The 57,514-nt window shown below is 41.0% G+C and carries 63 protein-coding genes and 3 pseudogenes (1 of these 66 cut by a window edge); 8 read left to right on the forward strand and 58 right to left on the reverse strand.

What is annotated here, in order from left to right:
• Positions 1-61: 61 nt before the first annotated feature.
• Entirely contained in the window at positions 62-763 is a 702-nt protein-coding gene (locus G603_RS0112945; protein ID WP_051207548.1) for a helix-turn-helix domain-containing protein, read from the forward strand.
• Positions 760-1,725 carry an IS3 family transposase gene (locus G603_RS0112950; protein ID WP_026669667.1) on the forward strand — a complete coding sequence of 322 codons (966 nt, stop codon included), beginning with the start codon at positions 760-762 and terminating at the stop codon, positions 1,723-1,725. The genes G603_RS0112945 and G603_RS0112950 overlap by 4 nt, the downstream gene beginning before the upstream one ends.
• Positions 1,726-2,089: 364 nt before the next feature.
• Here the strand turns inward: G603_RS0112950 and preA are convergent, their stop codons facing one another.
• From preA to G603_RS0112970, 4 genes are all read right to left on the reverse strand, one after another.
• A complete protein-coding gene (gene preA / locus G603_RS0112955) occupies positions 2,090-3,583 on the reverse strand; it encodes an NAD-dependent dihydropyrimidine dehydrogenase subunit PreA (protein ID WP_026670494.1) in 1,494 nt (497 codons plus the stop codon).
• Positions 3,584-3,689: 106 nt separating this feature from the next.
• Entirely contained in the window at positions 3,690-4,130 is a 441-nt protein-coding gene (locus tag G603_RS0112960) for a hypothetical protein (RefSeq protein WP_026670495.1), read from the reverse strand.
• A gap of 136 nt (positions 4,131-4,266) precedes the next feature.
• Positions 4,267-6,381, reverse strand: coding sequence for a helicase-related protein (locus G603_RS20335; RefSeq protein WP_051207856.1), 2,115 nt, complete (start codon positions 6,379-6,381; stop codon positions 4,267-4,269).
• Between the two features lie 41 nt (positions 6,382-6,422).
• Positions 6,423-7,304, reverse strand: a complete 882-nt coding sequence (locus G603_RS0112970; protein ID WP_026670496.1) for a helix-turn-helix domain-containing protein — start codon at positions 7,302-7,304, stop codon at positions 6,423-6,425.
• A gap of 140 nt (positions 7,305-7,444) precedes the next feature.
• Between G603_RS0112970 and G603_RS20340 the strand changes: the two genes are divergently transcribed.
• Positions 7,445-8,797, forward strand: a complete 1,353-nt coding sequence (locus G603_RS20340) for an MATE family efflux transporter (protein ID WP_035793179.1) — start codon at positions 7,445-7,447, stop codon at positions 8,795-8,797.
• On the opposite strand, the gene G603_RS0112980 is transcribed toward G603_RS20340, so the two are convergent.
• Positions 8,771-10,525: an ABC transporter ATP-binding protein gene (locus G603_RS0112980; protein ID WP_026670497.1), complete on the reverse strand. Its 1,755-nt coding sequence runs from the start codon at positions 10,523-10,525 to the stop codon at positions 8,771-8,773. The two genes, G603_RS20340 and G603_RS0112980, sit on opposite strands and share 27 nt — an antisense overlap.
• Before the next feature lie 198 nt (positions 10,526-10,723).
• On the opposite strand from G603_RS0112980, the gene G603_RS20345 reads away from it, so the two are divergent.
• Positions 10,724-11,434 (forward strand): sce7726 family protein, encoded by a 711-nt coding sequence (locus G603_RS20345; RefSeq protein ID WP_155832678.1) that lies wholly within the window; start codon positions 10,724-10,726, stop codon positions 11,432-11,434.
• On the opposite strand, the gene G603_RS22630 is transcribed toward G603_RS20345, so the two are convergent.
• Positions 11,393-11,614, reverse strand: coding sequence for a hypothetical protein (locus tag G603_RS22630; RefSeq protein ID WP_035793182.1), 222 nt, complete (start codon positions 11,612-11,614; stop codon positions 11,393-11,395). The two genes, G603_RS20345 and G603_RS22630, sit on opposite strands and share 42 nt — an antisense overlap.
• Before the next feature lie 159 nt (positions 11,615-11,773).
• Here G603_RS22630 and G603_RS0112995 point away from each other — a divergent pair, with 159 nt between their 5' ends.
• Entirely contained in the window at positions 11,774-13,201 is a 1,428-nt protein-coding gene (locus G603_RS0112995; RefSeq protein WP_026670499.1) for a hypothetical protein, read from the forward strand.
• Positions 13,202-13,282: 81 nt separating this feature from the next.
• Here the strand turns inward: G603_RS0112995 and G603_RS0113000 are convergent, their stop codons facing one another.
• The 25 genes and pseudogenes from G603_RS0113000 to G603_RS0113130 form a co-directional block, all read right to left on the reverse strand.
• The gene (locus G603_RS0113000) at positions 13,283-15,859 is read right to left on the reverse strand and encodes a heavy metal translocating P-type ATPase (protein WP_026670500.1); all 2,577 of its coding nucleotides are present in this window, start codon (positions 15,857-15,859) and stop codon (positions 13,283-13,285) included.
• 17 nt (positions 15,860-15,876) lie between these two features.
• Entirely contained in the window at positions 15,877-16,215 is a 339-nt protein-coding gene (locus G603_RS0113005; protein WP_026496926.1) for a metal-sensing transcriptional repressor, read from the reverse strand.
• A gap of 118 nt (positions 16,216-16,333) precedes the next feature.
• Positions 16,334-17,203, reverse strand: a complete 870-nt coding sequence (locus G603_RS0113010) for a CPBP family intramembrane glutamic endopeptidase (RefSeq protein WP_026670501.1) — start codon at positions 17,201-17,203, stop codon at positions 16,334-16,336.
• A 29-nt stretch (positions 17,204-17,232) separates the two neighbouring features.
• The gene (locus tag G603_RS0113015; RefSeq protein WP_026670502.1) at positions 17,233-17,910 is read right to left on the reverse strand and encodes an MBL fold metallo-hydrolase; all 678 of its coding nucleotides are present in this window, start codon (positions 17,908-17,910) and stop codon (positions 17,233-17,235) included.
• Positions 17,911-17,933: 23 nt separating this feature from the next.
• Positions 17,934-18,293 (reverse strand): annotated as a pseudogene (locus G603_RS20350) (MGMT family protein); the annotation flags it as partial.
• Positions 18,281-19,279, reverse strand: coding sequence for a serine hydrolase domain-containing protein (locus G603_RS0113025; RefSeq protein ID WP_035793185.1), 999 nt, complete (start codon positions 19,277-19,279; stop codon positions 18,281-18,283). The gene G603_RS0113025 and the pseudogene G603_RS20350, both read right to left, overlap by 13 nt.
• 28 nt (positions 19,280-19,307) lie before the next feature.
• Positions 19,308-20,141, reverse strand: coding sequence for an ABC transporter permease (locus G603_RS0113030; RefSeq protein ID WP_026670504.1), 834 nt, complete (start codon positions 20,139-20,141; stop codon positions 19,308-19,310).
• Between the two features lie 5 nt (positions 20,142-20,146).
• A complete protein-coding gene (locus G603_RS20355) occupies positions 20,147-20,872 on the reverse strand; it encodes an ATP-binding cassette domain-containing protein (protein ID WP_051207858.1) in 726 nt (241 codons plus the stop codon).
• Positions 20,873-20,989: 117 nt separating this feature from the next.
• On the reverse strand, positions 20,990-21,739 hold the full coding sequence (locus G603_RS0113040) for an EFR1 family ferrodoxin (RefSeq protein WP_026670505.1): 750 nt from the start codon (positions 21,737-21,739) through the stop codon (positions 20,990-20,992).
• A gap of 224 nt (positions 21,740-21,963) precedes the next feature.
• Positions 21,964-22,398, reverse strand: a complete 435-nt coding sequence (locus G603_RS0113045; RefSeq protein WP_022774247.1) for a helix-turn-helix domain-containing protein — start codon at positions 22,396-22,398, stop codon at positions 21,964-21,966.
• Positions 22,398-23,519 carry an acyltransferase family protein gene (locus G603_RS0113050; RefSeq protein ID WP_196808073.1) on the reverse strand — a complete coding sequence of 374 codons (1,122 nt, stop codon included), beginning with the start codon at positions 23,517-23,519 and terminating at the stop codon, positions 22,398-22,400. The genes G603_RS0113045 and G603_RS0113050 overlap by 1 nt, the downstream gene beginning before the upstream one ends.
• Before the next feature lie 227 nt (positions 23,520-23,746).
• Positions 23,747-24,280: a GNAT family N-acetyltransferase gene (locus tag G603_RS20360; protein WP_051207860.1), complete on the reverse strand. Its 534-nt coding sequence runs from the start codon at positions 24,278-24,280 to the stop codon at positions 23,747-23,749.
• 74 nt (positions 24,281-24,354) lie between these two features.
• Positions 24,355-25,347: a serine hydrolase domain-containing protein gene (locus tag G603_RS0113060; protein ID WP_026670507.1), complete on the reverse strand. Its 993-nt coding sequence runs from the start codon at positions 25,345-25,347 to the stop codon at positions 24,355-24,357.
• Positions 25,348-25,488: 141 nt separating this feature from the next.
• Positions 25,489-25,689: a hypothetical protein gene (locus G603_RS0113065; protein ID WP_026525838.1), complete on the reverse strand. Its 201-nt coding sequence runs from the start codon at positions 25,687-25,689 to the stop codon at positions 25,489-25,491.
• 10 nt (positions 25,690-25,699) lie between these two features.
• Entirely contained in the window at positions 25,700-25,921 is a 222-nt protein-coding gene (locus G603_RS0113070) for a hypothetical protein (RefSeq protein WP_026496936.1), read from the reverse strand.
• Between the two features lie 102 nt (positions 25,922-26,023).
• Positions 26,024-26,641 carry a class I SAM-dependent methyltransferase gene (locus tag G603_RS0113075; RefSeq protein WP_026670508.1) on the reverse strand — a complete coding sequence of 206 codons (618 nt, stop codon included), beginning with the start codon at positions 26,639-26,641 and terminating at the stop codon, positions 26,024-26,026.
• Positions 26,642-26,917: 276 nt separating this feature from the next.
• Positions 26,918-27,562: a DUF998 domain-containing protein gene (locus G603_RS22050; RefSeq protein WP_035793189.1), complete on the reverse strand. Its 645-nt coding sequence runs from the start codon at positions 27,560-27,562 to the stop codon at positions 26,918-26,920.
• 296 nt (positions 27,563-27,858) lie between these two features.
• Entirely contained in the window at positions 27,859-28,344 is a 486-nt protein-coding gene (locus tag G603_RS0113095; protein ID WP_026670509.1) for a GNAT family N-acetyltransferase, read from the reverse strand.
• 314 nt (positions 28,345-28,658) lie between these two features.
• Positions 28,659-29,120, reverse strand: a complete 462-nt coding sequence (locus tag G603_RS0113100; protein WP_026670510.1) for a GNAT family N-acetyltransferase — start codon at positions 29,118-29,120, stop codon at positions 28,659-28,661.
• A gap of 114 nt (positions 29,121-29,234) precedes the next feature.
• Positions 29,235-30,110: a GNAT family N-acetyltransferase gene (locus G603_RS0113105; RefSeq protein WP_026670511.1), complete on the reverse strand. Its 876-nt coding sequence runs from the start codon at positions 30,108-30,110 to the stop codon at positions 29,235-29,237.
• Between the two features lie 13 nt (positions 30,111-30,123).
• Positions 30,124-31,074, reverse strand: a complete 951-nt coding sequence (locus G603_RS0113110; RefSeq protein ID WP_026670512.1) for a GNAT family N-acetyltransferase — start codon at positions 31,072-31,074, stop codon at positions 30,124-30,126.
• 16 nt (positions 31,075-31,090) lie between these two features.
• Positions 31,091-32,107 (reverse strand): ribosome small subunit-dependent GTPase A, encoded by a 1,017-nt coding sequence (gene rsgA / locus G603_RS20370; protein ID WP_051207862.1) that lies wholly within the window; start codon positions 32,105-32,107, stop codon positions 31,091-31,093.
• 385 nt (positions 32,108-32,492) lie between these two features.
• Complete coding sequence (locus tag G603_RS0113120) at positions 32,493-33,083, reverse strand: HD domain-containing protein (protein WP_035793192.1); 591 nt, start codon at positions 33,081-33,083, stop codon at positions 32,493-32,495.
• 23 nt (positions 33,084-33,106) lie between these two features.
• Positions 33,107-33,619, reverse strand: a complete 513-nt coding sequence (locus tag G603_RS0113125; protein ID WP_026670514.1) for a 2'-5' RNA ligase family protein — start codon at positions 33,617-33,619, stop codon at positions 33,107-33,109.
• 166 nt (positions 33,620-33,785) lie between these two features.
• The gene (locus G603_RS0113130; protein WP_242834883.1) at positions 33,786-35,213 is read right to left on the reverse strand and encodes an RNA-guided endonuclease InsQ/TnpB family protein; all 1,428 of its coding nucleotides are present in this window, start codon (positions 35,211-35,213) and stop codon (positions 33,786-33,788) included.
• 73 nt (positions 35,214-35,286) lie between these two features.
• Between G603_RS0113130 and tnpA the strand changes: the two genes are divergently transcribed.
• The gene (tnpA, locus tag G603_RS20375) at positions 35,287-35,649 is read left to right on the forward strand and encodes an IS200/IS605 family transposase (protein ID WP_051207864.1); all 363 of its coding nucleotides are present in this window, start codon (positions 35,287-35,289) and stop codon (positions 35,647-35,649) included.
• On the opposite strand, the gene G603_RS0113140 is transcribed toward tnpA, so the two are convergent.
• The 10 genes from G603_RS0113140 to G603_RS22055 form a co-directional block, all read right to left on the reverse strand.
• A complete protein-coding gene (locus G603_RS0113140; RefSeq protein ID WP_026670516.1) occupies positions 35,644-36,186 on the reverse strand; it encodes an NUDIX domain-containing protein in 543 nt (180 codons plus the stop codon). The genes tnpA and G603_RS0113140 overlap by 6 nt on opposite strands.
• 74 nt (positions 36,187-36,260) lie before the next feature.
• Entirely contained in the window at positions 36,261-36,755 is a 495-nt protein-coding gene (locus G603_RS0113145) for a GNAT family N-acetyltransferase (protein WP_026670517.1), read from the reverse strand.
• Positions 36,752-37,213, reverse strand: coding sequence for a GNAT family N-acetyltransferase (locus G603_RS0113150; RefSeq protein ID WP_026670518.1), 462 nt, complete (start codon positions 37,211-37,213; stop codon positions 36,752-36,754). The genes G603_RS0113145 and G603_RS0113150 overlap by 4 nt, the downstream gene beginning before the upstream one ends.
• A 44-nt stretch (positions 37,214-37,257) precedes the next feature.
• Positions 37,258-37,761 (reverse strand): YcxB family protein, encoded by a 504-nt coding sequence (locus G603_RS0113155; protein WP_026670519.1) that lies wholly within the window; start codon positions 37,759-37,761, stop codon positions 37,258-37,260.
• Positions 37,762-37,803: 42 nt separating this feature from the next.
• Positions 37,804-38,550 (reverse strand): GNAT family N-acetyltransferase, encoded by a 747-nt coding sequence (locus G603_RS0113160; protein WP_026670520.1) that lies wholly within the window; start codon positions 38,548-38,550, stop codon positions 37,804-37,806.
• 100 nt (positions 38,551-38,650) lie between these two features.
• Complete coding sequence (locus G603_RS0113165) at positions 38,651-39,169, reverse strand: isochorismatase family cysteine hydrolase (RefSeq protein ID WP_026670521.1); 519 nt, start codon at positions 39,167-39,169, stop codon at positions 38,651-38,653.
• Positions 39,129-40,088, reverse strand: a complete 960-nt coding sequence (locus G603_RS20380; RefSeq protein WP_051207867.1) for a helix-turn-helix transcriptional regulator — start codon at positions 40,086-40,088, stop codon at positions 39,129-39,131. The genes G603_RS0113165 and G603_RS20380 overlap by 41 nt, the downstream gene beginning before the upstream one ends.
• A 329-nt stretch (positions 40,089-40,417) precedes the next feature.
• Positions 40,418-40,927, reverse strand: a complete 510-nt coding sequence (locus G603_RS21630; RefSeq protein ID WP_051207869.1) for a GNAT family N-acetyltransferase — start codon at positions 40,925-40,927, stop codon at positions 40,418-40,420.
• Between the two features lie 190 nt (positions 40,928-41,117).
• On the reverse strand, positions 41,118-42,674 hold the full coding sequence (locus G603_RS0113185; protein WP_026670522.1) for a GH39 family glycosyl hydrolase: 1,557 nt from the start codon (positions 42,672-42,674) through the stop codon (positions 41,118-41,120).
• A 29-nt stretch (positions 42,675-42,703) separates the two neighbouring features.
• Positions 42,704-43,984 (reverse strand): YjjG family noncanonical pyrimidine nucleotidase, encoded by a 1,281-nt coding sequence (locus tag G603_RS22055; RefSeq protein ID WP_081669935.1) that lies wholly within the window; start codon positions 43,982-43,984, stop codon positions 42,704-42,706.
• Between the two features lie 469 nt (positions 43,985-44,453).
• Between G603_RS22055 and G603_RS0113195 the strand changes: the two genes are divergently transcribed.
• Positions 44,454-44,651 (forward strand): HAD-IA family hydrolase, encoded by a 198-nt coding sequence (locus G603_RS0113195; protein WP_026525868.1) that lies wholly within the window; start codon positions 44,454-44,456, stop codon positions 44,649-44,651.
• 61 nt (positions 44,652-44,712) lie between these two features.
• On the opposite strand, the gene G603_RS0113200 is transcribed toward G603_RS0113195, so the two are convergent.
• From G603_RS0113200 to G603_RS0113250, 11 genes and pseudogenes are all read right to left on the reverse strand, one after another.
• Positions 44,713-45,039: a HepT-like ribonuclease domain-containing protein gene (locus G603_RS0113200; RefSeq protein ID WP_026525869.1), complete on the reverse strand. Its 327-nt coding sequence runs from the start codon at positions 45,037-45,039 to the stop codon at positions 44,713-44,715.
• Complete coding sequence (locus G603_RS0113205; RefSeq protein WP_026525870.1) at positions 45,032-45,505, reverse strand: nucleotidyltransferase domain-containing protein; 474 nt, start codon at positions 45,503-45,505, stop codon at positions 45,032-45,034. The genes G603_RS0113200 and G603_RS0113205 overlap by 8 nt, the downstream gene beginning before the upstream one ends.
• 302 nt (positions 45,506-45,807) lie before the next feature.
• Positions 45,808-46,793 (reverse strand): annotated as a pseudogene (locus tag G603_RS20395) (MFS transporter).
• Positions 46,794-46,889: 96 nt separating this feature from the next.
• On the reverse strand, positions 46,890-47,915 hold the full coding sequence (locus G603_RS23170; RefSeq protein WP_081669937.1) for a GNAT family N-acetyltransferase: 1,026 nt from the start codon (positions 47,913-47,915) through the stop codon (positions 46,890-46,892).
• A gap of 110 nt (positions 47,916-48,025) precedes the next feature.
• A complete protein-coding gene (locus tag G603_RS0113220) occupies positions 48,026-48,487 on the reverse strand; it encodes a GNAT family N-acetyltransferase (protein WP_155832680.1) in 462 nt (153 codons plus the stop codon).
• 188 nt (positions 48,488-48,675) lie between these two features.
• Positions 48,676-49,365, reverse strand: coding sequence for a hypothetical protein (locus G603_RS0113225; RefSeq protein WP_026670525.1), 690 nt, complete (start codon positions 49,363-49,365; stop codon positions 48,676-48,678).
• Between the two features lie 5 nt (positions 49,366-49,370).
• Positions 49,371-49,628: a helix-turn-helix transcriptional regulator gene (locus G603_RS20400; RefSeq protein ID WP_079484333.1), complete on the reverse strand. Its 258-nt coding sequence runs from the start codon at positions 49,626-49,628 to the stop codon at positions 49,371-49,373.
• Positions 49,600-50,079 (reverse strand): hypothetical protein, encoded by a 480-nt coding sequence (locus G603_RS0113235; protein ID WP_026652444.1) that lies wholly within the window; start codon positions 50,077-50,079, stop codon positions 49,600-49,602. Before G603_RS0113235 ends, G603_RS20400 begins: the two co-directional genes overlap by 29 nt.
• Before the next feature lie 133 nt (positions 50,080-50,212).
• Positions 50,213-50,611 (reverse strand): hypothetical protein, encoded by a 399-nt coding sequence (locus G603_RS0113240; RefSeq protein WP_026670526.1) that lies wholly within the window; start codon positions 50,609-50,611, stop codon positions 50,213-50,215.
• A 9-nt stretch (positions 50,612-50,620) separates the two neighbouring features.
• Positions 50,621-50,800 (reverse strand): annotated as a pseudogene (locus G603_RS0113245) (lactate/malate family dehydrogenase); the annotation flags it as partial.
• 16 nt (positions 50,801-50,816) lie between these two features.
• Positions 50,817-51,587, reverse strand: a complete 771-nt coding sequence (locus G603_RS0113250; RefSeq protein WP_026670528.1) for an ATP-binding protein — start codon at positions 51,585-51,587, stop codon at positions 50,817-50,819.
• Between the two features lie 104 nt (positions 51,588-51,691).
• Between G603_RS0113250 and G603_RS0113255 the strand changes: the two genes are divergently transcribed.
• A complete protein-coding gene (locus G603_RS0113255; protein WP_026670529.1) occupies positions 51,692-52,351 on the forward strand; it encodes a Crp/Fnr family transcriptional regulator in 660 nt (219 codons plus the stop codon).
• A gap of 248 nt (positions 52,352-52,599) precedes the next feature.
• Here G603_RS0113255 and G603_RS0113260 read toward each other — a convergent pair whose 3' ends face one another.
• The 6 genes from G603_RS0113260 to G603_RS0113285 all read right to left on the reverse strand — a co-directional run.
• Complete coding sequence (locus G603_RS0113260; protein WP_026670530.1) at positions 52,600-52,959, reverse strand: dihydropteridine reductase; 360 nt, start codon at positions 52,957-52,959, stop codon at positions 52,600-52,602.
• Positions 52,960-52,995: 36 nt separating this feature from the next.
• Positions 52,996-54,015 (reverse strand): NAD-dependent epimerase/dehydratase family protein, encoded by a 1,020-nt coding sequence (locus G603_RS0113265; protein ID WP_026525878.1) that lies wholly within the window; start codon positions 54,013-54,015, stop codon positions 52,996-52,998.
• Between the two features lie 188 nt (positions 54,016-54,203).
• Complete coding sequence (locus G603_RS0113270) at positions 54,204-54,782, reverse strand: TetR/AcrR family transcriptional regulator (RefSeq protein ID WP_026670531.1); 579 nt, start codon at positions 54,780-54,782, stop codon at positions 54,204-54,206.
• Positions 54,783-55,052: 270 nt separating this feature from the next.
• Positions 55,053-56,318, reverse strand: a complete 1,266-nt coding sequence (locus tag G603_RS21635; RefSeq protein ID WP_051207871.1) for an alpha/beta hydrolase-fold protein — start codon at positions 56,316-56,318, stop codon at positions 55,053-55,055.
• A 287-nt stretch (positions 56,319-56,605) separates the two neighbouring features.
• Positions 56,606-57,493, reverse strand: a complete 888-nt coding sequence (locus tag G603_RS0113280; protein WP_081669938.1) for an SIR2 family NAD-dependent protein deacylase — start codon at positions 57,491-57,493, stop codon at positions 56,606-56,608.
• Positions 57,477-57,514, reverse strand: partial view of a protein-ADP-ribose hydrolase gene (locus tag G603_RS0113285; protein ID WP_026670533.1) — the final stretch only. Its footprint extends 766 nt past the window's final position; only the last 38 of its 804 coding nucleotides appear in the window; its start codon lies off the right edge, out of view; its stop codon occupies positions 57,477-57,479. Before G603_RS0113285 ends, G603_RS0113280 begins: the two co-directional genes overlap by 17 nt.

Consider the following 57,514-nt stretch of genomic DNA (forward strand, 5'->3'; position numbering starts at 1 on the left):
TGATATGATACCTCCAAAGTAGATAGGTTAAATAACCAAAGTCTACTTTGGAGGTATTTTTGTGTTTTCTTATAAATATAGTGCAGCGCAAAAAATCAGAGCTTGTGAAGATTATCTGTCGGGAAAGTATAACTCTTATGATGTATGTGAGCGTAATGGAATTCATTATAATAAAGAAACACGTTCAGATTCAGCACTGAGACAATGGGTTGCGAAGTATAAACTTAGAGGAGCGAGTGCTTTTTCGGATGATCATTCGACGGCGAAATCGTATTCTTCAATTACTAAAATAAATGCAGTTGAGGATTATTTATCAGGAAAAGGATCAATAACAGACATAACTGCTAAATATGATATCTCAAGCACGACGGTTTTAAGACGGTGGATAAAAAAGTATAATGCCAATAGAGAGCTTAAGGATTATGATCCTAAGCGGGAGGTCTATATGGCAGAAGCTAGAAGAAAAACCACTATTGAAGAACGTAAGGAAATCGTTAAGTACTGCATTGATCATGATCGCGATTATAAAGGTACAGCAGCCACCTATGATGTTTCCTATACACAGGTGTACAGCTGGGTGAGGAAGTTTGATGCTAACGGAGAAGACGCCCTCATTGATAAGCGTGGACATCACAAAACAGATGATGAAGTTAATGAACTTGAACGCTTACGCAGAGAAAACCTGCGACTTAAACGACAGCTTCAGGAAAGGGATATGACTGTTGAACTGTTAAAAAAAGTGAGAGAATTGGAAGGGATGTGAGGCTCGGTAAGGTTAGGTTTGAGTGCAAATATATAGCAATACAGTCTTTCTACAATGAAAAGCACTGGAGTATAAACTGGATGTGTAAAACACTGGGTGTATCACACGCAGCTTATTACAAATGGCTTAATCGGGAGATCCCCGAAGAAGAACTAGAGGACCATAAGATTGCTGAACTCATAAGAGAGTATGACGATCGCTTTGGCCATATCCTTGGATACAGACGTATGACACTGTACATAAATCATTTCAATGGTACTGAATACAAGGTCAAACGCATACACAGGATCATGAAGGCTCTTGGGATCCATGCCATTATACGTCAAAAGAGAAAACAGTATACGTATGCTACACCGGAAACAGTTGCAGCAAACAAGCTTAACAGAGATTTCCATGCTGACAAACCTAACGAGAAGTGGGCTACTGACGTTACAGAATTCAAGATTCCAGAGGTCAATAAAAAACTATATCTAAGCGCTATTCTGGACCTCTATGATCGTGTTCCGGTATCATATGTAATCAGTACAAGAAACAATAATGCATTAGTTTTCAAAACATTTGATAAGGCAATAGAGGCATATCCGGATGCCACACCTCTGTTCCATTCAGATCGTGGATTTCAATACACCAGCAAAGTATTCCAAATGAAGCTTCAGAACCAAGGAATGGATCAGTCAATGTCCAGGGTTGGACATTGCATTGATAATGGTCCTACAGAGGGATTCTGGGGAATAATCAAGACAGAAATGTATGCAATGTATGACATAAACGACGAAACATCGCTCAGAGATGCAATAGAAAAATATCTCCACTTCTACACATATGAACGTCCACAGGAAAGATTTAAAGGAAAGGCTCCGGCAGAAGTACGTCAGGAAGCTCTGCTCACAGACACTCCAGAGGATTATCCTATTGCGGAGAACAAGCGCATCCAGAAGTACAAGGCAAAGTGGGCAGCATAATCATCTATCAAAAACGAAGCCAGAGTCTGGCGACTCTGCCCTTGAATAAAGTGCGCTAAAGCGCACAAATATCCTTGATCTGCTTGACTACAGAATAACTGTCAGGAAATATCAGTCAACCCCAACGCCGCTCCGCGGTGCGCTTGGCGCAGGGTTGACAGTTATTTCCTGGCAGTTATAGTAGTCAACAAGCAGACCAAGGATAAATATGATGGATACAACCATCGACAAAGTAAAAAGGTGATCACTGTTTATGTGACCACCTTTTCGTTTGATGTTATTTTGTTTGTTTTGCCTGTCTACTTGACAGACCCCAGATCATTTTTTCACAGCCCCTTTTTGCATGTCTATAATTATGAAAGACTCACCTCTTGATTCTCTTCTTAGCAGGCATAATGGCATCCCTTGGACATACAAGCATGCACAGGTGACAGCCTACACACTTACTTCCATCAAGCTTTGGTACACGATCATCAAAACGAATTGCCTGATGTCCGCCATCATTACAGGAAATGACACACCTTCCGCAGCCGTTACATTTATCAAGGTCAAAGGAAGGGAATAGAACACTGTCTCTCTCAAGGACATCTGTGGTATCGCTCACGCTTTCAAGTCCTGCTCCTATTATATCTTTTACAGACTTTATACCCATCTGTGCAAGGTAGTAGTTCAGTCCCGACTTAAGGTCATCTATTATCCTGTATCCATATTGCATGACTGCCGTCGTGACCTGTAAAGAACCTGAGCCCATCAAAATGAATTCCAGGGCATCTCTCCAGGTCTCTATACCGCCCATACCTGTGATGTGCATATCCTTTAATGCGGGATTCTGTCCCATCTCAGCAATAAACCGCAGAGCAATGGGCTTAACAGCATTGCCGCTATAACCGCCAACAGCTGATTTTCCTCTGACTGCAGGCTGTGAAACATAGGTATAAGGACTTACACCTACTATACTTTTAATGGTATTGATAGCAGCTATGCCATCTGCGCCGCCTCGAAGAGCCGCTTCTGCAGCAGGGCTCATGGTGGCAACGTTGGGAGTAAGCTTTGCCAAAACAGGAATAGTGGTACTCCTCTTAGCAGCTGCTGTGAACTTTTCAACCAGTTCCGGCACCTGTCCTATATCAGAGCCAAGGCCATCCTCCTGCATGTTAGGGCAAGAGAAATTAAGTTCTATAGCATCAGCACCATTATCCTCACAAAGCTTTGCAAGGGATTCCCACTCTGCTTCATTTTGTCCCATGATGGATGCAAGAATAAATTTTGTGGGATATTTTTCCTTAAGGCGCCTGAAAATCTCCATGTTTTCAGCAACGCTGTGATCCGATAACTGCTCAATATTTTTAAAGCCTATGATGCTTCCGTTATCTCCTTTTATTGCAGAAAAACGTGGTGATGCCTCATGAATATCCAGAGAGCATATAGTTTTAAAGCATACTCCTGCCCAGCCTGCTTCAAAGGCTCTTGCACACATATCATAGGTGGATGCAACAACAGATGATGATAACAAAAATGGATTTTCCAAAGAAACTCCGCATATATCGCACTTAAGCCTGTCCTCATTATCCGGAAGCTCTATCTCAGCCATGGGACGAACCTTTTCATTAAGCTTACTCATTATGCTTTTGATTGGGACTTTTCCGCTGTTTATACAGGCTTTCTCACAAGGCGCATCACACCCTGCGCAGACATTTTCCTTGGGAAGTCCCAGGGATGCCACATCCTGATTATCGAACCAGATTCCAAGCAGTGCCTTTGCGGGATCAAGATGCGGGCAAGCGCCGCTGCAGGGAGCATCCTTACACAAAGAACATGTAATAATATCCGATCTCTTTATAACGCTGTTAATTATCATATGTTTTCCCCCTCATATTTTTAATTATCACGTTTTATTATTTCTATTTTACAATTACAAAAGACGAAAAAGCTACTACTCATTTCATAAGTAGTAGCCCTGTAATTCATATGATATATTGCCTTGCATGATTCCTGTAAAATGACTCATTCCATTTGGGATTACTATTCCTGATATAACAGATATCGTCATCCATGTAGGATTTTATCAACATCTCGACATTATTATTTTTAGCATACCTAATATAAAATCTCATGGCATCAGCGATAACATCACCCTTACCTTTATCGATTGCTATGCAGACATGCTGATTGTATGGATAAATTCCTCCAACAATATCAGAATCCCATTCCCTCTCATCCGGATAGGTGGTCATGAAAATTCCAAAAAGGTAACCCTTGTCAGAATAGGCCTCCATACGAACGGTGTTATCATATCTCTCCGACACAAAAACATCGCAGGAAAAGCTCTCTGAAATAGCATTTCTGAGAGAATCCTCATCAAAAATCACATCTCTTAACAGTGCATCATAATCTAATGTCGACATTAATCCCCTTAACCCCAAAATATGTCAAACGTCAGTGATAATTAAATTTTAAATGTATTTGACGCTCTTTACAAGGATTAAATCAAAAAAATATATCCTTCTTCACTTTTCACCACTTCACGGGCAGATTATATTGCTATTGTCTGTGTTTTCTTAAATATCTTCTTTTTCTGAAGCACTCCTGGCACATATTGTACTGATAGGACCATTTGAGCTTTTTGCCGCAATATGCGCATGACTTCAGATTGAGCTTTTGCTTATCAAGAATCGTAAATATCTTTTCCGATATAAGACGCTTCCCCTCAAGTATCTTATATAGATCCTCCATATCTCCAAAGGCCCTTGTAAAAGCATATAAAAAATCAAATATAGAGCTTCCAATTTCAAGGTGCAGCAGAGCATCCTTGGATTCTTCATCCACAGTATCTGCACCAAATTCAGCCATGGTCCTTCGAATATCAGGCGAGATGCCGTCATTCACCAGCTTGTAATATTCAAGGTACACGCCGAAAATATCCCTGTTGTCCTGGTTGATAGGAATCCTTATGAATCTTCTGATAAGCTCCCTGTTGTCGCTGATACTTTCAAGGGCTCTTGCAATACTTATTTTCTCTGATATGTCACCCTTGTTGTAGTACTTTTCAGCGGGGATCTTATTCCAGGTATCAAGTATCGCCGAGATTTTTCCATCCTTATGGAGGAAGTCCTCAGGGATATTTATCATAACCTGCCTAAGAGGAATCATTCTGCTAAAAAGAAGTCCCTCGATGGTCTCATAATCGTAGTAGGAGGTCACATATCCCGTATCATATTTTCCGTATCTGCCTGCTCTTCCGCCTATCTGCTTTACTTCTGAGGAGGTCAGTGGTCTTTCGTTTATACCGTCATATTTTATGGTCTGCAGGAAAACAATTCGTCTGATAGGAAGATTCATGCCCATACCGATTGCATCCGTAGCAACTACCACATCTGTGTCACCGTCAGCGAATTTCTGGGCTTCTCTGTGTCTAACATCATAGGGTAAGGATCCGTAAATAATACTGCACTTAACTCCATGATCCTGGAGCTCAGCCGCAACAGAGTGTACATCTTTTCTGGAAAAAACTATGAGGGCATCGCCCTTCATAACATCAGAAGGGAAATTAAAATCAACAGCGCTCTCATCCATTACAAGAGGAGTCTTGCGCTCATGGTACTGAACCTCATATTCATCACCGCAGGACTCTATCATGCGAATAAGAAGGTTTTCAGCATCACCGGATGCGCAGATATGTATGGTCTTAGCCCTTGCCCCGAGAATTGCTGAAGTCCAATAGCCACCTCTTTGTCTGTCGGCAGCCATCTGTGCTTCATCAATTACAGCCATATCCCACTCTTCGCTAAGATCAAGCATCTCTATGGTAGATGACTGATGAAAAGATCCGGGCATAAGAATACGCTCTTCACCTGTGATCATGGAGCAGGGTACACCCTCTCTGTTCATCTTCTCATATTGTTCATAGGCAAGAAGCCTTAGAGGCGCAAGATAAATTCCGCTCTCTGACTTTTTCAGGTCTTCAAGAGCCTGATAGGTCTTACCCGAATTGGTGGGACCGATATGAATGATGAACTTCCTCTTTTCCTGTCTTGCAAGAGGAAAAAGCTTCGTATAGTCATTGGGCGTGGAGGTCTCAATAGTTTCAAAAAGAAGCCTCTTGGCATCCATTGTTTTTTTATAACGCCTTGCAGCCCTTTGATAATTGGGATTTTTAAGAAGCTGTTCAAAGACCACATGCTCAGAGATATTGTTTTTACAAAAAGCTGCTATCTCCTTTATGCGTTTGGAATCTCTAAGGTACTTCATAATGACCTTGGCGATCACCTTTTTCCTTACGGAGGTGATGAATTCCAAAATCTCTGTATCATCGGATTCCCAAAGAATATCCAGAATGACCTGTCCCATTTCCGGCATGATCTGCATGAGATAAACAGCATTTATTCTATTCTGAAAATCCCTGCAAAATCGCTCTATGGTAGAAGATGATATCTCCTGCTTTTCGTTTTTACCATTTTCGCCGCGAACATCAATATAGATCTTCTCGGTTTTTAGAATATCAAGAAGTTCACTGTAAACCGCAAAGGATATGGTGATATGCTCTCTCTTAAAGTATTCGTCAAAAGCTTCCTGGGGAAATCTTTTTTTGGCTTCCTTAAGCTCTGTATTAAATTGGGCTTTTTTTATGGCAAAACTACTTTTGTGTCTTCTTTTCATAGATTATTCCAAACTCATCATTCAATCGGCCTAAAATATATTCAGTCCGAATCCTTCTTTTCATCACCTACAAACAGAGCTCTGTATTCACCGGGAGCCATTCCCTTTTCCTCGTGGAAAACCCTGTTAAAGCTGGGTATGCTCTGGAATCCGGAAAGCATGGCGATCTTGGTCAGTGTCATATCATTCTGTGTAAGGAGTTCTGTGGCTTTCTCAAGCCTTATGGTATTAAGCCACTTGGAGTAATTCATTCCGGTAACGTTCTTAAATATTCTGGAAAAATAATCCTTACTTATGCCTGCCATCTGGGCCATGGCTCCCTGCGACAGATCATCGGCAGTGAGGTTATTCTTGATATACTCGGTGACTCTTATCATCCTTCGCATAACATCATCCTCGTAGCCACGGGACTCTTTTCCGCTGATCTCTGGAACAAATTCTTCTCTGTGTTCATCCAGTGTCAGCATGAATTTCATAAGAAGCATGCAGCATCTAAGCTCCCTGTTGGGAACTCCTGATAAAAAGATTTCCTTCATCTCATCAGCTATAACCCTTAGCTGCGCAACGAGCTCCGGATGGGAATTAATGCAAAGAACATGTAGATTTCTATAAAAATGCATTATTCTCTGAAGATCAAAAAGAGAATTCATAAACATGTTACTGAACTGGATGACAAGAGCTTTCTCTCTGTCCGCATCAACTATTGCATGCATCTCCATGGGCCATATCAGCACAAAATCACCTTCAACCAGATTGTAGGTGTCCTGATTAACTTTGAAAATATTGGTTTTTCCAGGGCCTACGAGAATTATCTCCCCGTATGAATGCCAGTGCGCTTTATAGCTGCGCTGCTTAAAGCCTGTAGATAAATTAAAGGCACTTGAATTGTCAAATTCGTAGTTTTCGTATTTACTGTAATCCATTATTCTGTCCCATCTATTAGCAATAGAGTTATCATTTGACAAAAACTGATAACATAAACATCAATTCTTAAGAAGAATCATTTTTTTGACAAGCCTATATTACATATTGTTATTTTTGAATTTATGGAGCTTAATTCTATATGAAAAATTATACTACAGATATGACTACAGGAAACCCTGTAAGGCACATATTATTATTTGCGTTACCCGCACTTATCGGAAATATCTTTCAGCAGATTTACAACATAGCTGATTCCATAATAGTCGGTCGTTTTGTCGGAGCTCAGGCTCTGGCTGCAGTAGGAGCAACTGCTTCCATAACTTTTCTGTTTTTTGCACTGTGTAATGGAATCGGAAGCGGAGGCGGAATAATCGTTTCGCAGTTCTATGGTGCTCATGATGATGACAGAGTAAAAAAGACTATCGTAAATACAGGAATCATAATGATAATTGTTCCGGCGATTTTCGGAACGATAGGTTTTATTTCGGCAGGTCCTCTGCTCAGGGTGCTTAGTACTCCCGAAGTTATATTGCAGGATGCGACCTCGTATGTTCGTTTTATGTGCATAGGTCTGATCTTTGTATCAGCTTACAACTATTTAACCGCAATGCTACGAGCTCTTGGCGATTCCAAATCGCCGCTTTATTTCCTGATTGTGTCAGCGATCATAAATGTCTGCCTTGACATTGTCTTCGTTTACTTTTTCAAGATGGGAATAAAAGGAGCAGCCCTTGCAACCATCATCTCCCAGTTCATTGCGGCAGCAAGCTGTGCAGTTTACGCTTATAAGGTAAACCCCTACTTCAGACTTGAAAAGAAGGACATTGTATTCGTCCCCGGTCTTGCTTACAAGGTTATACATCTCGGCGTACCGATGTCACTTCAATTTGCCCTTATAGCCATTTCCTCAATGGCTGTACAGCGAATAGTCAATTCTTACGGTACTGTGGTTGTCGCAGCCTTTACAGCTACCAGCAGAATTGAGCAGCTGATACACCAGCCCTATGCAACACTCGGAGCATCAATCGCAACATTCTGCGGCCAGAATTACGGTGCCGGTAGACATGACCGCGTTCAGACAGGGTATAAAAAAGGACTTGTCATGATGGCAAGCCTCACTGTAGTAATGGTAATCGCTATGCAGCTTTTTGGCGGTGCAATAACCGCACTCTTTGTATCTGAGTCCGAAGTTATAGCTCTAGGAACAATGGGTCTTAAAATAACAAGTCTATTCTATATCGCTCTTGGCGTTATCTATGTGGTTCGCGGCGTCCTTACCGGAGTTGGAGATGCATTCTTTGCTCTCTTCAATGGAATCATAGAAGTCGTAGGGAGATTTACCATTCCCATCCTTATCACCCAATACATGGGTATGGGCGAGATGGGAATATGGCTCTCCACAGGAATCGTATGGGTTCTTAGCGGATTCACTGCATGGCTTAGACTAATAACTCAAAGGAGTGTATCATTCAGCGTCGTTAAGAATGCCTGAAGCATTACTCTGAATATAATTCATACGGGCGTAGCTACCACCCAGGGTCACAAGTTCTTCATGTGTACCCTCCTCGGTAATGCGTCCGTCTTCTATTACAAGAATCTTATCTGCATTTCTTATCGTAGACAGGCGATGCGCAATAGCTATGATGGTGTGATTGCCTGTAATCTGAGAAATGGATTTCTGAATCTGCTGCTCAGTCTCCACATCAACGGATGCTGTAGCTTCATCCAGAATGATTATAGGTGATTTTCTAAGAATCGCTCTTGCTATGGCAACTCTCTGCTTCTGGCCTCCTGAAAGTCTGAGTCCTCTCTCACCAACAAGAGTATCGTAGCCATCAGGCATTGCAAGTATAGCTTCATGAATATTTGCAGCCTTGGCAGCTTCCATGATCTCATCAATACCTGCTTCCGGTACCGCATATCCAATGTTTTCCGCAATTGTTCCGTTAAATAAAAATGTATCCTGAAGTACAGGCGAAATATTTTTCCTAAGACTATCAAGGGTTACATCTGCTATATCATGTCTATCTATGAAAATATGTCCCTCTGTAGGTTCATAGAATCTAGAAATAAGCTGTGTCAGCGTGGTCTTACCAACCCCGGTAGGTCCCACAAGAGCAAGCATTTTTCCGGGCTGACAATGGAAGGATACATTCTTTAAAACAGGCACTCCATCGCCGTAAGAAAAGCTTACGTTGTCAAAACAGATATCTCCGCTGACATTCTGAAGCGGCACTGCATCCTTTTTATCAACGATCTCACAGGGTGTATCCAAAACTGCTATAACACGCTCTGCACCTGCCATGGACTGCTGCATGTTTTCAAGAAGGTTCGCCATTCCGGTGATAGGTCCGTAAAATAGACTGAGGTACAAAAGAAATGCAACAATATCTTCAACCCTTACCTCCTGACGATATGCCAGATATCCGCCAAAGCCCACAACGAGAATGGTTCCAATTGAGGAAATAAATTCAACTGAAGGATGGAAAATCGCACTTATTTTAAGGGCGTGAAGCATTGCTCTTATATGCTCAAAATTTTGCTCATCAACTCTCTCTGTCTCATATTCTTCGCGGCCAAAGGACTGGATCTCCTGAATTCCCGAAAGGTTATCCTGAAGCTTACCGTTAAGCTCACCCATCTTTTTCTGGGATATTCTAAAGAAGGGTCTTACCTTTTTGGAAAAGATCACTCCCGATAAAAGAATAAGCGGAATCGGCGCACAGGTTATAAGTGCCAGCTTTAAATTAATGGTAAGCAGCATTACAAGAACGCCAAAAAATGTAACAAAATTGGTGATGGTCTCAGGGATTATGTGAGCATATAAAAGCTCAAAATCTCTTGTGTCATTTACCACGCGGCTCATGAGATCACCGGTCTGCTTATCGTGAAAATATCCAAGATGCATGCGCTCAAGCTTTTCATAAACCTTGGTTCTAAGATCGCCCACAAGGTACCATGCTGCCTTATGTGCAAGATAATTACTTAAGAATCTAAAGAGGATTCGCATAAGATAAAGAACAACAAGTCCTACTGTAAGAAGACCGATTTGATGAAGTCCATCCTCATCTATCCCTCTTTCCACAAGACCTGTCATTGCAGACAAAAGCTTTGGAGCTGCCAGATTAATGGCCGTCAGCATCAGTGTAGAAAAGATAGCGATTATGTAAAGCTTTCTGTACCTGATAGCCTCGCGGCTAAGTCTCCATAACATTTTCATGATTTTCCCCAACCTTTTTTCAAAATTTCTGCTGCCCTTTTCCAGATTAAGGACATAGATACCGTTTAATGATAGCATAGGCAGATTCGCCTCACTTCTTAAAGATTGGCATATTATCTATCATTTTTTGTTATGAAAATGTGTATCCGACTTTTGAGATATGGCATCTCATGTATAATGATAAGGTGAGGAAAAATTATGCTTCGTGATAAGGATATCCGGGAGCCTCTTTTTGATTTTCTTGAAGAGACTTATGGAAAAATAAGAATAATTGAAGAAAAGACCATGGGCAAAAGCCGTGCCGATGTTGTGATGGTGACATCAGACAGTATCATAGGTCTTGAGATAAAAAGCGACGCCGATACCTATGCAAGGCTTACGCGGCAGGTGAAGGACTACGACAAATTCTACGACAGAAACATTGTGGTGGTAGGTACCAGCCACGCCATGCACATCGAGGAGCACGTGCCTGATTACTGGGGGATCATTACTGTAGAAACTGTGGGTGATGAATGCGACTTTTATTTCCTAAGACGTCCAAAAATCAATCCCAAAATGTCCCCTGAAAACAAGCTTCGAATCCTTTGGAGACCAGAGCTTTTTGAACTGCAACAGATTTATGACATGCCAAAGTATAAGGATAAAAGTAAGGACTTCGTCATAAAAAAGCTGGCAGAGCGGATTCCTGAAAAAATAGATAAAGACGATCTTGATTTTCATATCAGCAGGATTCTGTTTGAGCGTGATTACACAAAAGCCGATGAGACTCTGAAGGAATACAGAAAGGGCGAGCTTCAAAAGGCTATAGAGCAGGAAACTGATCCCGAAAAGAAGCTGGCTCTTATGGTGGAGCAGGCAGAAAAGGGGCTAAACTTTATGCCTCGGAAAAGAAGAAAGAGAAGGCGATAAATGTTTGAATTCATTCATCACCTTCTCTTTTTTTATTTTCTGTTTTGGTAATCCAGTCTGTGCCCCACCGCAGACATAACCGATTTTACTAAGAGAAGTGTGGACCATTACGTTATCCCCGGCCTTAAGTCCCACCTCTGCAAGTGACTTCTTTATTTCTTCTTTTGTAACTGTTTTCATGATAAATCTCTCCTCCTCGTCCCTCTACTGTGTAATCATACCGCCAACTTGTTAACGATACAATGATAATTTCTTGACAGCAATGGCTTAAACACTTAAAGTTAGTATGTTGTGTTATTTTTATAACAAACATGAAAAAAGTTTTGGAGGGAAACAAAAATGAGGAAACTATTCAAACTCGGCGTGGCCGCATTGGCGTCTGCGCTGTCTATTGCCTGCGCAATTCCAAGCACAGTCAGTGCTGCAGGGTATCCGACAATAACACTGGAATTTGAACATGCCAAGACAAACAAAACCTATGATGACTACCTGATTTCTTTGGACAAGCAGGTGGTATATCAGACCGGCGATAAGGCTGCATGGAACCAGGAATTCAAAAAGTATAAGGATCAGAAAGATACCTATTATCAGACCTATAAGAAAAGAAATAATGTAACAACTTATTACATCGTAAAGAAGGTATATAAGAACGAAGTGACAGGTGCTACAGGTACTGAAGCAGAAGTTTCACCCTCTGCCACATACTCAGACACTGCCAGCATGGGCGGCACAGTATATGTTGATGCAGGCGAGCCCACAAGAATTCGTGTAAAGCTTTGTGGTGGTGACGTTAGAGTTGGAAATGTAAAATCAACCAAGAAAAAAGTTGTTGCAGCTAAAATTGATAAGAGAAACAGTATCGTTAACTATTCTGATGAACATGCACAGATCAGTTATGATTCCAAAAACAAGCAATATTACTATTACAAGAGCACCGGAGAAAAGATTATCATTCCTACCGCCGGAGATGGCTTTGATCAGAACTCTGCCGAGTATATAAACTCAAATCGTTCTTCAGCTGATATTTATCTTCTTCTTACTCCTAAAAAGAAGGGTAAGGCAAAGCTGAAGTTCAAAATCTACAACAATGCCGGACAGGTTACAGGAAATGTTTCAGTTAATGTTGTTGTAAGAGACGATTCATCAATATTTAAGACCTTCTCCTATGGTGGAAAATCACTTATCCAAAAGACCTATGGCGATAAGAATTATATAAACTACGGAAGATCAGTTGCTTCATACGACTATAACTATACAAATAAGACAAAGGGCAAGCTTGTTGTAAAGGCCAACAAGGGTTATAAGATCGTTAAGATTCAGGTTGGTTCATATAGAAGAAAAGCCAGCAAAGGTTACCACAATGATAGCTTTAACAACACCAGCTATGAGGAAGACGTTGAAGGAAATCGCACAGACCAGTATGCAAATGGTGTTTACAATGGATGCGACTTAAACGGTGACGGCGATGCCTTAGATAAATTCTATGGTCAGGAAGAGAGCGATACCTGCTATTACTACAAGACAGTTAAATCCGGCAGCACAATTAAGCTTTCAAAGGTAGGAAGCCTTGCAAACTACTGCGACGGAAAGCGTTACTTTAATGATGACGTAGACGGAAGTCCTCGCAGCACAAGAGCAATTACCAAGAGAAACAGCGAGTATGCTCCCACAAGAATCCTTATCACATATTATGATCAGGAAGCAAAGCATTATGATTATACCTACACTACCCTTTACACAAAGGCTAAGCAGTTTAAGATGAAATAATTAAGGACTAATATGAAAGTCCCGGTGTATACCTTGATAAAAAAGGCATACACCGGGACTTATTTTATATTTTGTTTTTGCTCAGATCACTCCTGCAAACTCATAGCCAGCTTCTTCTACAGCAGCCTTGATAGCAGCTTCATCGACATCCTTGGAGTTTGTAATTGTAACTAGGTTGTCCTTGTGTGATGCTACTGCGCTTTCGATACCGTCAATTGCCTCCAGTGCCTTTTTTACATGAGCCTCACAGTGCTCACACATCATTCCGTTTACTGTAATCTTCATTTCTTTATTTTCCTTTCCTGTTTCATTATTGTTGATCTCACCGACCTTTTCGGCGGTTACTTCCTTATGTATTAAATTGCCTATAACGGCATTTTTAATAGCCTTATCTCTTGAACTGTCATAGGGCTTTATCCAGTTAATCCTTAGCGCATTTGATACTACGCAAAAGCTTGATAAGCCCATGGCCGCTGCTCCAAATATGGGATTAAGCTCCCATCCAAAGGCTGCTACATAACAGCCTGCTGCAAGAGGAATACCAAGAACATTATAGAAAAATGCCCAGAAGAGATTCTCATGGATATTTCTAAGGGTGCTCCTTGATATTCTGATGGCTGCCGCAACATCCCTGATGCTGTTTTTCATAAGCACCACATCTGCTGCATCTATGGCAACATCTGTACCTGCTCCAATTGCGATTCCAAGATTAGCTGATGTGAGAGCCGGGGCATCATTTATACCATCACCAACCATGGTAACAGTTCCGTGCTCCATAAGCTGCCTTATGACTGCTTCTTTTCCGTCAGGCTTTACTGATGCAACAACCTCATCAACACCTGCCTGTACTGCAATGGCGTTTGCTGTAACCTCGTTGTCACCAGTAAGCATAACCACATGTATTCCAAGCTTTTTGAGTTCTGCGACTGCTTTCGGGGAATCCTCTTTTATTACATCGCTGACTCCTATTATGCCTAGGAGCTTACCTTCCTTTGCAAAAAGAATAGGGGTTTTACCGCTGCGGGCAAGAGTATTTATGGTCTCCTTTATTTCACTTCCGACATTGCCGATCACGCTCTCTATATAACTCAGATTGCCGCCAAAAATCGATGCGCCATCAAGCTTTGCTCTTAATCCATTTCCTGAGAGAACTTCAAATTCTGTGGTTTCAAGGGCTGCGATATTTTTATCTGCTCCGTATTCTGTGACAGCCTTGGAAATTGGATGCTCACTCTTAGATTCAAGAGCATAAGCAACTCTCAAAAGCTCATCTTGAGAAACACCTGCAGCAGCTACTATATCTGTGACCTTCATTTCACCTGTTGTGATGGTGCCTGTTTTATCAAGAGCAACTATCTGAGTTTTACCTGCCTGCTCAAGTGAAGCTGCAGTTTTAAAAAGGATTCCGGTCTTGGCAGAGACACCGTTTCCAACCATTATGGCAACCGGTGTTGCAAGCCCCAGGGCACAGGGGCAGCTTATAACCAGCACTGATACCGCTCTTGCTATGGCATAGCCCACGCTCTGTCCGGCAAGCAGCCATGCAAAAAATGTAACAAGGGCTATTCCTATTACTACAGGAACAAAAACTCCGGAAACCTTATCTGCTATCTTCGCTATGGGAGCCTTTGTGGCTGCCGCGTCACTAACCATTTTTATAATAGCTGAAAGAGTGGTATCTTCGCCAACTCTTGTGGCTTCGCAAACCATATATCCCGATGTGTTAATGGTGGCAGCGGATACGTTATCGCCTACAGATTTTTCTACAGGAACACTTTCACCTGTAAGTGCGGATTCATTTACTGCGCTTTCACCCTCTGAAACAATACCATCCACCGGTATGCTGTCCCCTGGTCTGACTACAAATTTATCGCCAACCTTTACTTCCTCTATCGGAACTGTGGTCTCAGTACCATCACGTAAAATCACGGCAGTCTTGGGAGAAAGATCCATCAGACCCTTAAGGGCACTTGTTGTTTTCCCTTTTGATCTTGCTTCAAGCATCTTACCTACAGTGATCAAGGTAAGGATCATGGCTGCTGCCTCAAAGTAAAACTGATTCATGTAGTACATGACCTTTTCAGTATCAGCGGCCTGCACAGCGCCTGTCATTGCAAAAAGAGCAAATATACTGTAGCCGTATGACGCCGTAGCACCAAGAGCTACAAGGGTATCCATATTGGGTGATCTGTGAAGCAGCCCCTTAAAACCGCTTATGAAAAACTTCTGATTTATCACCATGATCATTCCGGCAATCAGGAGCTCATATAATCCCATTGCCACATGATTCCCATCAAGGAATCCGGGAAGAGGCCAGTCCCAAAGCATGTGTCCCATGGACACATACATAAGAGGAATCAGCAGTATTACTGATGCGATCAGTCTCTTTTTCATTTTAGGAGTCTCAGTGTCCTTTAAAGAATCATCTGTGGCTGATGACATAGCTTTTTTGCCATCTTCACTTTTGCGGCTTGCTCCATAGCCTGCTGCCTCTACCGCAGATATTATATCCTCAGGGCGAGCCGAGCCTTCAACTCCCATCGAATTTGTAAGCAGGCTCACAGCGCAGCTCTCTACGCCCTCCACTGAACTTACCGCCTTCTCGACTCTGGTCTGACAGGCAGCACAGCTCATTCCTGTTACTTTGTATTGTTCCATAATTACTCCTCTTTAGCTTACTTCATGAGCTTCTGCATGGTGGCAACAAGCTCATCTATAACTTCCTCATTGCCTTCTCTGATGTTCTCAACAACACAGGTCTTCATGTGGTTTGCAAGAAGGGCTTTATTGAAGCTGTTAAGGGCACTGGTAATAGCTGAAACCTGCATCAGAATATCTGTACAGTAGGCATCATTTTCCAGCATTCCTTCAACACCTCTGACCTGGCCCTCGATTCTCTTAAGCCTGTTCATAAGGTCCTTGAATTCCTTATCATCTCTTTCTTTTGTTTTGCCTGAACAGCAGCAACCACACTCTTCCTGAAGCTCTTCAGTCATATTTAAAGTATCTGCCATAACGTATCTCCTATCTATTGCATACCCCCATGGGGTATCCTTACAAGCAAAATAATATACCCCAGAGGGGTATATTGTCAATTAGATTTTTTGCAATTTGTTTTTAAAGCTACCAAAATTATAAAGTGCAGCTATCTGATACACCTTTTTCCGCAGCATTTTCACTTTGGGTTCTTACAAAAATAACATACATAACTATGGCAATGACCCATGCACAGATTATTGTAAACACTCCGGTTTCGCTGACATAATACATCTTATCGTCTCCGATTGTGATAGCCTGGAAAACAGCCTGATCAAAGGCGTTATGTGACGCATGCAGGAAAGCTGAAGGCCATACACTTCCGCTTTTTATAGCCAGTATTGCAGAAATAATTGCGACAGGAATTATATGAAGCATGAATGCCACAACCCTGTATCCAAGAGATGTGCCATCCATATATCCGCCTGATACAAGAATTGGAAGGTGCCATGCGCCCCAGAATAAACCTACAGCCAGCATGGCCTTTTTCTCATCCATACGTTCAAGCAGCGCAGGAAGCATAAAGCCTCTCCAGCCAAGCTCCTCTCCTGTAGCAGTCATCATTGAAACAAGCACCATAACAATTGAGTAAACAGCCAGGTCCTTCATTATTATGGCAAAGGAAACTCCGGTGTAACCAAAGTTCTCGGGATGCATGGTCCAGTAAATTCTATAGGGTATAAAAAGATATATGAACGGTATCAAAATACCAAGAAAAACATAGCCTATTTTGCAACACTTTATCCCCATAAGCGGATCTGTCTTTTTAAAAGAAAATTTCTCACCCTTCTCTCGAATATTAACGATTGCTGCTATAAATGCCGAAAAAGCAGGAACCCACATCAAAACTGCAACAGCCCACTCCGGACCTCCCATAATATAAACTGTCTCCCAGATGGCTGAAAAGCCAATTACCAGCAGAAAAAATGTAATCAAAGACTTTCTGCTATATTTCACTTCTTTCATTCCTAAAAACTCCCTTTTGTTTATTCTTATCAGCTCAAAATATCTTCGACGATACCCTTAGGCGTATCAGGTGTCCAATGTCCCTCAAGGCATATATCAGCATCTATTGAAGATATGGTAGCTGCAAGTTTCTCACATAATTCCCGGTTCTTTTCCCCGGTTGGAAATACACCGCCGTTTGAATCCCCGATAAAAAGAACCTTTTCATCAATAATATGGATAAGCGTAGAATCATCAGTGTGTGGAGATTCAGCCTGAAAAAGCCTGACAGGGCAGCTTCCCAGATCAAGCATTAACTCCCCATCAAAGACCATGTCCGCAGGAGTTACTATAACCTCCTTATTATCACGATATTCATTTCTAATGCTCTCATGCATATTGAGGAAGAACTCCGGTCCTTCCTTTAAAAGCCTGCCCCTAATATCCAGAATATACTGATTCGTTCTGCTATTAGCTATGCAGAGCCCGCTCACGGCATGCATTGCAAAGGTATGATCCCAGTGCCAATGAGTAAGCACAGTTAAAGCAGGGAGAGGAAGCCCCTCTCCCTGCAATGCCTTATAGAATTCTTCTGTATGGGCAGCTGAATGTCCCGCATCAATAGCAAGAGACCAGTTATCCCCTTTAATGTACCCAAGATTGGGTCTGTCCCTTTCCTGTTCAAAGGGATAGTACCAAACCCTTTCCGATAACCTTTCTAATTTCATAACAACCCCTGATTCTATAGGTATCAAACTTCATCCATTACAATTCTGTATTTTTCCAAATCCACTTTGCCATCAACAACCGTAACGCCTTCGCTCTCTAATATCTCTGCCTGTTTCAATGCACCACCAAAGGCATATTTAACGGCAAGCTCGCCCTTAGAGTTAACAACCCTGTGGCAGGGTATTGTATCGGGGTCAGGATTTTTATGAAGAGCATTTCCAACTGCTCTTGCCATTTTCCTGTTCCCTGCCATCTGCGCAACATCTGCATAAGTGGCAACCCTGCCATTGGGGATTTTCTTTACTGCTTCATATATTCTTTTTGAGGGGGAATATGTGATTAAATCGTCGTTCTCTGCAACCATTCTTTTTAATTTTTCCTGATATTCCTTGCAATCTCCCAGACATCATCACCATAATTGCTGACATACACAGCAATCCTGTTATTGTTTGGATTATAATCCGAAATAAAGCAGACTCCGGGATCACATCCCTGGAAATACGGAATATCCTTTTGCTCTTTTCCATCGATTATCCAAACGCCATAGCCATAATATCCTTCTTCTGGATCATTGCCATCGCCGCTGTGTTTACTTAGCATATTGTCAGCCATTTCTTTTGAAAGAAGCTTGCCGCCCTTAAGTCCCTTCCAGAAATTTGCAATGTCTTTTACTGTGATAAATGCACCGCCTGCACCTGTGCCCTTGGCATCCACGCAGAAAATATTGGTTCTCAAATCATCTGCGCTGTTGCACCACAAATAATTTACAGCACATTTTGCAGGGAGCTTATCAAGCTCGTAGTAGCCTGTGCCTGTCATACCGCATTTATCAAATATATTTTCCTTAAGATACAGATCAAAGGGCTGCCCTGTTACTCTCTCCAGGATCATGGCAAGCACAACGTAACCTGTATTGTTATACTGAAATTTGCTTCCTTTAGGATACATCATGGGCTTATCGATGAAAAGCGGAAGCAGGTCATCATTATGCCTGATCTTATAATTGGGGAAATCAACCCACAGCTCCTCATACTCGTCCATCACGGATTCATCAAAATAATCCGGTATTCCAGATGTATGGTTTAAAAGCTGCTCAACAGTTATATCTGTATCAATCGCTTTCCAGTCGATATCTATAAGCTGACCTATTGTATCTGAAAAATGAAGCCTTTCTTTTTCAATAAGCTGCAGGATGCCAACTGCCACAAAAACTTTTCCCGCTGATGCGCTGGCAAATTTAGTGTCTATTGTATTGGGTAATTCATTGGCATAGTCTCTGTATCCTGCTGCATGCTCTACAAGCACCTTATCATCCTGCAGAATATATGCTGCACCTCTGAAGTTTTCTGGTATAAATTCTTCAAACATACTCAACCTCCATTAGGACTGGTTTCTCTTATATTGTATCTCTCTTGGTAAATATGAGCGTTCCCATCGCCGAGTATATAACCAGTCCAACTATAATAACAATGATAACATTCATATGGGAAAAAGGTATCTCAATATCTCCAAGGTAGTTTGCCTTAGTTACGATGAGATTTCTTGAAAGGGCATACTTTTCCATAAAACCTGCAAGAGAAGGTCTCATGGAAACGAGCTTTCTTTCAAGCATGTCAAGAAGCATTCCATGAAGATTTGCAGATCCAAAAATAGCAAGCATGATTGGAATAATGGTATTTCTGGTAATCTCATAAAACGCCATCATAGCAATTCCAAATGCTGTATGAAGGAGCACTTCTAAGACCGTGAAGCTGATAAGTGAACTAATACTCTGCACAGCATACATACCGGGGCCTCTGCCAAGGCTTCCAAGTCTTATTGCAAGAAGTGATCCCAGAAACATGATCAGGGTATACAAAAATACCACCGGGATTTTTGTAAGAAAAATGTTTTTCTTCTCCTTCCGGGTTGTCAAAAGATTTTTCAAAAAGCCGCTCTTCCTCTCCTCCTCCGTATATACGATAGCAAATACTCCCACCATGATCAGAATAAAGCCGGAAGCTGTAAAGCTTGCATAGAGCTCCTCTAAGCTTGTTTCAGCAGTTATCTCTTCAGTAGCAACTATCCCTACATGTTCTTCATTCTGGCTTTGCTGTTCTACGTGTGCCTCATAAATCTCCGAAGATGGGTCAGTCTCCAGTCTGGACAGAAGTCCAAATGAAATTATCGTGATTAAAAGCGTTATATAAAAAACTCTTGTTTTAAAAAACCTGTACAGATTCATTTTCATTAGATTTAGCATGCCTTCTTCTGTCCTTTCCTGATAATATCCAAATAGAATTCCTCGAGAGAATCAGCCTCGTCAAGATAGCTGTTCTTCAACTCGTCTGCAGTTACTTCTGTTACAAGCTCTCCTTCTGAAATGATGCCAAAAACTGTGGCAACCTTCTGAAGTTCTCCAAGGAGGTGGCTTGATATCATGATTGTCATTTTCTTTTCTTCATTGAGTCTTTTAATGAGTTCTCTCATTTCAATGATTCCCTGGGGATCAAGTCCGTTTATGGGCTCATCAAGAATCAAAAACTCAGGACTTCCTATAAGCGCCATGCCAATTCCAAGTCTCTGCTTCATTCCAAGAGAAAACTTTCCTGCTTTCTTTTTGGGCTCCCTCGATAATCCGACAAAATCAAGAATGCTCCTTATTTCCTTCTCGTCGTACATGCCCATTGAAAGTGCCTTAAGCTTCATGTTGTCAAAAGCATTAAGATATCCGTATATTCCGGGACTCTCAATAAGACATCCGACTTTTTCAAGGTAATGATCTCCGGCAGCAGCTTCTACCTCGCCGCCGGTTGGAGTAGCGAATCCAACAAGCATCTTCATAAGTGTTGTTTTTCCTGCTCCGTTTGGTCCAATGAGACCGTAAATATCTCCTCTGTTAATATGAATGTTCATATCCTTAACAGCCTCAAAGGAACCATATCTTTTAGTCAAATTTTTAGTTTCCAAATAACTTTTCATTTTGTTCCTTCCTTTCTCTGCTGAAACAGTCTTTTTACAATATGTAAGGTATCACATAGTAAAAGCAGGTCTTTCATTTGCACGGATAAGGACCTGCTTTACACTAAATTGAAAAATTCAGGAAGACATTTTTAATTCTTCAAGGCCAATGTGAGGGTTCCTGTACCTTGCCGAGCTTTTTTCTTTCTGATGATGAATTGCATTTCGCGGGCAGTTTTGAAGACAGGCACCGCAGCTTATACAATTGCTGTCAAATATCGGAGCCCCTCCAATAATACTGATATTCTGCATGGGACACAGACAGGCGCAGGTACCACACCCCGTACAGTCAGCTGAAACGCTGAGCATATCTGTGATTCCAACTCCGGTTTCGAACTCGTAATTCTTAAGATGATTCTTTGTCATAAGCTTCTTAAATGGTGAATCCTCCCTGATATACCTTTTGTGCTCAGTGATGTCTGCAAGCAGTTCATCTATCTGAGACTGCTGCTTTTTACTGTCGCCCTTTTGCTTTGCCATATCTGAAAAGGTAATACAGTTTTCAGCCATTTTAAGGCGATTGATGTAATCAAAGCATCTCCCGTCTTTCGTCCTGATTTTCGATAACTGTCCGCATACCGCTCCGGGGAAAAATCCATAGGTAGCTACGGCAAAAAGGTATGAAGTCCTGATAGATGTTTTCTCAAGGAACTCTACAATAAACGGCGGAACACAAAGCCCATAAACAGGGAAAACTAGCCCTACTTCTGAATCTTCTATATGATAATTTTCTTCACGTATACACTCCGGTATAGATAGAAGCCTGCCTCCAATTCGCTTTGCTATATACAGGCAGTTACCTGTAGAACTAAAGTACAATACTGTCATAATGTAACCTCCTAATCTTTATCAAAGATGTTATATGTATATCTGCCTAACTGTATAGTTACTATACTCTTTTAATAAAAAAACAGACCCGGATTCACTTATTCGGGTCTGTTTTTCACTATTTTATCTATTGGTTCTGTTACTCGAAAGCTTTTCCTGGATGAGATCCATCAAAATATATCTTAGTTCGCATTACATCCTATTCTAATTTCACCTACATTCTTTTAGTCAGTTATACTTTCTTTCGCACTGTTGATAAGACCGAGAAGGCCCGTCTCCTTAATAAGAGCTATACCCTGGAATTCATCTCCGAGGACAATCAGATTGTCGCCTGTTTTAATATCGAAGATCTTTCTTGCTTTGGCAGGAATGACAATCTGACCCTTATCTCCCACTTTGACCATTCCAAAGATATGTTTTCCTTTCGGCGGTATAGCATATCCCAGGTTGTCCGAATCATTCTTTTCATATGAGATAAGGTCGTCCATGGATACACCAAAGAGGTCAGCCAGCATCTTACATCTCTTTATGTCCGGCAGCGACTCTCCGGTCTCATATTTTGAAAGCGTCTGTCTGGATACGCCTATCTTCTCAGCAATTTCCTCCTGTGACAGGTTATTAAGCTTTCTTAATTCCATAAGATTGTCTGCAAAACTCATTATTTTTTCTTCTCCTTTTTTATTCCCAGAACACACCACCTTATGAAAGGTATGCGGCTCATGATTTCATACAGAAGGTAGGAGCCTGCGAATGCTGCTATTGCAACCAACAGGTATACGATGACAGGGGCAAGGAACGGACATAATGTATGCAGATACCATCCGCTGACCGCTATCATCAGATAATGGAATACGTAGAGGCCCCATGATTTTCGGCACATCCACTTTGAGAAAGCATTCGTGAAATTTCCCCATTTTTTCATGAAGGCAAGTATACCGAGAGTTCCAAACCATGCGTATACATTGCACATGATTGTGTCCAGAACTACGTGATCCGGATAAGGCTGACCTTTATATAAAATCACAAAGGCTATGCAGGATGCGAAGCCAAGGATGCTTAATAACAGCCAGTTTTTACCAAGTCGATCCATCACTTCGTCATGGGACAATACAAAGTAGCCGATCATAAAGCCCAGTCCGTAGATACCGAATCTGTATACCACAATTATCGGTGTGTTAAGTATCTGCGCCGCTCCATATACGGGTATAACAAGAAGTATAAGTGTCAAAAGATTTGCTTTACCACAGATATTATAGAATCTGTCTTTTTCAATCCTTCTGATCAGTACCAGTATCATGCTGAAGAGCCAAAGCATCTGAAGGTACCACAGAGGGCCTGAGCCGCTGACTGCCATTATCAGGAAAAGGATTGGCCCCGGTACGTTGTTCATGGAATTAAATGCACCAGACATCAGCATGTTGTAATAGCCAAGAATCCAGCCGAAAACAAGAAGGCCGATTGTTGATGGTACAAGATACTTTCTCGTCCTTACGCTGATAAATTCCTTTTCTGTTCGTTTAATTAGTTCAAAGCGGGCTGACATGCCGGATACCACAAACAGAAGTAACATGAACCAAGGATATACAATGTACTGATATGTATCCTGGGGCTGATATTTACTGAAAGGTCCGATGATTCCATGTTGTGTTACACCGTTGAATATGTAAATTACATGATAGATGACAACCAGCACTACTGTTATCCAGCGAATATTATCCAAATATGCCTTTCTCATATTTCTACCACCTTTGCTAAGTATTTTAACATTTTTCTTAATCATAAAAAAGTAAGCTCCGCCTGTCTACCAAGCGAAGCTTACATATTTTGCTATTTTTTGTTAAATTTGGTTGCGAGCGCATAGTTTTATAAAAGCGCTCATTGGTGCCGTCAGACCGAGATAATCAACCTTCATGGTCATAGTACCTAAGTATTTTTTAATTATCTTTCGCAGAAGAATTCAATCTGTTCTTGCTGTCAACTTCATAGGCCACATATTCATGGTCAAATTCATAACCAAGTTTCTCCGCAAGATGGACAGATATCTTTCTTTACCCGCATGAAAAAGTGATCTTCGTCTTCGCCGGTTCTATATGCCCCGTTATTAGTCATGACCTTTTGAGAAGCAATATTGTCCTTATTAACGCGAAGGTATATCTCTTCTTCCGGCACAATCCCTTTTGCAATCTGAAGTGTCAGTTTTAATCCTTCAGTTCCATAGCCCTTCCCGCGATGGTCTTTTGAAATACTGTACCCGATATGACCTGCACCTGTTCGAAGGACATCCGTAAGGTGGTGTCTTATACGGAATTCACCCACAAGCTTCCCATCATCCCAGAGATAATAATATGTTTCCGGCACAAACCAGTCCGGCATATTAACGGGATGCTCATAGGATATCAGGGTTGGAAGAACTTTTTCCCTGTATTCATCAAAAGAAACTCCATGATATGGGTTAGTGAGACCATTCTCATCCTCCGGAAGCACAGTGGTATATTCCCACTGCGCCTTTGCATCCTGAATGTTTATTTTTCTTAGTTCCATAAAATTACTCCCACGCTTTTTCACACAACCTGTTATGTCCAATAATCAAATGTTTTCATTACACCTTAACATACTCACGATAAAGCCACAGGAATCACATATTTCTCAATAAATTCTACCCTGTCAAAAATCCTTGGTTTAAAGGTTCCGGTCATTCCTACAGAAAGGTTCTGTTCTTTGTTTATATAGATTATATTTCCGGAATCGCCTATTGCCGCGTAGACCTCTCTGTCCTCAATCGGCTTGTACCAGAGATACCCGTATTCCATGAATCCAAATCTCTCTCCAAGCTTCAAATACGGCGTGGTCATCTGCCTTATCCATTCCGAAGAAACTATCTGATTACCTTTATATTTTCCTTCGTTTAAAACCATGGAACCAATCCTTGCAAGATCTTTTCCGGAAGCACAAAGGCCCCAACCGGCAGTGACTGTGTCCTGGGGATCAGAGTACCACTCATTTTTTCGTGGTCCTTTATTCATGAAGAAGTCGAACTGATCCTCTTTACTGCTGGTGCCATGAATGGTATGCTCAGGGATCCCAAGTGGAATGAACAGATTCTTATTGGCGAAATCTATGCATTTTTCTCCGGTTGCATGCTCAATAATACCGGCAAGAATCTGGATTCCAAGTGTTGCATATCTGAATTCTCCGGTTATTCCGTTTCTCCCTCCAAGAAAATCCAGCGCAGCCTTTGTCCAGTCGTCCGAAGTACATACCTTTTTCCATGGCTCTGATTTACCCTTATAGGGAGCAGTCATGGTAAGAAGGTGCCTTATGGTGACATCATATATTGTTTTTTCTCCACGCTTAACCTGATAATCCGGGAAGAATGTTAAGACTTTTTCATCGATGCTCTTTATAGCACCCTTGTCAACAGCGATACCTGCAAGTATTGCCATGACACCCTTTGTAACTGAGTTGACGTTGATGGCGTCTTCGCTTTTAAATCCGCGCCAGCAATCCTCATAGACGACTTTCTCATCCCCTATGGCGCAGATCTGACAGATATTGCTTTCGTTTCCTTTACTCTCAGAAATAAAACTATGCAGTTCTTCTCTATTCATTTTTTGCCTCCTCTTAGGATAGATTTGGACGTCCTAAAAGAAGGCTAACTCTATTAAAAATTGTTTTCAAGAAGAATCTTAAATTGTTTGTAATGAATAAATATGCCGCACTTTACAAAGCAGGTGCGGTATACAATCCAATCATTTTTTGTAATCCGCAGAGACTTCCAAAAATGTCCTATTGCCATTTATGTAATCCGCATAGGCAGTTTCGGCATCCTTTCCACGGAAGACCTTACAAAGGCCGCACATGTCACAGTCGGCAATGCAGGGAAATCTTTTCTTTACATACTCTCTGCGCTCTTCAATTGTTGACTCTGTTATTTCAGGTGGATTCCCCATAGTTTGTTCCTCAATGTATCTGTCTGTCCTGGCGATATTTTTCCATGTATTCCTGATTTATCTCGCGAATCTCTTTTTTGCCGTCTATGTAGTCCTGATAGATATCCCAGGGACTACCTCCTCCAAGCCAGCATGATGAGCAGTTTTCGCAGCCGCCACCACAATCCAGAGATGCCTTAACTATCTGCTCACGTTCTTCTTTCGTTGTATCACTGATTAGAATCGATTTCATAGGCTTCTCCTTTCACCTTTTTGGTAGCTTCATTATAGCATTATTCAGCTACAGGCTCTGTCAGCTTTATCTCTTCCATGTTTTACCTCTATCTCTGACTGATCATGGCATTATCTCTATCACACCAGCACAATATGACTTAGGGAAAAACTCTACTTTATCGAACGATTTTCTGAGTTCATCAATCACAAAATAGATTTCATCCTCATCCCATTCATCTCCGACTTCTTCTTTACACTTTTCCAGCGCTGTCCTTGTTTCAAATGCGACATCCCCAATGAGAAGTTTTCCGCCTTCATCCAATCTTTCAAGCAACGACTTTAAAAAGATAACCTTCTGCTCGTCTGTCAGATGATGCAAAGAATATGTTCCGACGATGTAATCATACTTATTTTCCGAGAGCTCTTTTACTAATCCATTTGTAAAATCTCCCTGATAAAGGTGGGCATTTTCCATTTTCTCTTTGGCCAGTTCAATCATTCTCTGTGAAAAATCCTGTCCATAGACTTCACACCCATTCTCATAGAGCTTTGTCGTAAGTGTGCCTGTTCCAAAACCTATATCAAGAACTCTGGCATTTTTCTTTGACATGATTTCTTTGAAAATAGTGCCAAGAACATCCTTATATCCTGCAAAAGGATAACTGTTTTCTTCATCCGAAAGGCCAACGGCTGCATCATAGCCATCTGCCCATAAATCAAAACCTTTGTTGTCTAACATTAATTATTTTCTCCTCCAAATACTTTTATGACCTACATCCCTCACACATATTGCCATTGGTTGAATGATGTAAAAAAGTCTTTTAAAATATGTTAATACGATAACACAATTGGAAGGAAAAGAAATTATAATGTTTGAAAAATCAATTGAAAACTTTGAGATAGAAAATAAAGAGATCGTCAACTACGACGGAGGTGTTGATCTTCTTTATTCAAAAGAAATAATGTGATGGTCCAGGGGGACGGGGTCCATTTTCACCCCCGTCCCTGTGGACCATCAACCCTTCACTTCATTTCCAAAACCGTTGAAAAGATATACTCCAAGAACAGCATTAAATCCTATGGCAGAGTAAATGCTGAACCTTTCTGCTATGCCAAAGTACTGAGGAGGAAACGCCTGCATACCGATAGGTCCCATCAGCATCATGGCAAAGAATATGGCTGCCCAGATTCCGATGCCTCTCACCTCTTTATTCCTGCATCCGGCAATTATCAGCAGGACAAGCGATGCTATTGAAAGGATTACCACAAATGCGGTAACAACCATGTGCATTACTTCCTGAAATGAAGATATCTGCTTACCGGCATCATCAAGAGAAAACATCGAATAACCTACCTTTGATATCCAGTTCATTATAGTAAAAAGGTAGATTCCCACACGGAACATCCTGGTTGAAATCTTATTCTCCGATACATATATTGCTACGCATGTGGCACATACCACGCTTCCTGCTGAATATACAGCAGCGAGCCTGTCCCAAAGCTGCCTCGAAGGTGCCGTCTCTGCCGAAAGATCACTTACAGCGGATGCCATCCAGTTATAGCCCGGAAAAGCACTTCTGCAAAAGTATGCAGCAGCTGCGTATGATATAAGTGCAGCAAGCCCTGTAAGTCCAATCCAGTTAATCAGTTTCCTGGTCATTACTCACTCCTATCTGATGACTAAACCATCTAAATGATGTAGGTGTCAAAAGTAAATTTTGACACCTAATGATATACGAATTGCTCCGTTTCTTCGAAACTCTCGCAATTCTACAAATATTCGGAAACCGCTAATTTACTTCGTAAATTGCTAATTCCTCATATTTGTTCGGGTCATAAAGTCAAAATGCTTAACATGCAAGCATGTACGCATTTTTGACTTTTGACACCTATATCATCTAAATAAAACCCGTTATGTTCTCTGGAACAGGTCTTCCCTCTTCCACAAGCATCAAACTATTTTGGCTCTGCAATCATTTCTATACATCCCCATTTTTCACCCATAACCTCATATGTTTCCGGCTCTTCCAAAATACAATCTTTAAATCCGGCCTCTTTATAGCAATAATGTGCGGGCTCATTATTTTCAAAAACACCCAGAGTAACCTTACTGGCGCCATATATTTCAAACGCATATGTGAGTGCCAGTTTGATCATTTCCTTTCCTTTGCCTGTTCCTCTTTGTGCCGGATCCACAATAACAAATCCTATACGCAACTCATCCAATGACTCGCGTGGATTTCTCAAAGTGAAAAAACCGATTATTCCATTCTCATCAAATGCAGTAAACGCCATCAGGGAATCTACAAATCGAAATTCTTCCTGAGTTATGGGATACTTGCCCATGATTCCTGCGCTCCATTTATAGAAGGATCTTTCATCTTTGCTCCATGAAATAATGGTCTCTGCGTCTTCTCGTTTATATGGTCTTAATCTAAGCATTATATTTTCCCCTTCCGGACTAAAAAAACCCATTTTCTTCAACTGTATGATTTTCCGCTGAAATCACCATACGTCATCACTAAACCAGTTTCAATAAGCATCGCTATATTGTTCTTAAAAAATAGCACAATAAAAAAACAGATCTTACACTTACACTGATAAAGACCTGTTTTTCACTGTTCTCCGTCAATTATCCTACATTCCCAATCCTACGCGTCTTATTTCATCTAATTGCTCTGCGCTCAATGTACCTGCCTGATAAAGCTTAAGGTATTCATTCTCTACAGATGAGTCAAATCAGCGATAGTAATTAGTTACCATTCCAGTAATTCCATATTTATTGATTTCTCACTAAATCCGTATTTTGCATACATCTCATACGCCTGTTTATTTCTCGCATTCACTTGGAGTTCTATGCCGTCAGAATGTTTTTCCCTTGCAACTTCCTTTAACTTGTCAAAAAATGCATGACCTACTCCCGTTCCTCTGTATGGCTCGTCGACTGCCATGCAATCCACAAAAATAACATCCCTCGTTACATGTGAAGATGACTCTATATGACGATAAGTAAGTCCCATAATGCCTATAACTTTTTCTCCATCCTCCGCCACATAGAAAGTTTCACCTTCCAGTGCTTCCATAAATTCTTCCTTGGCAATTATCACTTTATTCTCTTTGTATATGTCAGGTCTCAATTCAACATGAATATCCTGAACCTGATTCATAATTCTTAGAACTGATTCATAATCTGTCTCTACTGCAAGCCTTATTTGCATCAGTTTTATCTCCTTAACTTATTCTTGCCTTAAGTGAGCGACCACTTCAGCGGCATATTCCCCAATCTCTCCCAACAAACTCCAGTTTACATTTTATCAATTATTTCATCAGATTTACGCATGTGATAAATCCGGGAAATATAATTTATCCTGTTCGATAGACTCAAGTTTTTTACCTCTGTAAAAAAGTCTGTAGTCATCTCCGCCTTCATATACTTCAGAAACGCATTTATCCTCATCCTCTTCAATGGGAGTAAATCCCAACATGAGTCTGGTTTTCTCAATGTCTATACGCTTTACAACATCTTTGAGGGCGACTTTTTTCCTGCACAGAATTGACTGCAATACAGGTATCTCTCCCTCTTCCAGCACGATAAAGCAATCAAGATCAGCGCAGTATAAAACATTATCCAGTCCTGATGTATAGAACATCTGCAGACCATATTTATTTATCTGTTCAAAAGAGGAATGAGGCTCGCTAATACGAACATAATCCAGATATTTCTTCATTATATCATCATCCATATCCTGTATAGATCTGAAGGGTTCAGCGTTTTTATCAAAAATACCGAATTCTTCTTTTAGAAAATATCTGTACTGATTTATTGTTTCGAACCCCATCTTACGATAAAAACCGACAGCACTCAGATTACCAAAAAGATAGATGCCGTCATAGTCTTTATCATACTCTTTGATAACATGTTTCATCAATCCGGCGGCAAGGCCTTGCTTTCTATAGTCCAAATCAGTCATAACCGTTCCTATCTGGATATAGTTTTTAACGGCCCCATTTTGCCTGAAACACATTCGATTGACAGATACATTGGATACTATTTTTCCTCCTTCCAGATAGGAAAAAGGGATATAATCGCCTTCAAAATAGCCATTCGTAACCCATCCTTCAAAGTCAAATCCGAATGTCTTTTGCGTCAATTCGTTCAGCATATGACGGTATGCGTCATCTCTCATGTAGTCACTAATTAATTCCATTGTATTTTACTCCCTACAATAGTTTTTCCGTTAAAATCCATTCATCTATCCTGCGCACGACACTATTGGTATAAGCTATAAAATACTTAAGCCAAAAGCCGCTTCCTGCCGGATTGATACTTTCAAAATCTACTCCCAGTATAGTATATCCTTCTGCTTTCAAAGTATTAATAACAAAATTTAACAGATTCTGATATGCGCCTCTGCCCCTGTGTTCCGGTAAACAATATGCCCCCGTGATATGGCGGTAAACACCGCCGGATGCAACAAATGTTTCGCCTTCGTCTGACACTTCCATATAGGCGCATAGTTCTCCGTCTTTCTTCGCTACAAAGTAACGTTCCTTTTCAGAAAAAGTTAAAAACTCTTCCTGTGTAGCAGGTTCTCGATTCATAAAAAATGGACTGGAGCAGTAATGTTCATGAAGTGCCAAATGAAGCGGATAAACATATGCAAAATCTTCTTTGGGCAATTCAAAAAACTCATATCCATCGCATGAGGCGCAGTCAATTGGTTCCATCGGACGAATGGCATCCATGCACCTCATTCCAAAGCCATAACGAAAAAGCTGCTGTTTTGCTTCCTCATCATGGTCATATAAACAAATTGAATGTGACAACGCTCCTGCTTTTACCCACTTTTTTGCGGCTGCCTGATACAATGCTGCATAGATCTTGCCGTGATTTTCCATGACTGCACCATTCGCACCCATGGGTGAAAAAACACCTCTCACATTAGTGGAACGAAAAGCATTCTCAAACGGTTCCACACTGCAAAGGAATCCGACCATCTTCTCGCCTTCAAATGCTGCAACGCCTAATCCATTTTCTGATAATTGTTTTAGTATCGGAATGCCTGATATTTCCGGAAGAGCCTGTGTAAACTTCCTCTCATAATTGTATGTACTAAGGGCAATGCCCATTGCTTCCTCTATATGTCTAGGTTCAAAGTCTTGAATTATCATTCTTTCCTCTCTTGTATTATCCCTGTGAATATGACCTGTTATTAGCTTCTTTAACCTTCTTTGCTACCTTCGCCCATTTCGCAATTTCCTTTTTCTTTGCGTAGTTACGAATATTCTCGGTTGTAAGTGACTTATAGAGCATATATCTCTCCTCAGAAAGCTCCCCACTTCCAATCGCTGCTTTAATTGCACATCCGGGTTCAGTATCATGCCGGCAGTCACTGAACCTGCACATAGCTTCCAGTTCTACGATATCTGAAAATGTATCTTCCAGCCCCTCTTCTGCTCTCGCAATGCCAATCTCCCTCATTCCGGGAGTGTCAATTATTGAAACGCCATTTTCAAGTTCTATGAGCTGCCTGTGGGTGGTAGTATGTTTCCCTGTAGAATCGGAAGCACGAACCTCCGAAGTCTTCATGATCTCTTTTCCTGCAAGAGCATTTAGAAGCGTTGACTTCCCTGCTCCGGAGGATCCTAAGAGCGCGATGGTAGTTCCTCTCATCATGTATTCTGAAAGTTCCTCAAGTCCTATATCATAAAGAGCGCATATGGCATGAACCCTTGCCTTGTCAGAAATACTCTCCACCTCTCTTATATATCTACCTGTATTGCTGCATAGGTCTGATTTGGTCAAAATAACCACCGGTACAGATCCGCCCTGCAATACAACACTGATATATCTGGCTATCCTGTTGTAGCTATAGTCCTCGTTTAATGAGGTAATTATAAAAGTATAATCCGCATTGGCCAGCATATACTGCATTGTGCGTGTCTTTGCCTGATCAGGCCTTTGCAGAAAACTCTTTCTTTCGCAGACTGACTCTATTACAGAATCGCCTATTGGGTTGAATTTAAAAATCACATAGTCACCTACGACCGGAAGCTGACTGGCCTCTGCTTCCCTGAAACTTCCCTTTAGTTTTGCAGGCACCTCTTTTCCCTGAAAACTGATGGTGTAGGTGTTTTTTTGAATCTCAGAAATTCTTCCTTTGTTCTCTGTTGATATAGTGTTTTGTTCAATATTTGTTTTCATTGTTTTGTCTCCATTTTTCTTCTTGTTATTGGTAGTTATCACATCTTTTTGGAGACCCTGTTTATGGAAATATCGCTTTAATATGCATAGAAAAAGCCGCGACAAAAATGCCACGACTCAAATCGCATAATACCATTTTCATATGATGAAAGACAGCAAAGTAAATTATACCGCTTTCTGATGATATTCATAAGCCGAGGGTCTCATACTATATTCAGTTACAATCTCTACACTGCTTATTCTCATTTCAAACATATATGATTACCTCGCTTTCTTTTAGATTTTTTACTCTTAGAGTTTATCAATAAAACGTACACATAGCAATAGTTACACTTATTTGGGTGTATTTTACACTGCATTCAACTCGGCAAACTGCCGAGTTATATCACACAGTTTCAGAAGTTTCTGAATAATACTCTTCCAGAAACTCCTTCATAAATTCATGTCTCTTTAGCGCTATTTTCTTAGCTGCATCTGTATTCATTTCATCCTTTAAAAGGAGAAGCTTATCGTAAAAATGCTTTATGGAATCTGACAATGGCCTTCCTACTTTCCCACCATAAGCAAATGTTCTGGCGATTCCAATCGCTCCAATGGCATCAAGTCTGTCAGCATCCTGAACTATCTTTCCTTCTAACGTTTCAGGACTTTTCCCTCTGTTATGGCTAAATGACACTGAGTTAATTGCCCGACAGACCTGTTCTATCGTTTCTGAAGGTATATTGTTACGTTCCATAAACGTCCGGGCATTCATGTTGTTCTCTGTATTAAAAAGCTTGTGGTCATCTGCATCGTGTAATAACGCAGAAAGCAAAACAACAAAACTATCTGCTTCTGTATACTCCGCAAGAATCATCTGTGCATTATGATATACACGCATAGTATGATCTGCTCCGTGCCCATCTGAATTCCCTGCAAAAAGCTCTTTAACATAACCTATTGCGTCACTGATTATTTTATCTTGTTCCACTGCCATACCACTCCTCTTACTCTTATTCTTTAATTGTTATCATCCAGCCTCCTATCAAAAGCTATGATTGATTCATCGTGTTCGCCTATCATTTCTACCGAGATCTTATTTACAATAGTCTGAAAGCTCACATCTATGTTTTTTACATATTCATAAGCATTGCTTAACTCTTGATCATTATTAAGCTTACCTACAGTCATATGGGGAATGTAAGGTAATCCAAGATCATAATCTTTAAAATGATTTGCATACAGTTCATCATGAATGCCTTCAATTATATCTTTTCCTTTTTCTATATTCAAAAAGAGATAATTATCGTCTGTTTTACTAAAACCATGTAATACCAATTCAAAAGGCTTTACGTCCTTTAAACTGCTTGTCAGCTTTTCTTCTAACTCCTCATTTGACATTTCATTTTCAAACGGAAAAACCAGCGTGATATGAGGACGAACCAGCTTTGCCAAAGGATCGTATCGATTTCTGATTTCATTTATTATTTCTATATTTTTGAATTGTGGGAATATCATTATCGTTCTTAACATCTAATCACCTTTTTACTGTTTTCCATAACTATTACTTCTCCATTACGGAAAAGAGTTCGGTTTTTTGATGGTTTGTAGCCTACTTGCTTCATCTGCGAAATCAGAGTGTGCATAATTCAACTAACATGAACTACCCTCACCGACTCTGCGTCGGAAAGGGTTTCTGTTATGCCGCTGTGCGGCATGAACCTTCAGTATGCCTATGGCATCCTGAAGAACATGGCATGTCCACTATGCCCCTATCCCATTGTGTTACCTTTGGGAATACTTTTCTCAAGATATTTGCAGCCCCGTTTATGTCTGCATTTGTGAGTGTTCCATCGTAGTGCCTGTAGAGTCCTCTTTTTATCCTTCTTCCTGAAAAAGAGTATTCTTTATTCTTCCCTTTTTCATACATGGGGATAGGATCCATGGCAAGAAAATCAGCCTTCGAAGTATAGCTCTCCTCGGTCAGGGCAAATCTTATCCCATATTCAGCAAGCTTATAGCGGAGCATATCTGCAAATATCAGCATTGGTATCTGCACAAAATTCTGGTTACTGATATGTCCCATATCTGCTTCCTGTTTCTGGAATACGTTATGTCCCATTACCACAACATCGACACGGTTATCCCTTGCATAGTCCGCAAGCTGTCTGCTTATCTTGTGGAACTGGTCCTTTATCCTCCTGTTCCTCTTTTCAGTAAGGATGCTCATTTTTCTGGTACGGTATCTCTTATTGCATCTCATGGCACATGAAGCGAGTCTTCCCATTTCCTTGTTGTAAAACTGGTTGATAGCCTTGATGGTTCCGCCCTTTATGACAAAGGGGCTCTCGCCAAAGTTGTTTACTACGGCAGCTATGTTATCTGTTCCGGGATCTATTGCCATTACATGGATGCCTGAAATATCCGCCATATCTGCAAGATCCTTCAGTATTTCCTTATCATCAGCAGTAGCCATGCCCCTTGTTTCCACATCCATAACGACATCTATCACAAAGTCCTTCCCATGTGGCTTTATGCGCACTTCCTTAAGCTTTCCGGAAGGGAAGTCTTCACCAAGTCTTAGCATATCGTTTGTTCCGGGGAATCTGATAAGAGAGTCATCCTTTATCCTGCATATCTGGTTTGTGAGTATGGCTGTCTTGTACTTTCCCTCACCTACATACCTGGGCATGCGGGGACGTCCTGTAAAAGCAGACGGAGTCTTTACATATGCCTTCACTGCCTCAAAAAATGACTTGTAATCCCTAAGCAGGAGCTTCAGTATCTGCTGGTTTGCCTGTGATGGAAGCCCGTAGTATGCCTTATCTTTTGTGGTCTTTAAAAGATAGTCGAGGGCATTGTAAGAAAGCCAGGAACCTTTTACCTGATATTTTGTACCATCGAGGGTGTTATTCACAAGCCTGAATACCTGCATCTGATTGGGATACAGGGGTCTGTAGGATGCCATGGCTTCCACGGCTGAAGAATACTGACGGATTATGAAATTAGCCCTGTTGTACAGAATGGCGCAGGCTCTGCAGATATCGCTGCAGTAACCATATAGTCTGTTGTTTTTACTGATTCTGAACTGCCTTGTTCTGTACACGGTTGTAATTCCCTTCGCCAAGCCTTATACTCTGTATTATAGCATATTTATAGCAAATATGCAAACATTTGTTTGTGTTAGATTTGGAGGTTTCATGGACAGTTACAAGAGGAACAGGCACTCAGTCTACCTGCTTACATACCACGTTATTTTTGTTACAAAATACAGGAAAAAGGTCATCACAGACGAGATGGGTGATTTCATGAAAAACCACGCCGCATATCTCTGTGGAAGGATGGACTGTGACCTACTCTCAGCTGAAACAGACAGAGATCACATGCACCTTCTGATCTCAATGGCTCCAGATGTGGCACCGGTAAAGCTGATCAACACGTTAAAGACCGGGCTTTCACGAGAGGTTCATTTAAGATACAAAGAGCATATCGAAAAGTACCTATGGGGCGATTCATCCCCGACCGACATCGTCAGAAGGAGTTTTCTCGCTAATTATTCATAAGTATTTCCTTGCCTGGCTGTGCAATAATTCTTTTGCCCTCTTTAATACAGGGACCTCCCTGTTTGCTACAAGTCTTCCCAAGCTGGTGCATCTGCACTTTTCATATTCAGCTAAAGCTTCTTCATACTTTAGCTTCAATGTTGAAAGATGAAAATCCTCTATTTCATCCTTGGTTAAATACTTATCGCCAAAAGCTATTGTTTTACATAGAAAATAGTTATTTATATTGTGCCTGTGGATCAGATTGTAGTAATCACTGACAACTCCTATTTTGCACATCACCTCGACATCGACGCCTAATTCTTCCTTAAGTTCGCGTCTGATTGCGGTGTTCAAATCTTCTCCTGCTTCTACTCCGCCTCCGGCAGTTTCTATAAGTGTAGCTTTTCCGAAATCATCATCTCTGTTTGCTCTTACAAAATAGAAATTATCTTCATCATCCACTACTATTGCCCTTGCGATCATCCTGTCATGATCAATATTCGTAAGCGGCCACTCGTTATCTTCCAAATTAAGCAATAATTCTTCCTGATCCATTTTTGAAAAAACTCCTCCCTTGATGGCTTTTTTACAAAACTACAGTCCTGTTAGAACAGGACTGCATAAAGCTCTTAAATCGCTTTTTCCATAAGATCAAAACGTCCCTTTCGCCAATCCGCGTACCCCCTGGGTTCATATCCGTTATGGCGATATAGTTTCTGGGCAAATGGGTTCTCTGTAAAGGTATCCAGTCTTACTGACTTATAGCCCATTTCTTTTATCTGCTCTTCTATGTGCCTAAGTACAGCTTTTCCAATTCCCTTGTTCTGCATTTTCGGAGAGACGCAGAATCTATGGAGGATATATGCTGAGTCCTCTTCATATTTCCATGTGGCATTACCATACTGTTCATCGCACTCGCCGCTTATAACATAAAAAGCAACGAGCTCATCTTGCTCGTAAACCACATATAAAGTTTCATTCTTTATGTCTTCTTCAAAATCACTTCTTGCAGGATAAACATCATCCCACTGATTAATTCCATGCTTTTCCATTTCGGCTATTGCATCCTTTATCAATGAGCAGATTGGATCTAAATCCTGCAATGTTCCCGGTCTGTAATTCATTGTAATTTCCCCTTTACCAAAACCATACATTCTCCTGAATCTTCGAAACCACATTTCTTATAGAGTGGTCTCCCCGCTTCTGTTGCATCAAGGCTGATTTCTGTTGCTCCATTGTTCCAGGCATCATCGATGAGCATGTTAACCATTTTCATTCCTATGCCCTGCCCCCGATACTCATTTCTAGTATATACATTCATTAGGTGAGCCCGCTTGCCTGTGGGATGTTCACAGGTCGGCATTACGCTAAAATAACACATTGATGCGCAGCCTACAGCGCATCCTTCATCCATGGCAAGAACAGTAGTCTGATCTCCCTCAAGAAAATATCTCCTGCTGATTTCTACAAAACTTTCAGAATACTGATGATCTGCTTCGAGACAAAATACTTCTTTTAGCATCTCAAGCCTGCTGCTCATCATCAATTCTATATCATTTTTATCAGCAATCCTTATTTCCATAGCTCCTAAATCCCCTCCTTTTTCATACTCCTTCATTGCCACTATCATCTCTTACCTTTAGGTTTAATAGCTGCTGCTTTTTCCTGCAAAAAAGAGATGAGTTCCGGTGAACAGTTCTGTTTTTGAACAACCAATATTTTTGAGGATGAAAGCTTCAGGAAAAAATAATTCCTGTCTTCGGTAATGCCGCGGAGTGCGTCATAGCGAATCATATTTTTTATAAGCGCGGTCTCCATCTGAAATTCATCGTTGAAGAAAGTATAGTGAATATGTATATTACCCTGAGTCTTATTTTTTTCAAACACCATCTTGGTACTCATCTCAGTGGCAATAAATAGTGCGAGCAATAACAGGAATGGAGAAGCAACCCATGTAAAAATGGCTCCCTTATCTCCCCTCATGAGATCCTGAACGCTAATGATAGTGGGGATTCCTACAAATATCAGCAGAAAAAAGAGCCAGTTGCTCTTAAGAAGAGCGAGCATTCTGGCCCTGTTTGCTTTTTTCAAATCTTGAAGTGAGCATAATAAATCAGTTTCTAACGGCATTTCCATTTCCTCCCAAACAAAGTCTCTATATGATAATAAAACTCATTTGGTTGCTAATGTCAAAAACTTCTTATCATTCATCTGCTCATTGGTAATATATTCTCCATCGCGAAACAATGCATAAGTGGTGATTGGAGTTGGTGCATTTTGAGCCTCCTGCCTGCTGCCTATTTTGATCGCTTTGAAAGGTATTCCGTTTTCCCCGGCGGTCTTCTCTACTACAGGCACATACTTGGCATTAAAGGGACACTGATTTGTGTAGTATAAAACATAGCCTTTTTCGTCGATATGTGGGTGCTTCGCGCATCCCTTGAAGGTCGGTGTTTCTGCGCCGTCCTCGAGCGGCAGATACCAAAGTTGTATGCCGTTGTCGGATTCATCAGCCACTGTGAAGCCTTTTGCAGTGAGGAATTTAGGGTCTGAGAGGAATGGTTTCTTCTTGGCTGCTGCCAGTATGCAAAGTCCCTTTTTTCTCTTCTCTTTGCTATCTCTGATGCACTCGTTAAGAAGGTCCGTGGAATAGCCATGTCCCTTCAAGGAACCTGATACCCACAGACAGTCGATATACATATAGCCCGGGGCATCAATTGGATTCCAGGCATACTCAGCAGGAATATATTCAATAAAGCATTTACCGCGCTCTACGCTCTTTAAGAAAATGAGGCCTTCATCGAATCTATCTGCAAGCCATGCTTTCTTTGATGATACCTGAACGTCTTTATTATTGGATATTGCGCAGCAGATGTGTTCATTTTCAAGATTATCTTTTGTAACCTGTATGTACTCCATATTGAATTCTCCTTCTAAAATAGACTATTAACCCCGTCCCCCTGGTCCATCCTTTTCCTCAAATGTTTTATTCCAGGATCCGATTTCAATGAGGTTACCCTCAGGATCTGCGATGTAGCAGGTTCTCTGACCCCATATACTCATCAAGCTCTTTTACCTCGCACCCCTTGCTGGCATAGTATGCGTACATCTCATCCAGTTTCTTAAGATCATAGCTTGTAACGCAATCGGATATTACATGAACCCTGTATCCCGATTTGGTCATATTAAAGACTGTCGATTTTACACAGCCAGTAGCGTCAGCACCTGCAACATAGAACTCTGCGATCCCGTTGTTATTGATGAATCCTGAAAACTCTTCGGATGTCAGTGCATTCGATTTTGACTTGGTAAAAATGTTGTCAGATACAACTTTCATTTCAGGCGCTAGTTCCTCACCTTTTGTCCTGGGTTTAAAAGTTCTGGTTCCTGCCGACAGGTTGTTATGCTTGATGTAAACTACGTGCATATCTTCTGCCGTTGCCCAATCGATAGCTTTGTTTATACCATCAACGATTTTCTTATAATTCTTAGTGATGTCATTTTGAATGTCGATTACGACCAGTGCTTTGTTTTCCATGTTTTTTCTCCACCTCTTCATATTTGTGTGCAATGTCACTGGTGATCTCATAAAGCTTCTCTCTGACAGACTTAGGCTCAAGGACTGTAACCTTATCGCTGCATGAAAGGATCCATGCTATCAGGCCTTCATCATCCGAATACTCATGCTCGAAAAGCAGTGTCCCATCAGGCTGTTCCTTGAAAGAAGTAGTGCCATACTCTTCCACAAGGTGCCATTTCATGGATGGGTCGAAAATAGCCTTAACCCTACCCTTCTCCGGGAAAACCTCCTCATTTGAAATGGAAGGCGCAGGTATCTCGCTTCTTTTTTCAAAGTCTGTTCCAAGGACAATTTCATCCATTCGGTTAAGCTTGAACAGCCTGAAATCCTTCCTCAAAAGGCAATATCCATACACATACCAACTGGCCCATTTGAAGATGAGATAATAAGGTTCAATCTCTCTTTTTGAGTCCCCTTTTGGTGAAAAGTAGTTAAATTTCAGCCTTTTACCAAGCTCAATGGCATCCTGGATAAGTGCAATTTTCGGGGAAAGCGTATCCTTATACCACGAGGAGAGATCGATAAGGATGGAGTCCCTTCCGCTGATAAATTCAGAAGAACCCGCCTGGATTTTCTCCATGAGCTGCCCATAATATCCGCTGCCACTGACACTATCAAGGCTTCGAAGCCCGGCAAGAATCATCTGCATGTCTCTTGACGTAAGAATCGTCCTATCCATGCGATACCCACTCATAATGCTGATTCCGCCTCCGACTCCCTGGGTAGTCTGAATAGGTATCCCTGCCTGGCTCAGAGTTTCAATGTCTCTGTTGATAGTTCTCCTGGACACTTCAAAATGCTCAGCCAGCTCCGGTGCAGTTGTTATTTCCTTTTGCAAAAGAATAGATAGTATTCCGATAAGTCTGTCTATCTTCATTTGATCACCTTCTGAATTCAGCTTAACATGGCAAACACGTCATCTATATGTCATGTTTATATTTTACACTGATTTACAATGATTTACACTGATTTGGACAAAAAACAACCCACAACCACGTGGCTGTGGGTCCCTGTCATCAATCACACCGTCAAAGCACTTGTAGGCGTCACCTTCATAGACATTTCCATTGACCCTGATCCTGGCAATTCCATAGGTGGGTCGTCCGAGTTTGGATGATCTTCATCTAAGATAAGATGCTCCCCCACACACTTGGGAACGTCGGATATCACATGATAAAATACTGTTCTTCCACTTTTTTCTCCCTATTAGCTTTTCCATACACTCTTAAATATCTCTCGCTGTTTTCCCTGGTAGTCACCAAGGCCTTCAAAAATGACTTCAAAGCCACTTTTACCAAGTACATGCTTGGATGCCACATTTTCGCTAAGACAAATGCCATACACTTCTTTTGTGTCCACGGTCCTCGCCATAACCGGTAAAAATGCAGTCACAGCCTCTGAGGCATAGCCTTTTCCTGTCTGCTCTTTTGCAATATGGTATCCTATTTCCCATTTTCCATCTTCGATTGGAACCATCTGGACGTAGCCGATATTTTTGTTGTCCTCTTTTACAAACACAGGATATACAAGAGGTCCATCTGTTGCGCCATACTGTGACATCAAAAATTCAACTGTCTCTTTTGCATCATCTTCAGTCTCAAAAACCTCGTCCGGCACAAATCTTCTGTTATCCTCATCCAGTGAGTTTTTGTGAACATCATAGGCCATATCTAATGTAAACTCTTTAATCTCTAATCTATCGGTTTCAATTCTCATAACAATCTTTCCTCCATTACATACTCATAATCTTATTTACGGAAAATACTTCCATTCCTTCCTCCTAAATAAGTGCATTTTATATTTTAAAAATATCACACAACAAAAACAGACCTTTTCCTACACGGATATCGATCTGTTTTTCACTATTATTTTTCAGATGAAATGAACCACTAACCCCCTGGTCCATTTAGTGGAACGAAACAACCTTGTCGTAGTCGTAGCCTCTGTCAGGTGTGAAATGCCTCTCAGTAAGTGTAAAGTAAACAACGCCATTTTTATTTACAGGTATGGAGATGGATGTTTTATTATCATTCGCATTTCTATCGTCAGCAGAATCAGAGCCGGCTACGCCACTAACCTTCACAACACTACTGGAGGTAAGTGGCCATGCTGCACTTTTTATAAGTTCAGTCTCTTCTTTTGTCGGATAAGCAGGCTCGCCAAGATCATGCCAGAGCTTAAGGGGATTGCAGCAGGTTTCATCCACAGTCTTGGTTATCAGTGTATAATCGTTTTCCTGATTGTTCTCCGCTTTAAGTTCAAATGAAATTTCTTTTACCTTGTCCCCCTCATCTATATTCCAGAGAATTCCGGCATAGCCCTTGTCGCCCTTAACGATCACAGCATTATCATCTCTATAGACACATTTCTGACTAAAGAGCTTAAGCTGCTTGAAAAAGTAGAAGGTCCAGAAGGTAGGCTTTGGAATATTTCCGGAAGCCACCATACCAAATCCGCCGTGGAATAGAGAGTTCTGAACACCCTGTTCCTCAAACACATCACCAAAAGTCCAGTATGAATAAGCCTCGTTCACATCTCCAAGACCCGAGAGCTGCCTTGCAAGGTAAGCAGCGTTTATATTGGTATCGTGGATAACGCCTCTTGGTGTGTATGAAGTACTGAACTCTGTAAGATGGATAGGCAGCCCCTTAAACTCCTCGTAGGAATCCACTATATCCCTTGTAGCCTGAAGATTTTCAAAACGCATCTTTGAATCCTCGAGCTTAGAGTAGTCATAGTGGCCTATTCTTTCAGGAAATTCTACTGTATAGTGATGCCTTGTAACGGTGTCCGGACGAATTCCTTCTCTTTTACAAAAATCAAGGAATCCCTGAATCCACTCTGCATCTCTAACTCCGCAGATTGCAGGACCTCCTACCTTAAAGCGATCATCATGGGCCTTTATTGCCTGGAAGGTCTCTTTAAATAACTTGCAATACTCTTCCATATCTGCCTTGTACCAAAAGCCCGGAAGATTTGGCTCATTCCACACTTCAATAGGCCACTCCGTAACTTTCTCACCATAGCGAGCCTTCAAATGCTCAAGCAAAGCGATCACCATGTCCGTCCACTTCTTATATTCCTTTGGCGGAGTAGTATTCCCTTTCCAGTAAAAGATGGTCTGTGTGCCGCTTGCAAGCTGCTCCGGCATGAATCCAAGCTCAAGATATGGGCGGATTCCAAGCTCTAAGAATCTGTCAAAAATCCTGTCTATGTAAGTGTAGTTGTACTCAACCTTGGTTTCGCCATCTTCCTCATATTCATGGTAAATAGCCACATCATCTGAAAAAAGTCCATGACCTCTGATATATGAAAAACCAATCATGTCCTGCACAAATTTGAGCTCTTTAAGATATTCTTCAGTAAGTGCAAGACCAAGTCGGCCTGTGCCTACGCAATAATCCACGTTATTGTTAAATGGAACGCTTGCTGCCGCATCCACAATTATTTTTTCTGTTTCCATTTCCATCCTCCATTTCCAGTTTGAGCATTCTAATGGGTCACTAACCCCGCCACCCTGGACCATTGTTTCAATATCTCATACAGCTCATCAAATGATGACGCGCAGTAGTCGATGTCGTATTCTTTCATAGCGCTCTCTATATCGCCTCCAGGCATAAACCAGACAGAGTTCATGCCGGCGTTCTTTGCTCCAAGCATATCTGATGTGAGTGAATCGCCTATAACAATACAGTTTTCCCTGATCTCTCCAATCTCAGCGAGCACCATGTCAAAATACTCTGCTGAAGGCTTGTTAACGCCCATGTCCTCGCTTACAAAAATACCATCAATATATCTGTCCAAGCCTGTGGTCTCAATTCTGCCTTTGGCATTGATAGTCGCGCCATTTGTTATGACAAATATTCTTGAATCCTTTATTTCCGTTTTGATCTTTTTTACCAGCTCCAGCGAACCATTCAGAAGTACGCCATTTTCAGACATTGTTCTGATGAATTCAGCATTGATCTTAAGAGGATCAAGTCCCGAAGAATCACCTTCACATTTTCCGAAGATATAATTAAACCTCTTTACAAAAAGCTCTGTCCTGCTTATGGTGCCTTTTTCAAGTTCCCCCCACAAAGCTTTGTTGTAATCCTTGAAAGCGTTATATATCTCTTCTGAAAAGGAAAGTCCGCCTGTCTTAAGTACAATCTCCAGCGCTATACGCTCGGATGCATTAAAATCGAGCAGAGTCTGATCAAGATCAAACAGAAAGTTTTTGTGTGCCCCTTTTATATTTATCCAGAATCTTTTCGTTTTATCACCATCAACATCGATGGTTTTCTCAAATACTCCGCCGTTTGCGATAATTGTTTTCTCGCTTGCTATATTTCCCTCATCGCAAGTCACAAGCATCTTATCAATTCCAAGCTCAGCTGCTTTTAATTTATCTAGACGTAGCATTTCCTGAGCATAGCCACGCCCGCGCTCGGATGGGCGCACCGAATATCCACAGTGTCCACCCCAGGTACCAAGAATAGGATGATCAATGTGATGACGAAGATCTATAATTCCTATAATTCTGTTATCCTTTTTCCTTATTGCCAGATAAGTATGTGATGGTACTTCCGTCCCTACTTCTTCACATGTCTTCTCATCTTTTCTGAGAGTGCAAATCCTGATCCATTCGTCAGCAGAACTACTTGAATTTAGCGACATGCACCCGGCAAACTGATTTTCATCATCAGCATCTTTTTCTATTATTTCCCGCCTGAATGCCCATAGATCTTCGGCATATTCACTACTTGGTTCAACAAGTATAATTTCATCCATGAAATCTTCCCCCAATCGCTTCCTTCTCTTTGTCTATCTCATCTAAGTTAATTTAGTACAAATGAAACCCACAGCTCCAAAAGGCCGTGGGCTCCGATAAAATTATTGGAGGGCCAAATCTCGTGTGCCCTCCGCATACATCTCCCACGCATCCGGAATCTTGTCTCTGACAAATTTTGCATATGCACAGATAAAGTGCTGCCACCGCATCTATGGTGGTCATATACACATAAGGTCTATCATGATCTGCCAGCCTGGGCTCAAGCACATTTAAACCCAATACATTGCTTCCGTGATATAAACGCATTGCACCTCCGTAAAATTCGGATTATAACAGCTGTAAATCCTTGTTAAGGATTGTATTTATTGCACTTTCATAATCTTTATCATTGTCACAGGGTATATAATTTTTAATTAAAACTCCAATCCATAATATATGCTACATACTTATTGCTTTTAGGTGTCATGAATGTTGCTTTCTTATAATGCTAGAAGCGTCAACAAGCCGTCAGTCGAATACTTCGATATGGTACTAGATGAAATTGGAGAGCCCAGGGAAACCTGCATTGTTATTGGTGACTCTCTCACGACAGATATGCTTGGCGCAAAAAATGCAGGCATGATATCTGTATGGTTCATGCCTGCAGGTGATATAGAAAAGCCATGAAATAATACACCATCGACTACTGTGCGTCTTCCTTCGAGTTGTATGAGATATTGAAGAATTACTACTTAAGCTGCTCTAGCAACTCAGGAATATCATATTTAAGGGTCTCAAATACTATATCAAGATCAACATTGCCATAGTCATGCACAATTCGATTTCTAAGACCTGATAACTCATCCCAAGGAAGATTGCTTTTCTCGCTCTTATATTCAGCGGATAATTTCTTTGCATTCTCAGATATCTGAATCATTCTAAACATCATAGAGTCTAGAAGAACTTCATTTCTATTTAGTTCCTGCAAATCCACGTCCTTCATATGTGCAACAATAAACACAATATCAGCCTTTATCTTCTCTAGATAATAATTGTCATTCTTAGTATTATCCATATATCCTTATCCCGTCCTTTAGTATTTCATTTGTTAATTCCAAATTATCCTTAAGCTGTTCAACATTGAGCACATCAACTTTCTTATGAAGTGCATTTCGTAGCTTCTCCACCATTCCATAAAACTTGATACCCTTGACATCTGATGAGATTAGTAAATCTATATCACTAGATTCACCAGCTTTACCCTTAGCATAAGAGCCAAAAAGAATACAGTAGTGAACAGGGTATTCATCTAGCACCTGCTTGCATTTCTCTGTAATATATCCCATTTCTAGAATCCCGTGCTCTTCATCAATCGGATTTATGCTCTGTAATTTCTCCAGAATATAATTATACTTTAAGGTTCCTTCTTTTTCTTTATCATTCTCATAGGATTTATAGGATCTTAAAGATATACCAATCATATCAGCTACTTGTTGCTGAGTAAGCTTTTTTTCTATCCTGATTTCTTTTATATTGCCCATATTTGCACCTCTCATATAATAATAGTGCAATATTTGCACTATTATGTCAATAAAAATGCAAATATTGCACTATTGTAAAGTTAAAGGTGTATCACCAAATCCCTTCACAATCACCAAGGATAATTGATTTGATATTCTCGTTTATCTCTGACTCATTAAGTCCCTGCTGAATGATCGGCCAAATAACTTCTCTGCTTTCCCTTGTATGGGCAATTGAGATGCCAACTTATTCGCAGCATCATCTCTGCCTGCCTTAAGGTATAGGAAGCATAAGGCAGCTCGAATGGTTGCTTTCTGTCTTTTCAGTCATGTCTTTCTGTCGCCTTACTCATTATAATCAGCATAGCTATAAGAACTATAGGAAAAATAAGACCAACTCCCATTCCGGCTCTGATATCGTCTCCGGCATACTGCGTAACCCTTCCAACGATTGCCGGTCCTACACTTCCTCCAAGGTCACCAGCCATCGCAAGAAGTGCAAACATTGCCGTGCCTCCTGTGGGAAACTTCTTAGATGAAATACTTATTGTTCCGGGCCACATGATTCCTACAGAAAAACCACACAAGATACACCCTACAAGGCCAATTACCTGACTACTTGAAAGTGACGCCATGAGATAACAGATAACGCATAGAGCTCCTGATCCCAACATGAACCCGGTAAGATTTATCTTTTCTCCATATTTTCCATATATGATGCGACTTATGCCCATTGTTACCGCAAACATACAAGGTCCCAACAGATCACCAAGTGCTTTGGAAAGTCCAAGCGCAGCTTCTGCATAGGCTGATGCCCACTGAGCCATCGCGAGTTCCGATGCTCCTGCACAAACCATAAGACATATGGAAACCCAGAAAAGAGGTCTTTTCCCCAGTTGTCTGATTCCCATTCCCTGACCCGCTTCAACAATCGGCACAATGGGACATGTAGCAAAGTTGTATATATTAAAAGCAGGCACCAGCGCCCACATAATTGCAAGCCATCTCCAACTGTCCATGCCAAACAGCTTGAAAAACAGCGTAGATATTACTATAGTCCCCACTGCACCCCAACAGTAAAATGAGTGCAACAGACTCATGGTTGCTTCTTTATTTTAAACTTTGCGCAGAAAAGATCTATTAGCAGCTGAGTAAAGAAGTATACAGTGGATATCAAGGCTATATTGCCCAGGGAAATTCCATAGTCCTTATGGAACTTAAGGAAAAGAAGTGGCGCAAAATTTGCAGCTATGGCCTGGGTTATAAAACCAAGGTAACATGCAAGTTTCGTTTTTCTGTAATCAGGCATTTTTCCTTTATTGCTTTTTCAATTACCAGCTTCTTTAAGGTTATTCCTTTCCGGAGCATGAGATCTCCTGTTGAAGTCATGGTAGAAATAACCATCTTAATAATCTGCTCTATGAATCACTGAAACATGAGTGATCTTATTTGCCTCGTCAGGATACTCTTTGTCAAAATGCATTCCTATAGCTTCTGCTGTCTTGTAAGATGGCTCGTTAGTATACTTGCAGTATGAATAGAAAGCCGGATACTCGGTGTTCTCGAAAGCCCACTTAAGGACTGCACTTGCAGCTTCCTTAGCGTATCCCTTTCGCTGGCAGTCCTTTCGGATGTGATAACCGATCTCCGGGAGCATCTCGCCATCGATATTCTGCAATGTCAGCCCGCAGTCGCCGATCATCTCTCCGGTCTCCTTAAGGCACACGGCCCATAGACCAAAGCCATTTTCCCTGTACCGGTTCATGTTGCGCTCAATCCAGCCTTTAACCCGTTCTTCATCAAAAACATAGGGATAATGCTGCATGATTTCACGATCTGCAAGAACAGCATACAAGGCATCGTAGTCATTCATATTCATTTCACGTAAGAATAATCGTTCTGTTTCAATAATCATTTGTAATCCTCGTGGTTTCGTATTCCTCAAAACCATGTTGCATCTGTCCCATACTTCGTCATGATATGAAAAAGCTCCGGTCTCGGTGCGTCTTTCTTTAAATCCTACGCTTTCATAGCAATGCCTTGCACGTTCATTTACAGAGAATACCATAAGCTGAACCGCAGTGGCTCCGGTTTCATCAAAAGCATAATCTGCAGCTGCTCGGATCATTTCTTTTCCCAGACCTTTACCGCGCCTTTCCGGATCCACCATCACAAACTTAAGCATTCCCTCTTTGGTCTCATTATTTAGTGAATAGCAGAAGAATCCCATGGGTTCACCCTTTTCATCAACTGCAACAAACGGATTGTCTCCAAATCTCTCTGACAGATCAGCCAGCATCCGGTCAAAAGACTCTTTCTGAATGGGAAAAGAGGTCTTATTTGCACACCACAAAGCGTGTGTTTTTTCGTCTGTGATCCAGTCCTTTATTATCGAGAAGTCTTTTTCTGCGCTGTATGCTCGTAGATTCATCGGATTTCGCCCTCCTTCTGTAATTATATATTAACGTAAAATAAAAAACAGACCTCCTTACACGGTTATAGGCCTGTTTTTCACTTAACTGTTACAATATAATGGTCGAATTACAAGCAGTCTTTTAGATAATCCGGATCGATTCGGATCATTTCAGTAAGTGCCTTGTTTCGATAATTTAAATCTTCACGAATTGTAAATCCTTGTGATTCCCAGAAAGCGTTGCCACCCTCGTTCTTTTTGAAAGCAACGAGAAGAACTTTGTTGATTCCTTCTGCTTTTAGTGCATCAAGAGCAAGGTCGACGAGTTTCTTGCCTATGCCCATCCTCCTGCAGTCCGGCGATACGCAGGTATGCTGAACTATCCCTCTTCTTCCATCGTGTCCGCAAAGAATGACACCAACTACCTTTTCATCAAGTACTGCAACGAAAGAAGTATTTGGATTCCGCTTAAGATATTTCTCGATTCCTTCATATGAATCGTCTTTATTATTAAGTCCATTTCCGCATTTGATCCACAGGTCATATGCGGCTTCATAATCATCCATTGTCATAAGTCTGTAATTTAACATCTCTGCACCCATTAATCAGTAATATTTATACCATGCATTTGATTCATATAAGTTTTCATACTATATATTATGATTTACATTTCTGACATAGTTCCCGGAAATCGTAATTTATACCTGCACAGCATGTTTTCTTTACTTGAAGGCATATTATAACCTCTTACATCCCACCTCGACAAATTCAACTGGAATTACTCATAATTCACTGTTATTTTTCCCAACGTTATTTTATCCAAAACCTTATCATTAGTCTTTACTGTATGTTCCGGTAGAATCTTTTCTTGATAATACACGCCGTCCCAGTTTAGAAGCTTTTCTGGGTCTTCGGAATATCCTGTTAAATCACAGGTATTTACAAGAAATTTGGCATATTTTACTGCAAGAGTATGTTTTATCCGCATATTAGTGAGGATACTTTCATCCAACCCTGTTCTTGCAAGCTGATTCCCGGTCATGCTGCTTAAGATCATCTTTGCTTCGACCATTGCTTGTTTTTCTTCCGCGCTGCTTAATACAACTCCTTCAGAAAGAGCTCTTTTATAATAAATCTCATCTGATATACAAGTTTTAACTGCCACCTTCTTGGCGTAATCACAGACAAACTGAGAATCCATGCCGGCTGAAAAGTGGGTATTCCACCAGTGCTTTGGATTCTCCGGATCATACAAAAGAGCCTGGTCCTGCACAAACTCTTCTACTTCATATATGTAATATCCAAATTCTCTTAAGGTAATCTCGGTATCATCAACTGTGATCAAAGGCTCATCAAAATGGTCTTCATAAATGAATCTGCTCAGTATTCTCCCGCAAATAGCAGCAACTATCAGGATGACGTTTGCAATTAAAATTATTTTGATAGCTCTTTTATCTGATCTCTTCATAATCACTATCCATCCTGTGTAAACAGCTCTTGGAATTCCTTTCTTCCGGGAACCCACGCCTTTTCATAAATGTGAGTGAAATGATTTTTTACCGTCTGCTCAGAAATTCCGAGCATATAAGCAATTCTATGATTTGAAAACCCCGACACTTTAAGGTATCCGAGTTCAAGTTCTCTTTTCGTAAATCCGAATTTACGAGCTATATTAAGATACTGCTCCTTTGTAATTCCGGGATCATTCATCTTCCATGTCCATCTCTTCATTCATCTTACGCTCGGCATTTAACTTAAGCGGCAGAAGAAAAAACTCGATTATTACTGCATAAAAACCTGAAAGGAAGCAGACAGCAAGGCTTGGTCCAAACGTTTCCGGCTCAGATAAATGTCCCATAAGAATTATTGCTGAAGTTATGATGGCAAAAAGAGCTCCAAATACAGTAAGCTTCTGGGCAGCGCCTACGGCTTCTATAATATTTTTTAGTTCAAGAAGTCTGTAATCTTTTATCCCTACTGAGAATGAATTCAAAAAATCTTTCCACTCACCCATGATAATGAGCCCGGGAATCAGAATAAGTAAAACAAGAATCAGCGAAGGCACATCAAGAAACCATGCGACAGCAGAAAAACCAAAACTGGTTCCGAGGGTACTGATAAGAAATACAACGATGAAAAGTACAAGCTCTCCAAATAAAACGGTACGGATATTCTTTTTCATAAGCATACTCCTTTTAAGCTTTATTTATTCGTTATAGGTGTTCCTATTATGACGTTATCATATGCACGAAAAGAAATATATAGTACCTTTTTGATTATGAGCGGTACAACTTTTTATATTCCGAGATAAAAGGCTATAGCTCAACGTTATCCATAAGAAAGTCAAACAAATCGATAATCATAACTCCCTTCTCATCATAAGAAGGTTTTAATCCTGTTTTTGCCACGACTATCTTTTTAAAGGAATCATCAATATAATAAAGGCTCTTCTTTTCCTGTAACTGTTTATCAGCATCGTCCATCGAAAGTGCTGATTGAATATAGTATTTTATATCTCCTTTAGATGCTATGAAATCCACTTCCAGTGCTTTCTGTGCATATATATACTTTCCATTAGCATCTATTCTGTCTGTCTTCTCGCTGACGTTAACTTCGCCAACATCAACATTAAAACCTCTGTATCTAAGCTCGTTATATATGATGTTTTTCCATAATATGAGTCTCTTCAATCTGTCGGAAATTAAGCCTGGCATTCCTTACCCCGATATCTCCGGAATAATCGACTTAAAGATTCCCACGTTCTTTTTTACGAGATCGAGCCTTGTCTCGCCGGGCTTCTGTCCTGCCCCTGCCGTAACAACCACAACTGCAGCATCGCCTGCATCCTTGTAATCTCCGGCATATATCTGCATTGGCTTTGCAAAGGGAAGTCCATGAAATATATGCTTACTGGGAAATTTAATCAAGTATCTTACCATTTCTGGAGATTGTCACAACCTGCCAAGGAAGAAACTTTCCGCTATTCTTTATTGCATTCTCTGCGGCTCTCTGCAGCCCTCCGCAGCATGGAACCTCCATTCTTACTATGGTCACGCTGACAACATCGTTGTTTGAAATGATCTCCGTAAGCTTCTCAGTATAGTCGCCTTCGTCAAGTTTTGGGCATCCAATCATTGTAACCTTGCCCTTCATAAATTCCTCATGCATGTTAGCGTAGGCGTATGCTGTGCAGTCAGCTGCAATAAGGAGCTTGGCCCCATTATAAAAGTCTGCCTGCGTTGGAAGGAGCTTTATCTGGCATGGCCACTGCATCAGTCTTGATGGATGAGTGCTCATTCTTGATATCATGTCCTGTCCGGGATCAATGTCTTCCTGATTGCCACTCTTAAGTGTCATAAACCTTGAACCGGGGCATCCATGTCCTGCAGCGTGTTGTTCCATTTCTTTCATCATCTTGTTTTCGCACTGATGCATATCTTTTACCAATCCTTTCTTCTCCTGTGCTGCCTTTACTGCTGCTTCGTCATACGCAGGCGCTTCTCTTTCTTCAAAAGAGATTGCTCCCATTGGGCATCCCGGCAGACAGTCCCCAAATCCATCACAGAAGTTCTCTCTTACCAGTTTTGCCTTTCCATTCACAATATCAATGGCTCCTTCATGACATGCGTTTGCGCAGATACCGCAGCCGTTACACTTTTCTTCATCGATTTTTATTATCTTTCTTACCATCATTAAACCTCTCTGTTTGACCTTTGTTCTTGTTCTGATGGTGTCAGTATAATATACTATTCATGACAAGTATGTTGTTCAAACCACATTTTGGAGAAAAATTTATGAACCTTGAAGGTATAGAAAAGAGTAGATTGTTCAAGGGAATGACAGCTAAAGAACTGTCTTCATGCCTTGCTTCACTGGATGCCAGGGAAAAGAAATATCGAAAAGACGATCTGATTCTCCGCGCGGGAGAGCGAACTTCAAGCATAGGCATGGTACTCTCAGGCAGTGTTACTATTGAAAGCAATGACGTCTGGGGCAATTGCTCTGTCTTAAGCCATGTAGGCCAAAATCAGTTCTTCGCTGAAACCTATGCTCTACTTGGCGAAGTCCTTCTGGTTGATGTAAGAGCAAATGAAGACTGCCGAATTCTCTTTTGCAATATAAGGAACCTTCTTGAAGACAGCAAAAAGAGCTCTCCCTGGAAGGAAAAGCTCCTAAAAAACATACTTATTATTTCATCTCAGAAAAACCTTGTCCTCTCTGGACGCAGTTTCCATACTTCTCCCAAGAGCTGCCGTGGACGCCTTTTGTCATATCTCAATGCCATCGCACTCCAGACAAGTTCAAGGGAATTTGACATTCCCTTCAACAGGCAACAGCTTGCCGATTACCTTAACCTCGAAAGGACCAACATGTCAAAAGAACTCTCGCACATGAAAGATGAGGGGCTTATCGAATATAGAAAAAGTCATTTCAAGCTTATTAAGGCGGATTAAATACCATAAGTACTGTAAGAAGCAGACTTAGAATTTCACTGCGTTCTCTGCACTCACAAGACGGATAGCCGAGAGAACCTTGCCGCATTTATCAAGACGCTTCAAAAGCTGTACAATGATGCAGTGGCCTTCCCACTTTAACTCTTTACGTTATATTCTTTCCCGTCAATAACTGCAGTAACAGCACTTTCAAACTTACTAACAGCCATTATAAGAGTTGTAAAGAGCTTTTTTAGCACTGGTATGCTTCATTGTGCTACTCCTGTTATCTCTTTGGCAAGTTCCAGAATTTCAAAGGCATATTTTTCCTTGCCCTTTTTCAGAAGCTTCTTGTATAAAGGATAGTTAGTGATGCAGATTGCAGCACCTGCCAGTCCCAGCAGTACTCCGACGATCATGAAAACTGCTCCTGTTCCAAAGACGCCCAGCCCAAAGCACATTCCTGTGCCAAAAATCAGAGTTCCTATGATCCCCAGTGTCATTGCCGAAATGAAAGCCGGAAGCTTTGCTCTTTCATCAAGCTTTTTAAGCTGCCTTACCTTATTTGTTTCCTTTGGCATGTAATCCTTTGCAACACTTTCTGCATAAACCTTATCTAAATCGTTCATCGTATTCTTCTCCTTCTTTTCTCTTGAATGTCCTTTTTATGCGATCTTTCCTGTTTCTTTGAGCCATCTGATCTCGTCACGTATGGTCTCTCTATATGACCTTGTGGTATAACCCAGATCCTTACTTGCTTTACTTGAATCAAATCGGTTGTTTCTTGCAAGGTTGTAAACGGAGAATGTTGTCATAAGAGGCTTTTCTCCAGTCTTCTTAGCCTTTTTCTCAAGTACCCCGGCAATCAGGTTTGCTACTGATATTGGTAAAAAGAACTTCATCTGCTTGCAACCGCTCTCCTCTGAAACAAGCTTTGTAAAATCCTTAAAGCTGACAGGCTCATTCCCAAGAATGTAGCACTCTCCGCTTTTGCCCTTATCAGCTGCCCCAATGAGTCCGTCAGCCAGATCTCTTACATCACACAGATTAAAGCTTCCATCGATTCCTGCAGGCATCTCGCCATTGATGATGTCAACTAAAGTCTTGGTGGTCTCGCCCATTGCAAAATCCTCAGGTCCAAGGATTCCTGACGGGTGTACCACACAGGCATTAAGGCCTTCCTTTGCAGCTTTGAGCACTACGTTTGTTGCCATAGCCTTTGACAATGAGTAGCAGCCTTTGATTCTCTCAGGATCAAGGGGAATAGATCCTTCGCACTCTCTTATGGTTCCTTTTTCTTCCTCAGGTATTGCTCCTGTTGATGAGCAATAGACAAGCTTTGATACTTTGTGCTCTTTGCACATCTCTATGATGTTTTCTGTTCCACCGACATTTACATCCATGACTTTCTGACTATAATCAGGATTTACAGTTACGATGCTCGCTATATGAAGCACAATTACTTCCGTATCTTCAGGTGTCTCAAAGAATCTTTCCAGGTCATCTTTGTTACAAAGATCGCCGTATGCTATTTCAACTTCCTCAGGAAGATATTTTGCTGACTTGTCGCCTTCAAGGACAAACGCCCTTACTTTTTCATTTCTTTCAACAAGCTTTCTGCAGACTGTGCTTCCAAGAAATCCTGCTGCTCCTGTTACCAGATACATCTTATTTGTTTTGCTCATTTATCTTTTCCTCTCTTATTCTCAATTTGTTTTTTTGCTCTTTGCTTTGAGCTTGAAGTCATTATAGGAAAATGAGCACACAAAAAGAACAACACTTTTTGCAAAATGTGTTGATTTCAGGAGTACAGGTCCCGACACGTTTTGTAAAAAGTGTTGATTTGTAAATCCGATATAGTGTTTTTACTGCGTTATGGCTTGATGATACACTTCTGTATGACGCTTATGATCTCATCTTTTGACTCGGTGCATCCACCTCGTACCCACTCAGTGACAACTCCGATAATGCCCTTAAGATAAAAGACCATGATAAGTGGCTGTTCTTTTTGGGGAACTCCAAACCTTGTAAGAATGGGGCCAAATATAGTTTTAAACCAGGTTTCATAAGTCTTTTCAGCGCCCATCATCTCATTCTTTTCATACATCAGGTAAAAGAGCTTGCGGTTCTCTTCCACAAAATCCAGATATGGCATCAGATACTTGGGTGTTACAAGAAATAGCTCATCCTCATTTTTTTCATCAATATCAAGTGCTCCAGGCCCATCAGCACCAAAGCGCCCAAAGAAATCTTTATACACAGCCTCCACAGTTTCCTGCAGAAGATCATTTACATTATCATAGTGAAGATAAAAGGTGGATCTGTTTACGCCAGCAGTTTCACATATCTCCTTAACAGAAATAAGTTCAAAATCTTTACTGTCAAGAAGTGTCAGTAACGCTGTATGCATTTTTTCCGCTGACTTAAAATACTTGCTCTCATTCTTGTTCATAGCAAAGCACTCCTAACACCTGTAGACTCATATATTCCCGAATAAAGCTCGGGAATATATGACAAATAGGCCATTCCAGTGCGACTACGTCGCAGGGCCTATTTGCACTTGTATCATATTCTCACGAAATGCGCAGCGTAGTGCGCATTTCTGAAATTTCATTCGATAACTCATACTCAAATGATATCACAATTTACCTTACTTAATAAAAGCAGCTACAGATTTCTCCATAGCTGCTGTAATGTGCCGTATTAAAATTATTATGCTTTCTTACTGCTGGAACAACCATTCCATAACTGCTATACAGTTATAGGCGTAGTCGAATGAAGCCATATGGTATGAAGCTCCGCCTCCGGCGCCTCCACCATTTCCGCCCATCATTCCTTGAGGCTTCTCGCCGGTCATTTCCATTGCCGGCTTATCTTCACTTACATCTGAAGAAGCGTCTGTAGCAGCCTCGGGATTTGAAAGGCCTCCTTCTTCAGAAGAACTCATCTGCCCGCCGTTTCCTCTTTCGCCAAAGCTGCCATCTCCACCGCCCATGGGTGAATTGCCTGTTCCTGCATCAATAGTTCCTGTTTTCCAGGATATGAAGTATGCTCCTGTAGCTTCTCCACTGAGTAATTCTGATGCAGCTGATGAAAGCTCATCTGCCGACCATGTTCCGTCCCATTGTGCATATGTGTAGGTGACGCCATCTGCGTCATATCTGGCCATAAGGTCCTGCGCTCCGGTCCATGCACTTGTATCATCTTCAGCTGCAAAATAAACGAAGGTCTGCCCCTCCAGATTTGAAAGAAGTTCCGTATCCCACTGACCATCAACAAACATACACGCAGCATATAAATCCGGGTATTCCGATGCAAGTATGAGTGTCGTCATGCATCCCATGGACTGACCTGTTCCATAGATTCTATCAGTATCTACTGCGTACTCATCTGACATGTAATCAATAAATCTCTTGGTGAGCTCAACATATTCTGTTGTACTATATCCATCATGGTCATCAAGAATTGTTTCAGGATATGTTGGTACAGCTACTATGGTCGGATATACTGACTGCCATTCTGATGTTGCCCATACAAGACCACCAAGCCCCTGTGTAAGTGAATACTCCGCATCAGTTCCTGCAGTTGTTGAATCACCTATAAACACAACCATTGGATATTCTGCATTTTCGTCATATCCTTCAGGAAGATACAGATTATAAGTTATAGAAAGACCTGTCTCCTCATCAGTATAAGTGAGCTGGTCAAAAAGATCTGTATATGTCTCCACAAGACCCTCTTCATCTTCCGCAAGCGTGTTACTGACAAGTCCCAGCTCTAATATAGAACCGGTATCTGTAGTTGTTTCAGCTTCTGCAGCAGAATCTGAAGCTTCTTCTTTTACCTCTTCAGATGAATCACTTGCTTCCTGGGTGCTTTCCGATGATACGGTCTGGGTACTATCTGCTTGCTGTGCCAGGCTTCCACAAGCAACTGCAGATACGGTTATCGCACATGTTGTCAAAATAGTTGCTAATTTCTTGAACATTATAAAATTCCTCCATTTATCTGTTCCTGTTTATCATAAAGTTTTGGAGTATTTTATATTGCGAGCTACCATTCGCAGTAAGCCTGTTTCCAGAATTTCTAAGAGTTCTGTTCTTCAGTTTACATTCTCATGATATATCCGTTAACTAAATCCAACCTAAAGAGCCTCTAAACATATTCTGAAATCATTAGTTACTTATTTTCTCTTCCAGCTTCTTGCGCTGTCTTTTTTCATACATTGTATTCCCGAGTTATCTTACAACCACATTTTGCAGACATTTAAAGAATCTACGTCTCAAATACTTCTCCTATATCACCATCAATGCATATACTTCTATCTGCAATTTCTTCCGGGCAATAGCTTTCGCCATAATTTAAGCAGGCATATACCGCTTTCTCATTTGCCAGCGTCATCTGCCAGAATGGATACTTTATTATAACAGGGGTGTTGGCTCCCACTCCAAGTTCAAGATAAAGAACGTGAAGATTCTCATGTCTACGAATAAAATCAGAATATGCCGCAGATGCCCTATGCCATCCTTCATCTTCGACAAAAGAATCGTCAGCTCTCAAATTCATAGTCATATCAGAGCCGTCATCAGGACACTTTGGAATCAGCTCAGAAGGAATTTCCATCAGTAGCTTACCATCAACCGGTACCTGAAATACTCCCTGATCATCTCTTACAAAACCTTGTGCTTCCATAGCTTTCATTACCCACTCTTCATTATCAAAGGTCTTCTGAATAGCAGGATTCACGCTCTGAAACAAACCATAATCACCCTGAGTATAGAACAGTCTTTTCTTGTCAAAACCTGCTCTTTGAAACTGGTGATCTACATTTGTTGTGATAACAAAATAATCCTTATCGAAAACCATCTTAAGAAGATCCCTATACACTGGCTTTGGAGCATTAATATATCTGTTAAAATAAATATGTCTCGCCCACCAGGCCCAGCGTATTTCTTCGCTCGGAAACGGATAGAAACCACCTGAATACATATCTCTTATTCCAAATCTTTTGGCAAAGTCATAGAAGTATTTTTCAAAACGCTTGCCGCTATATGTTAAACCAGCAGATGTTGATAGTCCCGCTCCTGCTCCAATGACAATTGCGTCTGCTTCCTTGATTTCATGCAAAAGCCTTTTTATTTGCTCATCATATAAGTTTTTCATAAATGGCCTTATCCTCATCTT

The sequence above is a fragment of the Butyrivibrio sp. AE3006 genome (genome assembly GCF_000424165.1).
In the GTDB taxonomy this organism is placed as follows: Bacteria; Bacillota; Clostridia; order Lachnospirales; family Lachnospiraceae; genus Butyrivibrio.

Bases quoted from the DNA above. Each gene is read 5' to 3' on its own strand.
- preA (WP_026670494.1), bottom strand. From the start codon at position 3,583: ATGATAATTAACAGCGTTATAAAGAGATCGGATATTATTACATGTTCT.
- G603_RS0112960 (WP_026670495.1), bottom strand. From the start codon at position 4,130: ATGTCGACATTAGATTATGATGCACTGTTAAGAGATGTGATTTTTGAT.
- G603_RS20335 (WP_051207856.1), bottom strand. From the start codon at position 6,381: ATGAAAAGAAGACACAAAAGTAGTTTTGCCATAAAAAAAGCCCAATTT.
- G603_RS0112970 (WP_026670496.1), bottom strand. From the start codon at position 7,304: ATGGATTACAGTAAATACGAAAACTACGAATTTGACAATTCAAGTGCC.
- G603_RS20340 (WP_035793179.1), top strand. From the start codon at position 7,445: ATGAAAAATTATACTACAGATATGACTACAGGAAACCCTGTAAGGCAC.
- G603_RS0112980 (WP_026670497.1), bottom strand. From the start codon at position 10,525: ATGAAAATGTTATGGAGACTTAGCCGCGAGGCTATCAGGTACAGAAAG.
- G603_RS20345 (WP_155832678.1), top strand. From the start codon at position 10,724: ATGCTTCGTGATAAGGATATCCGGGAGCCTCTTTTTGATTTTCTTGAA.
- G603_RS22630 (WP_035793182.1), bottom strand. From the start codon at position 11,614: ATGAAAACAGTTACAAAAGAAGAAATAAAGAAGTCACTTGCAGAGGTG.
- G603_RS0112995 (WP_026670499.1), top strand. From the start codon at position 11,774: ATGAGGAAACTATTCAAACTCGGCGTGGCCGCATTGGCGTCTGCGCTG.
- G603_RS0113000 (WP_026670500.1), bottom strand. From the start codon at position 15,859: ATGGAACAATACAAAGTAACAGGAATGAGCTGTGCTGCCTGTCAGACC.
- G603_RS0113005 (WP_026496926.1), bottom strand. From the start codon at position 16,215: ATGGCAGATACTTTAAATATGACTGAAGAGCTTCAGGAAGAGTGTGGT.
- G603_RS0113010 (WP_026670501.1), bottom strand. From the start codon at position 17,203: ATGAAAGAAGTGAAATATAGCAGAAAGTCTTTGATTACATTTTTTCTG.
- G603_RS0113015 (WP_026670502.1), bottom strand. From the start codon at position 17,910: ATGAAATTAGAAAGGTTATCGGAAAGGGTTTGGTACTATCCCTTTGAA.
- G603_RS0113025 (WP_035793185.1), bottom strand. From the start codon at position 19,279: ATGTTTGAAGAATTTATACCAGAAAACTTCAGAGGTGCAGCATATATT.
- G603_RS0113030 (WP_026670504.1), bottom strand. From the start codon at position 20,141: ATGAAAATGAATCTGTACAGGTTTTTTAAAACAAGAGTTTTTTATATA.
- G603_RS20355 (WP_051207858.1), bottom strand. From the start codon at position 20,872: ATGAAAAGTTATTTGGAAACTAAAAATTTGACTAAAAGATATGGTTCC.
- G603_RS0113040 (WP_026670505.1), bottom strand. From the start codon at position 21,739: ATGACAGTATTGTACTTTAGTTCTACAGGTAACTGCCTGTATATAGCA.
- G603_RS0113045 (WP_022774247.1), bottom strand. From the start codon at position 22,398: ATGAGTTTTGCAGACAATCTTATGGAATTAAGAAAGCTTAATAACCTG.
- G603_RS0113050 (WP_196808073.1), bottom strand. From the start codon at position 23,519: ATGATTAAGAAAAATGTTAAAATACTTAGCAAAGGTGGTAGAAATATG.
- G603_RS20360 (WP_051207860.1), bottom strand. From the start codon at position 24,280: ATGGAACTAAGAAAAATAAACATTCAGGATGCAAAGGCGCAGTGGGAA.
- G603_RS0113060 (WP_026670507.1), bottom strand. From the start codon at position 25,347: ATGAATAGAGAAGAACTGCATAGTTTTATTTCTGAGAGTAAAGGAAAC.
- G603_RS0113065 (WP_026525838.1), bottom strand. From the start codon at position 25,689: ATGGGGAATCCACCTGAAATAACAGAGTCAACAATTGAAGAGCGCAGA.
- G603_RS0113070 (WP_026496936.1), bottom strand. From the start codon at position 25,921: ATGAAATCGATTCTAATCAGTGATACAACGAAAGAAGAACGTGAGCAG.
- G603_RS0113075 (WP_026670508.1), bottom strand. From the start codon at position 26,641: ATGTTAGACAACAAAGGTTTTGATTTATGGGCAGATGGCTATGATGCA.
- G603_RS22050 (WP_035793189.1), bottom strand. From the start codon at position 27,562: ATGACCAGGAAACTGATTAACTGGATTGGACTTACAGGGCTTGCTGCA.
- G603_RS0113095 (WP_026670509.1), bottom strand. From the start codon at position 28,344: ATGCTTAGATTAAGACCATATAAACGAGAAGACGCAGAGACCATTATT.
- G603_RS0113100 (WP_026670510.1), bottom strand. From the start codon at position 29,120: ATGCAAATAAGGCTTGCAGTAGAGACAGATTATGAATCAGTTCTAAGA.
- G603_RS0113105 (WP_026670511.1), bottom strand. From the start codon at position 30,110: ATGGAATTAATTAGTGACTACATGAGAGATGACGCATACCGTCATATG.
- G603_RS0113110 (WP_026670512.1), bottom strand. From the start codon at position 31,074: ATGATAATTCAAGACTTTGAACCTAGACATATAGAGGAAGCAATGGGC.
- rsgA (WP_051207862.1), bottom strand. From the start codon at position 32,107: ATGAAAACAAATATTGAACAAAACACTATATCAACAGAGAACAAAGGA.
- G603_RS0113120 (WP_035793192.1), bottom strand. From the start codon at position 33,083: ATGGCAGTGGAACAAGATAAAATAATCAGTGACGCAATAGGTTATGTT.
- G603_RS0113125 (WP_026670514.1), bottom strand. From the start codon at position 33,619: ATGTTAAGAACGATAATGATATTCCCACAATTCAAAAATATAGAAATA.
- tnpA (WP_051207864.1), top strand. From the start codon at position 35,287: ATGGACAGTTACAAGAGGAACAGGCACTCAGTCTACCTGCTTACATAC.
- G603_RS0113140 (WP_026670516.1), bottom strand. From the start codon at position 36,186: ATGGATCAGGAAGAATTATTGCTTAATTTGGAAGATAACGAGTGGCCG.
- G603_RS0113145 (WP_026670517.1), bottom strand. From the start codon at position 36,755: ATGAATTACAGACCGGGAACATTGCAGGATTTAGATCCAATCTGCTCA.
- G603_RS0113150 (WP_026670518.1), bottom strand. From the start codon at position 37,213: ATGGAAATAAGGATTGCTGATAAAAATGATATAGAATTGATGATGAGC.
- G603_RS0113155 (WP_026670519.1), bottom strand. From the start codon at position 37,761: ATGCCGTTAGAAACTGATTTATTATGCTCACTTCAAGATTTGAAAAAA.
- G603_RS0113160 (WP_026670520.1), bottom strand. From the start codon at position 38,550: ATGGAGTACATACAGGTTACAAAAGATAATCTTGAAAATGAACACATC.
- G603_RS0113165 (WP_026670521.1), bottom strand. From the start codon at position 39,169: ATGGAAAACAAAGCACTGGTCGTAATCGACATTCAAAATGACATCACT.
- G603_RS20380 (WP_051207867.1), bottom strand. From the start codon at position 40,088: ATGAAGATAGACAGACTTATCGGAATACTATCTATTCTTTTGCAAAAG.
- G603_RS21630 (WP_051207869.1), bottom strand. From the start codon at position 40,927: ATGAGAATTGAAACCGATAGATTAGAGATTAAAGAGTTTACATTAGAT.
- G603_RS0113185 (WP_026670522.1), bottom strand. From the start codon at position 42,674: ATGGAAACAGAAAAAATAATTGTGGATGCGGCAGCAAGCGTTCCATTT.
- G603_RS22055 (WP_081669935.1), bottom strand. From the start codon at position 43,984: ATGGATGAAATTATACTTGTTGAACCAAGTAGTGAATATGCCGAAGAT.
- G603_RS0113195 (WP_026525868.1), top strand. From the start codon at position 44,454: ATGTTGCTTTCTTATAATGCTAGAAGCGTCAACAAGCCGTCAGTCGAA.
- G603_RS0113200 (WP_026525869.1), bottom strand. From the start codon at position 45,039: ATGGATAATACTAAGAATGACAATTATTATCTAGAGAAGATAAAGGCT.
- G603_RS0113205 (WP_026525870.1), bottom strand. From the start codon at position 45,505: ATGGGCAATATAAAAGAAATCAGGATAGAAAAAAAGCTTACTCAGCAA.
- G603_RS23170 (WP_081669937.1), bottom strand. From the start codon at position 47,915: ATGAATCTACGAGCATACAGCGCAGAAAAAGACTTCTCGATAATAAAG.
- G603_RS0113220 (WP_155832680.1), bottom strand. From the start codon at position 48,487: ATGTTAAATTACAGACTTATGACAATGGATGATTATGAAGCCGCATAT.
- G603_RS0113225 (WP_026670525.1), bottom strand. From the start codon at position 49,365: ATGAAGAGATCAGATAAAAGAGCTATCAAAATAATTTTAATTGCAAAC.
- G603_RS20400 (WP_079484333.1), bottom strand. From the start codon at position 49,628: ATGAAGAGATGGACATGGAAGATGAATGATCCCGGAATTACAAAGGAG.
- G603_RS0113235 (WP_026652444.1), bottom strand. From the start codon at position 50,079: ATGAAAAAGAATATCCGTACCGTTTTATTTGGAGAGCTTGTACTTTTC.
- G603_RS0113240 (WP_026670526.1), bottom strand. From the start codon at position 50,611: ATGCCAGGCTTAATTTCCGACAGATTGAAGAGACTCATATTATGGAAA.
- G603_RS0113250 (WP_026670528.1), bottom strand. From the start codon at position 51,587: ATGGTAAGAAAGATAATAAAAATCGATGAAGAAAAGTGTAACGGCTGC.
- G603_RS0113255 (WP_026670529.1), top strand. From the start codon at position 51,692: ATGAACCTTGAAGGTATAGAAAAGAGTAGATTGTTCAAGGGAATGACA.
- G603_RS0113260 (WP_026670530.1), bottom strand. From the start codon at position 52,959: ATGAACGATTTAGATAAGGTTTATGCAGAAAGTGTTGCAAAGGATTAC.
- G603_RS0113265 (WP_026525878.1), bottom strand. From the start codon at position 54,015: ATGAGCAAAACAAATAAGATGTATCTGGTAACAGGAGCAGCAGGATTT.
- G603_RS0113270 (WP_026670531.1), bottom strand. From the start codon at position 54,782: ATGAACAAGAATGAGAGCAAGTATTTTAAGTCAGCGGAAAAAATGCAT.
- G603_RS21635 (WP_051207871.1), bottom strand. From the start codon at position 56,318: ATGTTCAAGAAATTAGCAACTATTTTGACAACATGTGCGATAACCGTA.
- G603_RS0113280 (WP_081669938.1), bottom strand. From the start codon at position 57,493: ATGAAAAACTTATATGATGAGCAAATAAAAAGGCTTTTGCATGAAATC.